This window comes from Pseudobacteriovorax antillogorgiicola (genome assembly GCF_900177345.1).
In the GTDB taxonomy this organism is placed as follows: Bacteria; Bdellovibrionota_B; Oligoflexia; order Oligoflexales; family Oligoflexaceae; genus Pseudobacteriovorax; species Pseudobacteriovorax antillogorgiicola.
Map to the genome: position 1 here is coordinate 288357 of NZ_FWZT01000005.1, position 57671 is coordinate 346027.

At 46.6% G+C, this 57671-nt stretch carries 52 protein-coding genes (2 of these 52 cut by a window edge); 25 read left to right on the forward strand and 27 right to left on the reverse strand.

Features of this window, described 5'->3' with window-relative positions; all coding sequences use genetic code 11:
- Positions 1-63, reverse strand: the 5' portion of a protein-coding gene (locus B9N89_RS09020; protein WP_132317197.1) for a sensor histidine kinase. Its footprint begins 1281 nt before the window's first position; the window shows 63 of its 1344 coding nt (coding positions 1-63); its start codon is at positions 61-63; the stop codon falls past the left edge of the window.
- Between the two features lie 472 nt (positions 64-535).
- On the opposite strand from B9N89_RS09020, the gene B9N89_RS09025 reads away from it, so the two are divergent.
- On the forward strand, positions 536-1408 hold the full coding sequence (locus B9N89_RS09025) for a hypothetical protein (RefSeq protein WP_132317195.1): 873 nt from the start codon (positions 536-538) through the stop codon (positions 1406-1408).
- Positions 1409-1418: 10 nt separating this feature from the next.
- Complete coding sequence (locus tag B9N89_RS09030) at positions 1419-2180, forward strand: HesA/MoeB/ThiF family protein (protein WP_132317193.1); 762 nt, start codon at positions 1419-1421, stop codon at positions 2178-2180.
- 99 nt (positions 2181-2279) lie between these two features.
- On the opposite strand, the gene B9N89_RS09035 is transcribed toward B9N89_RS09030, so the two are convergent.
- Positions 2280-3236 (reverse strand): peptide-N-glycosidase F-related protein, encoded by a 957-nt coding sequence (locus B9N89_RS09035; protein ID WP_132317191.1) that lies wholly within the window; start codon positions 3234-3236, stop codon positions 2280-2282.
- A gap of 248 nt (positions 3237-3484) precedes the next feature.
- Between B9N89_RS09035 and B9N89_RS09040 the strand changes: the two genes are divergently transcribed.
- Entirely contained in the window at positions 3485-4204 is a 720-nt protein-coding gene (locus B9N89_RS09040; protein WP_132317189.1) for a peptidylprolyl isomerase, read from the forward strand.
- Here the strand turns inward: B9N89_RS09040 and B9N89_RS09045 are convergent.
- The 4 genes from B9N89_RS09045 to B9N89_RS09060 all read right to left on the reverse strand — a co-directional run bounded on the left by B9N89_RS09045 (position 4201) and on the right by B9N89_RS09060 (position 8904).
- Positions 4201-4497 carry a Dabb family protein gene (locus tag B9N89_RS09045; RefSeq protein ID WP_132317187.1) on the reverse strand — a complete coding sequence of 99 codons (297 nt, stop codon included), beginning with the start codon at positions 4495-4497 and terminating at the stop codon, positions 4201-4203. The two genes, B9N89_RS09040 and B9N89_RS09045, sit on opposite strands and share 4 nt — an antisense overlap.
- Before the next feature lie 64 nt (positions 4498-4561).
- Positions 4562-6109, reverse strand: coding sequence for a threonine ammonia-lyase, biosynthetic (gene ilvA / locus B9N89_RS09050; protein ID WP_132317185.1), 1548 nt, complete (start codon positions 6107-6109; stop codon positions 4562-4564).
- Positions 6102-7781: a dihydroxy-acid dehydratase gene (gene ilvD, locus B9N89_RS09055; protein ID WP_132317183.1), complete on the reverse strand. Its 1680-nt coding sequence runs from the start codon at positions 7779-7781 to the stop codon at positions 6102-6104. The genes ilvA and ilvD overlap by 8 nt, the downstream gene beginning before the upstream one ends.
- Before the next feature lie 10 nt (positions 7782-7791).
- Positions 7792-8904: a branched-chain amino acid aminotransferase gene (locus B9N89_RS09060; protein ID WP_132317181.1), complete on the reverse strand. Its 1113-nt coding sequence runs from the start codon at positions 8902-8904 to the stop codon at positions 7792-7794.
- A gap of 430 nt (positions 8905-9334) precedes the next feature.
- Here B9N89_RS09060 and B9N89_RS09065 point away from each other — a divergent pair, with 430 nt between their 5' ends.
- Positions 9335-10294: an RluA family pseudouridine synthase gene (locus tag B9N89_RS09065; RefSeq protein ID WP_159455253.1), complete on the forward strand. Its 960-nt coding sequence runs from the start codon at positions 9335-9337 to the stop codon at positions 10292-10294.
- Here B9N89_RS09065 and B9N89_RS09070 read toward each other — a convergent pair.
- The 3 genes from B9N89_RS09070 to B9N89_RS09080 all read right to left on the reverse strand — a co-directional run bounded on the left by B9N89_RS09070 (position 10284) and on the right by B9N89_RS09080 (position 11691).
- The gene (locus tag B9N89_RS09070; protein WP_132317177.1) at positions 10284-10754 is read right to left on the reverse strand and encodes an FBP domain-containing protein; all 471 of its coding nucleotides are present in this window, start codon (positions 10752-10754) and stop codon (positions 10284-10286) included. The two genes, B9N89_RS09065 and B9N89_RS09070, sit on opposite strands and share 11 nt — an antisense overlap.
- A 139-nt stretch (positions 10755-10893) precedes the next feature.
- Positions 10894-11352: a hypothetical protein gene (locus B9N89_RS09075; RefSeq protein ID WP_132317175.1), complete on the reverse strand. Its 459-nt coding sequence runs from the start codon at positions 11350-11352 to the stop codon at positions 10894-10896.
- A gap of 54 nt (positions 11353-11406) precedes the next feature.
- On the reverse strand, positions 11407-11691 hold the full coding sequence (locus tag B9N89_RS09080; protein WP_132317173.1) for a hypothetical protein: 285 nt from the start codon (positions 11689-11691) through the stop codon (positions 11407-11409).
- A gap of 221 nt (positions 11692-11912) precedes the next feature.
- On the opposite strand from B9N89_RS09080, the gene B9N89_RS09085 reads away from it, so the two are divergent.
- Positions 11913-12680 (forward strand): hypothetical protein, encoded by a 768-nt coding sequence (locus B9N89_RS09085; RefSeq protein WP_132317171.1) that lies wholly within the window; start codon positions 11913-11915, stop codon positions 12678-12680.
- Between the two features lie 73 nt (positions 12681-12753).
- Here the strand turns inward: B9N89_RS09085 and B9N89_RS09090 are convergent, their stop codons facing one another.
- Together B9N89_RS09090 and B9N89_RS09095 are read right to left on the reverse strand one after the other, a co-directional pair.
- Positions 12754-13248: a CBS domain-containing protein gene (locus B9N89_RS09090; RefSeq protein ID WP_132317169.1), complete on the reverse strand. Its 495-nt coding sequence runs from the start codon at positions 13246-13248 to the stop codon at positions 12754-12756.
- A gap of 228 nt (positions 13249-13476) precedes the next feature.
- Complete coding sequence (locus B9N89_RS09095) at positions 13477-14148, reverse strand: alpha/beta family hydrolase (RefSeq protein ID WP_132317167.1); 672 nt, start codon at positions 14146-14148, stop codon at positions 13477-13479.
- A gap of 132 nt (positions 14149-14280) precedes the next feature.
- Between B9N89_RS09095 and B9N89_RS09100 the strand changes: the two genes are divergently transcribed.
- Positions 14281-16410: a S9 family peptidase gene (locus B9N89_RS09100; RefSeq protein WP_132317165.1), complete on the forward strand. Its 2130-nt coding sequence runs from the start codon at positions 14281-14283 to the stop codon at positions 16408-16410.
- On the opposite strand, the gene B9N89_RS09105 is transcribed toward B9N89_RS09100, so the two are convergent.
- The gene (locus tag B9N89_RS09105) at positions 16407-17219 is read right to left on the reverse strand and encodes an endonuclease/exonuclease/phosphatase family protein (protein WP_159455254.1); all 813 of its coding nucleotides are present in this window, start codon (positions 17217-17219) and stop codon (positions 16407-16409) included. The two genes, B9N89_RS09100 and B9N89_RS09105, sit on opposite strands and share 4 nt — an antisense overlap.
- Before the next feature lie 277 nt (positions 17220-17496).
- Between B9N89_RS09105 and B9N89_RS09110 the strand changes: the two genes are divergently transcribed.
- Both B9N89_RS09110 and B9N89_RS09115 read left to right on the forward strand, forming a co-directional pair.
- A complete protein-coding gene (locus B9N89_RS09110) occupies positions 17497-18270 on the forward strand; it encodes an RICIN domain-containing protein (protein ID WP_132317161.1) in 774 nt (257 codons plus the stop codon).
- A 226-nt stretch (positions 18271-18496) separates the two neighbouring features.
- Entirely contained in the window at positions 18497-19630 is a 1134-nt protein-coding gene (locus B9N89_RS09115) for a pentapeptide repeat-containing protein (RefSeq protein ID WP_132317159.1), read from the forward strand.
- Positions 19631-19648: 18 nt separating this feature from the next.
- Here B9N89_RS09115 and B9N89_RS09120 read toward each other — a convergent pair whose 3' ends face one another.
- A complete protein-coding gene (locus tag B9N89_RS09120) occupies positions 19649-25819 on the reverse strand; it encodes a hypothetical protein (RefSeq protein ID WP_132317157.1) in 6171 nt (2056 codons plus the stop codon).
- 207 nt (positions 25820-26026) lie between these two features.
- Between B9N89_RS09120 and B9N89_RS09125 the strand changes: the two genes are divergently transcribed.
- From B9N89_RS09125 to B9N89_RS09150, 6 genes are all read left to right on the forward strand, one after another.
- Positions 26027-27316 (forward strand): HEAT repeat domain-containing protein, encoded by a 1290-nt coding sequence (locus tag B9N89_RS09125; RefSeq protein WP_132317155.1) that lies wholly within the window; start codon positions 26027-26029, stop codon positions 27314-27316.
- The gene (locus tag B9N89_RS09130; RefSeq protein ID WP_132317153.1) at positions 27292-28812 is read left to right on the forward strand and encodes a DUF4301 family protein; all 1521 of its coding nucleotides are present in this window, start codon (positions 27292-27294) and stop codon (positions 28810-28812) included. The genes B9N89_RS09125 and B9N89_RS09130 overlap by 25 nt, the downstream gene beginning before the upstream one ends.
- Positions 28813-29047: 235 nt before the next feature.
- A complete protein-coding gene (locus B9N89_RS09135; RefSeq protein WP_132317151.1) occupies positions 29048-29311 on the forward strand; it encodes a hypothetical protein in 264 nt (87 codons plus the stop codon).
- A gap of 39 nt (positions 29312-29350) precedes the next feature.
- Positions 29351-30265: a LysR family transcriptional regulator gene (locus B9N89_RS09140; RefSeq protein ID WP_132317149.1), complete on the forward strand. Its 915-nt coding sequence runs from the start codon at positions 29351-29353 to the stop codon at positions 30263-30265.
- 359 nt (positions 30266-30624) lie between these two features.
- Positions 30625-31467 (forward strand): phosphoserine phosphatase SerB, encoded by an 843-nt coding sequence (gene serB, locus B9N89_RS09145; RefSeq protein WP_132317147.1) that lies wholly within the window; start codon positions 30625-30627, stop codon positions 31465-31467.
- 23 nt (positions 31468-31490) lie between these two features.
- Positions 31491-32936 (forward strand): leucyl aminopeptidase family protein, encoded by a 1446-nt coding sequence (locus B9N89_RS09150; RefSeq protein WP_132317145.1) that lies wholly within the window; start codon positions 31491-31493, stop codon positions 32934-32936.
- A gap of 159 nt (positions 32937-33095) precedes the next feature.
- Here the strand turns inward: B9N89_RS09150 and B9N89_RS09155 are convergent, their stop codons facing one another.
- Both B9N89_RS09155 and B9N89_RS09160 read right to left on the reverse strand, forming a co-directional pair.
- Positions 33096-34454, reverse strand: coding sequence for a hypothetical protein (locus tag B9N89_RS09155; protein WP_132317143.1), 1359 nt, complete (start codon positions 34452-34454; stop codon positions 33096-33098).
- A 103-nt stretch (positions 34455-34557) separates the two neighbouring features.
- Positions 34558-34980 (reverse strand): MAPEG family protein, encoded by a 423-nt coding sequence (locus tag B9N89_RS09160; protein ID WP_132317141.1) that lies wholly within the window; start codon positions 34978-34980, stop codon positions 34558-34560.
- Between the two features lie 134 nt (positions 34981-35114).
- Between B9N89_RS09160 and B9N89_RS32140 the strand changes: the two genes are divergently transcribed.
- Positions 35115-35972 carry a 7TM diverse intracellular signaling domain-containing protein gene (locus B9N89_RS32140; protein WP_159455257.1) on the forward strand — a complete coding sequence of 286 codons (858 nt, stop codon included), beginning with the start codon at positions 35115-35117 and terminating at the stop codon, positions 35970-35972.
- Positions 35854-37023 carry a 7TM diverse intracellular signaling domain-containing protein gene (locus B9N89_RS32145; RefSeq protein WP_132317137.1) on the forward strand — a complete coding sequence of 390 codons (1170 nt, stop codon included), beginning with the start codon at positions 35854-35856 and terminating at the stop codon, positions 37021-37023. Before B9N89_RS32140 ends, B9N89_RS32145 begins: the two co-directional genes overlap by 119 nt.
- 24 nt (positions 37024-37047) lie before the next feature.
- Here B9N89_RS32145 and B9N89_RS09175 read toward each other — a convergent pair whose 3' ends face one another.
- Positions 37048-37797, reverse strand: a complete 750-nt coding sequence (locus B9N89_RS09175) for a TlyA family RNA methyltransferase (RefSeq protein WP_159455258.1) — start codon at positions 37795-37797, stop codon at positions 37048-37050.
- A 177-nt stretch (positions 37798-37974) separates the two neighbouring features.
- Here B9N89_RS09175 and B9N89_RS09180 point away from each other — a divergent pair, with 177 nt between their 5' ends.
- Positions 37975-38691 carry a PilZ domain-containing protein gene (locus B9N89_RS09180; protein ID WP_132317133.1) on the forward strand — a complete coding sequence of 239 codons (717 nt, stop codon included), beginning with the start codon at positions 37975-37977 and terminating at the stop codon, positions 38689-38691.
- A 70-nt stretch (positions 38692-38761) separates the two neighbouring features.
- Here B9N89_RS09180 and B9N89_RS09185 read toward each other — a convergent pair whose 3' ends face one another.
- The 3 genes from B9N89_RS09185 to B9N89_RS09195 all read right to left on the reverse strand — a co-directional run bounded on the left by B9N89_RS09185 (position 38762) and on the right by B9N89_RS09195 (position 42975).
- The gene (locus B9N89_RS09185) at positions 38762-41026 is read right to left on the reverse strand and encodes a DUF342 domain-containing protein (RefSeq protein ID WP_132317131.1); all 2265 of its coding nucleotides are present in this window, start codon (positions 41024-41026) and stop codon (positions 38762-38764) included.
- A gap of 204 nt (positions 41027-41230) precedes the next feature.
- Positions 41231-42292, reverse strand: coding sequence for a dual-specificity RNA methyltransferase RlmN (gene rlmN / locus B9N89_RS09190; RefSeq protein ID WP_132317129.1), 1062 nt, complete (start codon positions 42290-42292; stop codon positions 41231-41233).
- Between the two features lie 167 nt (positions 42293-42459).
- Positions 42460-42975 (reverse strand): HAMP domain-containing protein, encoded by a 516-nt coding sequence (locus tag B9N89_RS09195; protein ID WP_132317127.1) that lies wholly within the window; start codon positions 42973-42975, stop codon positions 42460-42462.
- A 683-nt stretch (positions 42976-43658) separates the two neighbouring features.
- On the opposite strand from B9N89_RS09195, the gene B9N89_RS09200 reads away from it, so the two are divergent.
- The 3 genes from B9N89_RS09200 to epmA are packed head-to-tail and all read left to right on the forward strand — an operon-like array spanning position 43659 to position 47853.
- Positions 43659-44369 carry a hypothetical protein gene (locus B9N89_RS09200; protein ID WP_132317125.1) on the forward strand — a complete coding sequence of 237 codons (711 nt, stop codon included), beginning with the start codon at positions 43659-43661 and terminating at the stop codon, positions 44367-44369.
- Positions 44370-44429: 60 nt separating this feature from the next.
- Entirely contained in the window at positions 44430-46859 is a 2430-nt protein-coding gene (locus B9N89_RS09205) for a Lon protease family protein (protein ID WP_132317123.1), read from the forward strand.
- Positions 46852-47853: an EF-P lysine aminoacylase EpmA gene (gene epmA / locus B9N89_RS09210; RefSeq protein WP_132317121.1), complete on the forward strand. Its 1002-nt coding sequence runs from the start codon at positions 46852-46854 to the stop codon at positions 47851-47853. The genes B9N89_RS09205 and epmA overlap by 8 nt, the downstream gene beginning before the upstream one ends.
- On the opposite strand, the gene B9N89_RS09215 is transcribed toward epmA, so the two are convergent.
- From B9N89_RS09215 to B9N89_RS09230, 4 genes are read right to left on the reverse strand one after another with little or no spacing between them, the layout of a single operon-like run.
- The gene (locus tag B9N89_RS09215) at positions 47807-48997 is read right to left on the reverse strand and encodes a hypothetical protein (protein WP_132317119.1); all 1191 of its coding nucleotides are present in this window, start codon (positions 48995-48997) and stop codon (positions 47807-47809) included. The two genes, epmA and B9N89_RS09215, sit on opposite strands and share 47 nt — an antisense overlap.
- Positions 48990-49385, reverse strand: coding sequence for a hypothetical protein (locus B9N89_RS09220; protein ID WP_132317117.1), 396 nt, complete (start codon positions 49383-49385; stop codon positions 48990-48992). The genes B9N89_RS09215 and B9N89_RS09220 overlap by 8 nt, the downstream gene beginning before the upstream one ends.
- Complete coding sequence (locus B9N89_RS09225) at positions 49379-49657, reverse strand: hypothetical protein (protein WP_132317115.1); 279 nt, start codon at positions 49655-49657, stop codon at positions 49379-49381. Before B9N89_RS09225 ends, B9N89_RS09220 begins: the two co-directional genes overlap by 7 nt.
- Complete coding sequence (locus B9N89_RS09230) at positions 49648-50037, reverse strand: hypothetical protein (protein ID WP_132317113.1); 390 nt, start codon at positions 50035-50037, stop codon at positions 49648-49650. The genes B9N89_RS09225 and B9N89_RS09230 overlap by 10 nt, the downstream gene beginning before the upstream one ends.
- A gap of 80 nt (positions 50038-50117) precedes the next feature.
- Here B9N89_RS09230 and B9N89_RS09235 point away from each other — a divergent pair, with 80 nt between their 5' ends.
- Together B9N89_RS09235 and B9N89_RS09240 are read left to right on the forward strand one after the other, a co-directional pair.
- Complete coding sequence (locus B9N89_RS09235) at positions 50118-50564, forward strand: hypothetical protein (protein WP_132317111.1); 447 nt, start codon at positions 50118-50120, stop codon at positions 50562-50564.
- A gap of 71 nt (positions 50565-50635) precedes the next feature.
- Positions 50636-51136, forward strand: a complete 501-nt coding sequence (locus B9N89_RS09240; protein ID WP_132317109.1) for a hypothetical protein — start codon at positions 50636-50638, stop codon at positions 51134-51136.
- Positions 51137-51146: 10 nt separating this feature from the next.
- Here the strand turns inward: B9N89_RS09240 and B9N89_RS09245 are convergent, their stop codons facing one another.
- Complete coding sequence (locus B9N89_RS09245; protein ID WP_132317107.1) at positions 51147-52490, reverse strand: GGDEF domain-containing protein; 1344 nt, start codon at positions 52488-52490, stop codon at positions 51147-51149.
- 341 nt (positions 52491-52831) lie between these two features.
- Between B9N89_RS09245 and B9N89_RS09250 the strand changes: the two genes are divergently transcribed.
- Positions 52832-54055 (forward strand): response regulator, encoded by a 1224-nt coding sequence (locus tag B9N89_RS09250; RefSeq protein WP_132317105.1) that lies wholly within the window; start codon positions 52832-52834, stop codon positions 54053-54055.
- 13 nt (positions 54056-54068) lie between these two features.
- Here B9N89_RS09250 and B9N89_RS09255 read toward each other — a convergent pair whose 3' ends face one another.
- From B9N89_RS09255 to B9N89_RS09265, 3 genes are read right to left on the reverse strand one after another with little or no spacing between them, the layout of a single operon-like run.
- Positions 54069-54884, reverse strand: a complete 816-nt coding sequence (locus tag B9N89_RS09255; protein WP_132317103.1) for an SDR family oxidoreductase — start codon at positions 54882-54884, stop codon at positions 54069-54071.
- Positions 54881-55192 carry a hypothetical protein gene (locus tag B9N89_RS09260; RefSeq protein WP_132317101.1) on the reverse strand — a complete coding sequence of 104 codons (312 nt, stop codon included), beginning with the start codon at positions 55190-55192 and terminating at the stop codon, positions 54881-54883. Before B9N89_RS09260 ends, B9N89_RS09255 begins: the two co-directional genes overlap by 4 nt.
- A 1-nt stretch (position 55193) precedes the next feature.
- Positions 55194-55610 (reverse strand): acyl-CoA thioesterase, encoded by a 417-nt coding sequence (locus B9N89_RS09265; protein ID WP_159455259.1) that lies wholly within the window; start codon positions 55608-55610, stop codon positions 55194-55196.
- 158 nt (positions 55611-55768) lie between these two features.
- Between B9N89_RS09265 and fni the strand changes: the two genes are divergently transcribed.
- Together fni and B9N89_RS09275 are read left to right on the forward strand one after the other, a co-directional pair.
- Complete coding sequence (gene fni, locus B9N89_RS09270; RefSeq protein WP_234996086.1) at positions 55769-57097, forward strand: type 2 isopentenyl-diphosphate Delta-isomerase; 1329 nt, start codon at positions 55769-55771, stop codon at positions 57095-57097.
- A 150-nt stretch (positions 57098-57247) separates the two neighbouring features.
- On the forward strand, positions 57248-57671 hold the 5' portion of the coding sequence (locus B9N89_RS09275) for a hydroxymethylglutaryl-CoA reductase, degradative (protein WP_132317095.1). Its footprint extends 818 nt past the window's final position; the window shows 424 of its 1242 coding nt (coding positions 1-424); the start codon lies at positions 57248-57250; its stop codon lies off the right edge, out of view.

Here is a 57671-nt window from a genome sequence, read left to right on the forward strand (position 1 = left end):
CTTTGTCTCTTCATTAAGGTCTTTGATCTTAATGTTGGAGTACCAAATCCTAAGTAAATTCATGCTACCTTCGATGGCTCATAAATTCAGAAAGCTAATGACTTCAGTTCCTAGAACCTCTGAATTTTAGACTTATACATACTCCTTTATCGGTAGCGAAATAGGGGACATTAGGAAAATACTAATCATTTCAACAGGCAAATACCGATAAGCCTGCCAACTTCCATGACAAGGAAGAAAGGATATGATTCACCTATTGAGCGATTATTCTTTACATAACAGCTTAGCATTACCAATACCTCAAAACACACTTACAAATATATAAATAGTATGTTTTGCTCTTTCGCAAAAGGAACAATACACTTCCAAAATCTTAAACCTTAAAGGCATCAACTAAATTCGATGTCTCAACCGATTTTAATTCCTGAAAAAAATGAAAGTCCTGAATTTTGAAGACTCGAAGACGAAAAGATGAGAGTTATTGCGGCAGACATTCACTAGAAGAAATTATTCACACTTTTTGGGTGAGGTCTACATGTCTGCTACATTTAAGAAAAGCTACGGTGTTAACGATTTTTACTACTATTACAACCCTGGTCAAAAGCTTGACGATCAGGCCATGCTTGATTTGTTTACAGAGTTAAAAGAGGTCAATGATCACGCGAAATCTCCACTATCTCATGGCCTGTTACCGGACACTCGCAACGTTCCTACCATCCGAGAAATTTATGAGAGCTGCGTTGTCTGCATTATCAAAGTTGAAGGTCACCTCAGCGGATTTCTCATCACTCCCATCTTGAATAATGGTCGCCAAATGGTAGTACACTCCGGCTTGGTCATGATCAATCGAAACAAGGGTGCAAACCTCATAGCCTTGGCCTCAGCTCACACAGCAATCTTCCTTCAAAAAACTTTGAAGCGATATTTTACCACTAATATAAGCAGCACACCGTCGATCATTGAAGCCTTTTCCAAAACGGTCACCCGCCCATGGCCCTGCCCGACAGCAAAACTTGTCAAGCCATACCGTGGCTATCGGGAAGCCTGTAGGACTCTCTATGAAGACTACATGCAAAAGAGGTTTTTGAATCCTGATGATCTTATGATCGACTATAAACGTTTTGTGATTCGCTCGAAATCACAAACCATGGGTTTCACTACAGACCTTCGCAAGATCTCCCGTTCCTCGGACTTTAAATTCATCAACTTCTGCTTCACTTGGCTCGACTATGAGAAAGAAGAAGACATGGTTCAAGTAGGAGTGGTGAATCGTTGGACAGCCCTAAAGATTAAATGTGGGCTTGCTGCATACCGCGCCTCCCTTGCTTTCCAAACACCTGAGGTGGAGCCAACGCCAATACAGGCAGCTCCTAACCTTTCATCTGCAACGTTGAAAAAAGCTAGCTAGGAGGTGGACGATGGACTTTTCAAGAAATTGGCTATTTATCGACCAAGAAACTCAGCGCAAGCTCAGCGACAAACGCTTGCTCATTGTTGGGTCAGGGATTGGTAGTTTCATCTCAGAACTCGCAGTTCGTACTGGCTTTCAGCACTTGATCATCGCGGATGGCGATGACGTCAGTCATTCAAATTTAAATCGGCAGAACTACCGACTGGAAGACGTCGGCGCCCCCAAGGTTCACAGCCTCGAAGCGCGACTGCTAGCCATCAATCCGAACCTCAATCTAACTGTCATTCCCAAGTATATGGGAGCCACTGAGCTACGAGAATTCATCCCTCAAGCAGATTACATCATCAATACGATTGACTTTGATTCGCCGGACTTTCTCCTGTGTTCACAACTTTGTCGGGAGCATCACAAGATCGAATTGTTTCCTATGAATCTAGGGTTTGGAGCATCTCTTTGCATTTTCAGCCAGACCTGCCCCACTTGGCGAGATCTTTTCCAGTTTGAAGACCATATAGACCTAAAAGCATCGATTCTACAGTATCTGGCTGCAACCCAAAGTGTTGAGTCTTACCTCTATCAGGCTCTCGGACGTTACCAATCGGAGTACTTTCACCATGGCTGCGATCCTCAGCTAGGGATCAGCACTTATATGGTTTCTGCTATGACAGTGGCAAACTTGGTAAAACTCGTGAAGGGCGATGATATTCGCTACTTCCCTGAGTTCTACTATCTGGATCCTTACGGTAATAAGACGATTTCAGCGGCGTAGACCAGCATCTTAGCAAGATGTCGCCCGAAGCATAGAACCAGAAACGAATGGCTCGTTTCTGGTTCTTATGAACTGGCCAAAGAACTTCTCTGAGATAGCTTATTCGAAGAGCACCATGAACGCAGAGATCTGGTAGTAGGGCATGGTATGACCATTGTTGTCATAATCATCACGCCTATGATTCGTGTAAGCTTCTGGCTGCCACTGGAAGCTAGTTTCTTGTCCTAAACCTAAGGCCGATCCAGGCAAAGTCTCCACCCATGGGTTCACCTTATCCCCAGGACACCAGCCTGCACGATCATAGATCCAAGTTCCCATCTGTGGTCCTTCGGTAACTGTATCGCGACAATTGTCTCGCCAAATCACCCGGCTTGTGCTCCAGTTTCCAAGGCTTAGAGTATGGCGACGCTGACAAAACTCAGCACAGTTATCAGTGTTACCCTGCCCATGACCCGTAACATAAGTCCAAATCTTAGCTTTAGAAAACTCTTCTGAGAATTCAACGACTCTGCCAGCTAGAGTTTCAACCGAGGGGTTACCGTACTCAATAGACTTGGCAGAGACTAGTGGTAGGACTGCTAGAGGCCGATCTTTGGGAACGCCTTTAGTGTATTTCAAAGTTGCATCTACAAGCCAACCATCACCTTGTGGATGGCCTGGCCCAACCCAGGTATCGATGAAAACGCGAAAACGCTTAGGGCCTTTAAGCAAAGGTTGCAGATCAGTCACATCTAAGTTCCATCGCGCTCCAACTCGATAAGGAGTCATAAAGCGCATCAACTCAACTGTCTGCCCCTCGTCAGTTTCTACATACAATGCACCTTTGCGATCCCACCAGTCACAGCGATCATTAGGGCAATACGTGCGAACACTCAGGATGACCTGTTCATAGCTTTCGGAGCCTGATGGGAGCTTGACATCTTGAGTCACCTCTCTCTTGTTCTGGCCGTTGCCGAAATAGACGTGTTCCGCAGTGAAGATGGAAACCTCTTGGCCCTGGGCAAGAGCTGCGAACCCCCACAGCGCCAGTGCCGATAAACATGATGTTAGCTTCATGCAACATATCCTTTTTTAGAAATTTAGATGTGAACCTTTTGCATTTGAAGCATTCATTAGCAAAGAATCTCGCGGGAGGACAATGGGAAGAAATTCCCATTGGCACGCTGTGAGATTCCGCCCACTATGAGAGAAAATCATATTATTAATGGTTATGGTTAGTAGGGGAATTCTTCTAGTGCGGAGTTTCAAGTCTCTTGCTACCATGATGCCGAAAGAACTCATTTTTTCGCAGAGGTTATATCAACATGAAACTAAAGTTATCTGCATCGCTCCTTGCTGGGTTGCTTACCACAAGCGCCTTTGCAAAAGAGGACATCACACACCATGTCAAACTATCCATAGAGATCGGCGGTAAGGAGACTGGCGACATCTATCTTGGCCTGTTTGGCAAGACGGTTCCAGCAACGGCACTGAACTTCGCCGCCATGTGCGACAGCGATGTTAAGTTAAATGGTAAAACCAAGCCATTTAAAGGCACGATATTTCATCGCATCATCCCTAACTTCATGCTTCAAGGCGGCGACTTCACTAACAGTAATGGCACGGGTGGAGAGAGCATCTACGGGGCAAAGTTTAAAGATGAAAACTTCGATATCAAACACACTGGCCCTGGCTTACTAAGTATGGCCAATGCTGGCCGTAATACCAACGGATCGCAGTTTTTTATCACCACAGCGAAAACTCAATGGCTTGATGGAAAACATGTTGTCTTTGGAAAGGTGATCTCGAATCCAAAGCTTTCAGAAGCTAAGAAGAAGAATAAAAACGCCCTCGATAGTATGGAAGTGGTCAAGGCAGTGGAAGCTGTAGGCAGTCGCTCAGGGACTCCAAGCAAGGCAGTCGCGATAAAAGATTGTGATACCTTCGTTCTCAGCAAAGTTACCTTGCCAAAGGACTATCAGATCGCCAGCGACCACAATAAAAAGAGCCTTGCAGAGCACCTGAAAACTAGCGACAAGTCCTAGTTAGTTCGCTCAAAGTCAAGGGCAATCACATCGTCCTTGGCTGGGCCAATCAACTGAGTTAGGACCTCTACATGTGCCGGGTGGTCTTGGTACACAGCCAAGTCTTCATGGGTCTTAAATAACGACCGCAGACCCATTTGAAATCCCTGGTGCCTTGCCGAGACGTTCCGTCCCGCACTGATGTCAACAATGACGTCGATCTTATTTTTTAAGTCGTTTAAAGCTGAGCAGATCTCGTCGATACGACCCTCAAACTCCGGCTTAACTTTAACCAGTACAATATGTTCTATCATGGTCTTTCCATTGCAATTCTACCCAACCTTTGAAACCTAGCCTAGCTAGGGGATCAAGGCAATCCTAAACAGCGGCTCCTGAGTTTAGGAACATTCCTATCACAGCATTTTCTGATTCTAGCTGATAGGGGTATTGAATACTCTCTAAGAAGCTACGGAAGTTACCTTCCTCAGCAGGCGGGACTTGCAAACCCATGAGCACTCGCCCATAGTCAGACCCTTGGCTACGATAGTGAAACAAGGAAATATTCCACTCCCGCCCCATTTGATCCAAAAACTCCATCAGGGCTCCAGGCCGCTCTGGAAACTGGAAGCTGACCAGCTGCTCGCTGGGAAGACTTTGTACACCACCCACCATATGCCGGATATGATCCTTAGCGAGGTCGTTATCGGTGAGATCGGTCCAAGAGTAGCCCTCTTCGTCTAAAGACCTCGCAAGCTTCCGCCTTTCAACAGTGCTCTGATTTGCAATTCCAACGAAAATGTAAGCCTTTTGCCCACCGCTGAACCGATAGTTAAATTCAGTAATGCTTTGCTGCCCCAGTACTTGATGGCAAAACTTTCGCAGCGACCCAGCCTTTTCTTTAAGCTGAATCCCATAAAGGCTCTCGCGACCATCTCCTGTAAGGATGCGTTCAGCAACGTACTGCATTCGCTGAAAATTCATATTCGCACCTGAATTGATACAAACAACCTTGCGTTTAGAATCTGAGTTCGATATCTGCCTTAGATATCGTCTAGCCCCTGCCAGGCTGAGTGCTCCGGCTGGCTCTAAGATGGTCCTGGTATCCAGGTATACATACTCGATCGCAGAACAAATTTCATCTGTAGAAACCAAGACCCAATCGTCTACCAGATGACGGATGATATCAAAGGTTAACTGCCCCACCCGCTTCACCGCAACACCATCAGCAAAGGTGCCTGTTTCACCGAGACTGATCACAGACCCATGGCGTAGAGATTGATGCATGGCATCGCTTTCTTGAGGCTCCACGCCAATGATCCGAATATCTGGGCGAAGGGCTTTAAGATATAAAGCCATCCCTGCCAGGAGCCCACCACCACCTACAGGCACAAACACATCGTCAAGATCAGGAAGATCGCTGTAAATTTCCTTAGCCGTAGTTCCTTGGCCAGCGATTACCAACGGATCATCGAAAGGATGAATGAAGGTAGCTCCCAACTGCTTTTGAAGCTGCCAACAATGGCTTTCGGCGTCGCTATAGCTATCGCCATGGAGCGCGATACTCGCTCCAAAGCTCCGCACCCCTTGAATTTTGATCTCGGGTGTTGTCACTGGCATCACCACTGTGACCGGCACTCCAAGTGATCGTCCCGCTAAGGCAACTCCTTGGCCATGATTGCCTGCGGAGACACAGATCACCCCTGCTGCCTTCTCTTCGGGGTTCAGCTGCTTGATCTTGTTGTAAGCGCCCCGGATCTTAAACGAGAAGATGTCTTGCAAGTCTTCCCTTTTAAAGTAAAGCTCATGGCCGACGTCCTGGGAACTTAAACGGGCATACTCCAAGGGAGTGTGCTTGACGAGGTCGTAAATCGGTGCTTTTAGCACTTCCTTAAAAAGCTCATCATAAAGTGGGCTAGGCTTAGGCATCAGTAACACACCCTTGGCTTGCTGGCGATACCAAACGAGTATACTTCCAAAGGGTTCCTCTACGAACTTTGAGAGACGGCTCCTGCCAACGATTGCGGCGCTCTAGCCATTGTTTGTCAGTGAGATCCACATGAATCTCTAGGGACTCCGCATCAATCGTCACAGGATCTCCAGTTTCAATTAGAGCAATCGGACCACCATCTTGAGCCTCTGGACACACATGTCCGATGATAAAGCCGTGCGACCCTCCAGAGAAGCGCCCATCTGTAATGAGGGCGACATCCCGGTGCAGCCCTGCGCCCACAATAGCTGACGTTGGGGTTAGCATCTCAGGCATGCCGGGCCCACCACGAGGCCCTTCGTAGCGAATAACAACGGCATGCCCTTTGCGGATTTCACCTTGTTCTAAAGCAGTGAGCATATCTTCTTCACAGTCAAACACGATTGCCTTGCCCTCAAACCTCAGGCCCTCTTTGCCAGTGATCTTGGCTACCGCGCCTTCAGGAGCAAGATTGCCACGGAGGATTTTGATATGTGCCTTGGGAGCCAAAGGTTGATTCATGTCGACAATAACCTTCTGACCAGGGCTTAGGCTTTCTTGTTCTGCAAGGTTTTCTTCGTGGGTTTTACCTGTAACCGTAAGGCAGGAGCCATCGATCAATCCATGGCTCAGCAGGCGCTTCATCACACCTGGTGTCCCGCCCACTTGATGAAGGTCAGCCATCACATATTTGCCGGATGGTTTCAAATCAGCAACGAGAGGAACTTCGTCAGAGATGGCTTGAAAATCTTTCAAACTGAGTGGCAGATCCAAAGCATGAGCCACAGCCAAGAGGTGTAGCACAGCATTGGTGGAGCCACCTAACGCCATGATGGTGACGATGGCATTGCGAAGAGCAGTGCTGGTCATGATATCGCGAGGCTTGATATCCTGTTCAAGGAGCCTCCTCATGACATCCCCTACACCTGCCAGCTCTTGCTTCTTAGCATTGCTGGTAGCCGGATTGGAAGATGAAGCTGGAACACACATCCCCAGAGCTTCGATAGCGCAAGCCATGGTATTGGCTGTATACATTCCCCCACAGGCTCCCGGGCCCGGACAAGCACGTTTTACAATATCTTGCCTCTGGTCATCATCAATTTCACCACTAATAAACTGCCCGTAGGATTGAAAGGCACTGACGATATCAAGGTCTTTATTGTCCCGACTGCATCCCGGAGCAATGGTTCCTCCATAAACGATCATTCCAGGCCTATTTAGTCTGGCCATTGCAATCAGGGCTGCTGGCATATTCTTATCGCAACCAGGTATGGCCACCAAGCCATCATACCATTGGCCAGCAACCACTGTTTCAATGGAGTCTGCAATAACCTCACGAGACTGGAGAGAGTAATTCATACCATCCGTCCCCATCGAAATCCCATCGCTCACCCCCACGGTGTTGAAGCTCATTCCAAGTAGCCCCGCATCTTCGAGGCTTTGCTTCGCTTTCAAGCCGAAATCATGGAGGTGCATGTTACAGGGGTTGCCCGCAAGCCAATTCGAAACCACTCCAACCTGCGCCTTGTTCATGTCATTTTCACCGAGACCAGTAGCGTAAAGCATCGCTTGCGAAGCTCCCTGGCTTTTGGGCTGCGTGATTCTCTTTGAATAGCGGTTCATGTCATTCATCGTCGGCTCCTTACAAAGCTGCGGCTGCAGAGGTTTCTGAGGTTCTCGCTTTCGGCGCCACCACCTGGCTCCAATGAAAAGGATCATCCGCAAGACCTATTTGTATTTCTAAAAGCCGGGTTCGAAGAGTCATCGCAACTGGAGATGCAGTATTTTGAAGTGTGTACAAGGTTCCGTCATATTCACCAAGAGCTGCCACTGGGGTTATGATTGCAGCAGTCCCGCAAGCAAATAGCTCAGAGCAAATACCAGACTTGATATCGCTCACAAGTTCGTCGATGTCGATTGCCTCTTCCCGCACATCATAACCCAAAGATCTAGCGAGCTTGATCACGGAGTCTCGTGTGATTCCCGGTAAAATAGTTGAATTGAGTTCCGGGGTATAGAGAATACCGTCTCTTACGGCGAACATATTCATGCCTGAAAACTCTTCCACAAACTTCTGATGGCGCGCATCCAGCCACAGGGTTTGCTGATAGCCCATGGATCGGGCGTGGATCGCAGACTTGATACTGCCACCATAATTACCGGCAGTTTTAACAGATCCGGTACCACCTGGTGCCGCCCGACAATCAGAACGCTCGATCAAGGCATGAACATCTCCACCAGCAAAATACGACCCTGAGGGGCTGGCAATCAGATAAAAACGATAGTCTTGAGATGGTGCGAGGCTCAAGCCACTATCAAGAGCCATCATCACAGGCCTTATATAGAGCGACTCACCAACCCCTTGAGGAATGACTCCCCTGAGATAGTGAACCATCGATCCCAACGCGCTCATAAATATTTGACTCGGAATCTCGGGCATAGCCATTCGCCTGGCTGAGGCATTGAAGCGACCTAAGTTATCGAGTGGTCGAAACAAACGAGGATGTCCGTTTTCATAGCGGTAAGCCTTCATACCCTCAAAGATCTGTTGACCATAGTGAAGAATTTTTGCTGACGGCAAAATGCTAAAGGCCTGGAATGGAGCTATTCGCGCTTCTTGCCACGCGCCACTAGTAAAATCGCAGGTCACCATAATAGGTGCTACATGAGTGCCAAAGCCAAGCGGCTCGGGCAATGTGAAATCGGACGCCACTTGACGTAACGCAGGGGAAATGGGCAAAAAATCATTAAGCATAGTGAATCACCTATATAAATAAAAAACCCAGGCCGCTTGTTCGGCCTGGGTCATATTTTTTGCAAGCAAGCATGCCCCGCGGCCTATGTTTCCCGGATAATCACCACAATCAGAATCATAATGTTTGAAATTTTTTTAAACATGCGCAAGGTCTCTATCAATTTATTCTAGCACTCATAGACTCTATTTGCAGAGAAGTCATCTGGCACCTTAAGTCTAGATCTAGCATTGTCTTAACACAGTGCTTTAGTTTTGCAACGTCAAATCAAAAAAATCAGATTCACGCCCTCCACAAGGAAACACATCGGTTGGTTTTCGGATTCGGAGCTTCACAAGCTCCAAGCCACCCCAAAGCTCCAAATTGTTTTTGACCGGCTGCTAAAGATCTGCTATAGATCTATTCCATTTTGGCTTATTTATGAGGTTTCCCTTGGAATCGGTTTCCCTAAAGGTATCAAAGGATTGTGTTGGCATGAGGCTCGATCAGGCAATCGCTGCCGAGAGTGAGCTTTCTCGTGGCAAGGCTCGGAAGATCATTGACTTGGGGGGATGTTACTTAAACCGTAAACGGATCAGACGCAGCTCTCAGCCTGTGAAAGAAGCTGATAAAATCCAAATTTACTGGCGTGATGAGGAACTCGATCGCCTCAAGCAGATCTCCCAGTTGCTGCAACCACAGGACATCATTTTCGAGGATGCCCATGTTCTTGCGATGAATAAGCCAGCTGGTTTGCCAGCCCAGGGAACAAGAACCCAAGATCGTTTTCATATGGAAGCCCAAGTCCAGAGCCTGATGCAAAGCACCAGAGGTCGGGCTCCAGCACTCCGCATGATCCACCGCTTGGATCGCGACACCACAGGCGTCATGATTTTCGCCAAGTCTAAAAAAGCCTATCAGTTCTACTCAGAAGCATTTGCACAGCGAAAGGTCGAAAAGGAGTATCATGCACTTTGTCACGGGATTCCTTCAGAAGAACGCTGGACCCAAACGGAGCCATTGAGCAAAATCCACGCTTCTGCTGGGCGTGTTTACGTTGACTTTGATCAGGGGCTAACTGCCGAAACCCATTTTGAAGTTATCACCAGATTCGAAGAGGATCAGCTCACACTGATCCGTTGCCGCCCCATTACAGGCCGAACCCACCAGATCAGGGCCCACCTTGATTATAGAAACTTGCCAGTGGTCGGCGACCGAAATTACGGTATCGATTGTTTCTCTAGTCTGCGACCAACTCTACAAACCTTTGCCAAAGAGCAACACATGCTCCACGCAAGAGGATTATGTATTCCTTATTTGAGGGGAGAAGCCAGCAAGAAAATAGTGGCAATCTACCCTCTAGCAATGGCCTCTACTTTGGAAGAGTTGGGAGTCTCCACGCTTAAGGACTAGGCGATATTCCATAGACTCGCTTTGCAAACCGCATCATTTTATCTTGCAAGCGTTCAATGCGTCGTCCCACTGTAATAGTCTCATACATGAAAATGCCTTGGCTCAACCCACGAACCCGGGCACTACATGCCATATCAGCGCAACAATGGATTCCAATTTTCCTTTTGGGGTTCTCTAATGTTTCAATGAGTGCTGCCTTCACTCCAACATCATCATTGTTGGCAAAGCACAGATCACATGAAACTGCTGAACTACCATTGCCAGTATTCATACTAAGTACAAAGCCCAGCAACTCACCACCCGACTCAACGCACGCATAGTAATTGCCTGCCTTGGGGTGCTTCCACGCTAGAAAATCAATATCATCCCAAACAATACGATGAATCTCTGGATCGACCCAATCCTTGCGATCGTCTGGAATGAAGGCTGCCCGGATGTCGGTCATGGAATATTGATTCATATAAATTCCCTCCTATCTCGATGTATCCTATTCATACTATCGGATTTTTTTCGGGAATGGCTCAATTTCATGAAGTTTCAAAGGTGATTTTTTGTGATTTCCAAGTGTTCTCTTTGATTTACCAGCACCGTGGATAGCTTTAGCTAGCGGGACTGGAAAAACCGTCCAAGCCCAGGTTAAGACGATCTCGACCGGTAGAGGATTGATAACGCACTTTAGAATCCTCAATGAAAAAATCTGCCTCTCCTTTGACCAATGTAGAGTGGAAGCTGCCAGTCAATTCCAGAGTGATAGTAAGCTTATCACCGATCAGGTTTTCGACTTTACCCTTGAGGCGGATTTTAGTTTGGCGATTGAAGCGATGGGTACGGGATTCATCATCAAGGAATGAAAATGCTGCTTTATCTTCATTGAGAGATAAGTTGGTCACAGACCCCACATACTTTTCAGTCAACTGATTTTCACTGAGTTCAAACAAGTTCCAACGGCTATTTTCGAGACGGACCATGATGGCTCCCCCATAAGTTGCCGCTAGCTGACTGGGAATAAAGATAGTAGCGACAATTCCTGGAATCAATTCAACATTTTTTTTAAACAACTAGAACTATTACTACTTTTGCAAGGTAAAAGTGTTTCGAAGAGCTGCTTGAGTTTAAGATCGAGGCAGATAACCTTGCGACCTAAGGCCCTGGTATAGCTTACTCAGCTTTCCAAGGACTTGATCGATCGCATGCTTAGCATTGACTGTGAAATCATGCTCAAACTCCAGGGTGTTACAATCGGCTCTCATCGAACAAACGAGGCGGCTCGGCTGGATATTCACCAAAACCTGCAAGACCTGACAGGGCATGACACCCATATTGCGTAACTTGATTTCCAGATAACGGCTCAAAAAAGGCGAATAATTACAGCTGTCGAAGGTAACTTTAACATCCATACTCTACCTCAATTTTTTTTCCAGGCCGTCAATCTAGTTGGGCAGTATGTGAATGAAATAAATGGATTGTTAAGTTTACCAGATGTGAATCTTGACCGTGAACCTTCTATAAATACTAATTCATACATAAACTTAGCAAATTTAATTCAAGACTTAGCGGTGAACGACCGATAACAAGCCCAGGGAATCCTATAGACACGATTATGGACTGGAAATGAATCATGAACCTCTTACATTTGAAATCTTTTTGTATCCTCAGCGTAACTCTGATCTCTTGCAATGGCGGTAACTTCAACGGCCAACAAGGCAACGAAGAACTAGGAGCAGCCGCCACATCCGACCAAGTTGAACAACGCTTGGAGGATATCGGAGTCTCCGACGCCACGAGCCTTGCAGATGCCTGCGAAAAGGTTGACGAGCTCAACATCCAAGAGTCAAAAACTAGCATATCCTATGCGGAACGAAGGAACTGCAATTGGAACCAAGGCCCAAACCTAGAGCCGAGAGATAGGTTCGTGCAAGCCTTCGAAACAAGCAAGGCCAGCATTCAAGTTCCTGCTGGGTCCGTTCTTTGTAGCATCGATCTTGCATCACAAGACAATGCTCGTATGCATTATGACGATTTTCTTTTTCTAACCCTTGAAGACAAAGTTATTTTTGGTAGTAACCAAGGCGTCACGAGTCGTTTGGATCGCAGCGATGATATCTTTTCATGGGACTTTTCCAAAATTGCTGGCTTACAGATTGGAAATTTCGAGTCACCATATTACTGCATCGGAGGCTTGCAAAGCTGCAGCCTACCTCCACATGATCAAGAGGGCCCCATTGCCTTAGCCCTTGAAACCAAAGCCATAGCTCCCATAGCTCTCGAAGTCGCAGGGCAAACCCAGCTGGCATTGGACTTGATCGCCACAGGTGACAACGACGATGAGGACTGTATGCACACGCAGCTCGACCTAGACGTTACGGTGAAATTTATCAAGTTATAACGAGCAGCAAGCGCTCGAAGACCTTCGAAAAAGCTTCTGTATTCCTGAGAAGCTTTCTTCGGATGCCTATTCCCTAGATCCCCAAGCCAGATAGAGCATTCATAACCCGTTGCACCACTGGGTTTGCCATAAATAGTTCGCCCTTGGCTTCAGCCTCATCCAAAATAGACTGATCTCTTTTAAGCAGTGCACTGAGAATTTGAAGCAAATCAGTCTGGGTCACCAGACTCACCAGCCGTCCTTCCTCATAGTAAGGCAAAGCTCGGACGGTTTTCTGGTTGAAAGCGAGCACCAAGTTATCTAGGGTAGACTCACCATCTACAGCATGAAGTCCCGTTTTCATAATATCCTGGGCTTGGAGAGAGTTAAAATGCTGAGGCGAAAGCATCACCGCATTAAGAATGGCATCATAGTCCACAAGGCCAACGAGGTCACCATTGCGAAGAACCGCTGCATGGTGGATTCCCTCTTTTTTCATTAGCTCGTAGACAAATTGGATATTCTCGTCACTTTCTACCGATACCAGGGACTTCTTTTTAGAAAAATCTATACAGTCTTTTACCAACATGACCGACTCCTTGTAGGATTTGATACAGTCTAAGCTCCTAACGGGTCTAATGCCAAATCTGTTCCAAGCTAGGCTAGACGTTCCGTCCCTCCCATCCTATCCCAGGAAACGCAGACTCTGAATACCTGATATGCCTCACGTATCACATGCGGGCTGTGCCTAGGCAGCAATCGTTTTGACCTACTGCATGATAGTTCCTACAAACCATCCCCAGTGTCTAGGGAGACCTTACAGGTGATCCGCCACAAAGGCTGACGCTTCTCTAGCTAATCGTTCAAGAACTTCATCAGCAGTCACGCCGCTCCGCTTCAGAGTTTTGAAGCTATGATCAGCTCCCTTGATCACAACCATCCGCCTTCCCGTCCCGAGGCCAGCAACAACCTTTTTCATCAATGACAGTTGTGCCAAGGCATCGCGATCCCCCTGCAAAAAAAGCATCGGACCCTCGACAGCCTTCAGGTGATCCCCTCGAACAGTGCCTTCTTTTCCTGCTGGGTGGAGGGGAAAACCAAAAAATATCAGACCTCGCACTGCTGGATTCGGCGTCTCGCTCAGGTGTAGCGAACTCATGCGCCCTCCCATAGACTTTCCCCCCAAGAATAGCGGCACATCGCCCAGATTTTCCTCGGCCCACGATATCGCTGCAGCGATGGTTGGTAAAAGCTTATTCTTGTGATCTGGACGCTTACGGCCATCGTCCATATAGGGAAATTGGTAGCGTAAAGAGGCCAACCCATTGTGGTTCAACTGCTCGGTGAGAGCTTCCATAAAAGGGTGATCCATGCCAGCACCAGCTCCATGGGCTAGCAAGATCACAGCGCGTGAGGCTCTCGGTCGATTGAGCAAGCCAGAAACTTCGCGGTCTAAACTTGGAATGTGAATGGTCACTTTAGATTGCATGGTACTGCCTTTCTTAGCTAGCCATCGATCGTAATTCGTTTCACTGATGATCTCTACTGCCTAAGATTTTTTCTTGTGTTATCAGATTAGGGCTTAAGGTACGGTCAGCCCTCTAACTAAGAAAGGATCAATATGCGCCAGAAACTACTAGCTCTCACTTCCTTGCTCTGCCTCAGCTCCGGCATAGCCCTCGCGACGATCAGTGCTCCCAAGGCTCCTCAAAAACCTAAGGAGTTGATCAAGCACGGTGACAAGCGAATTGATCCCTACTATTGGCTGAACGAGCGGCAAAACCCCGATGTCATCGCCTACCTTAACGCAGAAAATGATTTCACAGAAGCTCATATGTCCAAGCACGAGGCCCTTCAAGATGAGCTTTTTAACGAGATGAAATCGCGGATTAAAAAAGCTGATAGTACCGCACCGTACTATGACAATGGCTATTTTTACTACACACGAACCAGAGAGCAAGGCAACTATCGCCTCTACTGCCGCAAGAAGAGCAACCTCAACCAAGTGGAGGAGATCATGCTCGACGTGGATAAGTTGAGCCAAGATCTTCCCTATACCAGTGTCTACAATGTTAGTGTTAGCCCAAACAATCAGCTCTTGGGCTATGCTCATGATAAGGTGGGCCGAAGAATCTACTCTATTTATTTCAAGGACCTAAAAACTGGAAAGATGCTTCCTCAATTTATTGAGAATGTCACTGGAAACTTTGTTTGGGCTAACGACTCAAAGACTTTATTCTATACCAAGCAGGATCCACAAACGCTACGCTTCAACCAAGTGTTCCGTTATTCACTCGACACCGGAAAGAGCCAGCTCGTGTTCGAAGAGAAAGATGAGGCATTCTCCGTTTACGTTGGCAAATCCGTCACCAATCGCTATATCCTTGCCGAAAGCGTGAGCACTGAAACTACTGAAACCAGGTGGGTGTCTGCCGACAGCCCTAAAGATTCCTGGACCATCTTCCACCCCAGAAAGCGAGGCCTTCGTTACGAGGTTTTCGACGGCGACGATCGGTTTTTTGTTCTAACAAATCATCAAGCTAAGAACTATCAGCTCATGTCGACACCAACTTCAAAAACATCGCTAAAGTATTGGAAAACAGTCATCAAGCACCAAGCTGATAAGCACTTGCAAAGCGCACGCGTATTTAAAGAGCACATCATTCTTCTAGAGAAAAAAGGGGGTCTAGCTCGCCTTAAGATTTTCAATCGTAAAAACAATAAATCCAGCTATATCAAATTTGATGATCCGGCTTATCGCACCAACTTTTACGTCAACGCTGTGTACGACACCAATACCTTTCTCTATAGCTATGAGTCGATGACAACACCCCCTAGCATCTATAGTTATAACTTCGACAACAAGCGGCAACAACTCATCAAACAAAAAGATGTGTTGGGTGACTTCAATCGAAGGGACTACACCTCGAAGCGAATCTTGGCACCGGCTCGGGATGGCGCTAAAATCCCTGTCTCCATAGTGTATCGACGAGATTTGAAGCGCAATGGCAACAATCCAACCGTTCTTTACGGCTATGGATCATACGGCTCCACTGTCGAGCCTGGGTTTAGTAGCAATCGCCTCAGTCTTCTCGATCGCGGCTTTATTTTTGCTATTGCCCACATTCGCGGTGGCGCCATGCTCGGGCGCACTTGGTACGAAGACGGCAAGCTGCTAAAGAAGAAAAACACCTTCACAGATTTTATTGATGTCAGTGAATACTTAATCCGCAATAAGTACACCAACTCAAAGAAGCTCTATGCTTCGGGAGGCAGTGCGGGAGGTCTACTGATGGGTGCTGTGATCAATATGAGGCCTGATCTTTACAATGGAGTCATTGCAGCGGTACCCTTCGTGGACGTCGTGACAACAATGCTTGATGATAGCATTCCCCTAACGACCGGCGAATATGATGAGTGGGGTAACCCCAACAATAAGGAGTACTACAACTACATGAAGTCATACTCTCCTTATGATAATGTAGAGGCCAAGGAGTATCCCAATCTTCTAGTGACCACTGGTTTCCACGATAGCCAGGTCCAATACTGGGAACCAGCAAAATGGGTGGCCAAGCTTAGGAACTTAAAGAAGGGCGACCAGCTCGTCCTCTTAAAAACGAATATGGACGCTGGTCATGGCGGAGCTTCAGGGCGATTCAATGCCTTGAAAGAGCTAGCATTTGACTACTCATTCATCATGGGTTTAGAGGGCATCAAACCAAAGCCAACAAAGACACCAAATTCCCTTTAAGGCTTCAAAACTAAAGATGCTTGGATTGCGTAGTGGTCGGAAGACTTGGCTTCGGTAATAATTGAGGCCCTTTCGACCACAAATCCACGTTGAAAGATGTGATCCAGCCTTTGGAGTTCCTTGCGATGATCTTGGCGAATCGACACGTAGCTGAGCCCGTAGTCGTCCATCACCTGGCACACTTCATTAAAGTACTTTTTCGTAAAGGTATTAAAATCGCCAGCAACAATCACCGGACCGTCAAACTCACCAATCGTTTCCATGACTTCTAGCAAATCCGCCCCAGCGCGCTTGCGACCTCTGACCAAAGGCTGATGAACATTGACAATTCGAGTTTCAACTTTGTCGATATAGTAGTGACTCACGACAGCGACTTTTGGTGTCTTAACCAAAGGCTCAGTTTTGGAGAAATGCACCACTTGGGTGCGTTCATCAAGGCTTTGCCAGCGGGATAAATTTAGCACCCCCTCTCGTAGCCCATCCATTCTTTCGTAGCTAGCGCCGTGGATTCCTTTGTAGCCATCAGGCACATAGTCAATCAAGCCATGTGGAGATGCGAGCACTTCTTGCAGGCACCAAACGTCATTGCGATGTACTATATTCATAAAATCCCGAAAGAAATCCATTCCCCCATTGCCTTTAAACACATTCCAAACACCAATTTTTATTTGGCGACCACTGCAAGGCCCTGCCCCTTTGTCTAGGATTTTGAGATCGTCCTGAATATTGGTTTCGATTTTCAGGGCCTGATAGAAATTGTTAATTACCTTCCTAAGAGGGCGTCGGAGTTTGGGAACTTCATCAGCCATAGCTACCTCGTACATGGAGAGAATCGAAAATGGAGGGTCTTTTAAGATACTAGAGTATCTACCAGATGGCTGCAAGTGACCCTGACCTCACAATTTTTTGAGAGTAAAAAAACATCTCTTAATGACCTAACCTTGTCTAGTTTTTGGTCGCCAGCCCCGAATATTAATCAATTTTTTATTTCTAGCACACCTATCATTCGGTAATCGCAAGCATCTTCGCCGGTATGCTTATTGCTCAACCACTAGAGGAATGGGCATCTAAGGTGAGGGAAACCAGATGAAATTTTTGACTATATTAGTGATGACTGCATGGATAAACGGGTGTGGCGGCGAGTCCTCTCGGGGCGATATCCCTGAACCACGCTTTGACAGTAGCTCAGCAGATCTTGGTCAGAACGGTCTTGTGATGGCCGAGGCCACAGGGAACCTTGAAAGCAGCGAGCAAGAAGTGGACATACTTCGAGACCAATTAGAAGCGGCTGAACAGCTCTCTGAACAAGAGCGAGCAGCCTTGGAAAAAAAGCTGGCTGAAGCTGAAGCCAAGCGCGAAGAAGCCTTGCGAGAAATCGAAGAACTACAAGCTGCCCAGCAAGAATTGGAAGCCAAGCAAATGGCATTAGAGGAAGAACTTAAACGTGCTGGACAAAATGCCATCGGCGTTCGCATCTTTCATGAGCAAGACTGTATTGATATAAGCGGTGGCTGGACTTGGGATAATATCAATGCCATTGCCTATCCCTGCCATAGCGATGATAATCAGCGTTTTCAATTCGAGTATGTCAACGATACCGATTTTCGCCTGATCGCTAAGCACAGTGGTAAGTGCCTCTTCGTTGAAGGCGCATCGAATCAGGTGGAAGCTAATATTCACCAGAAAACCTGTGCCCGCGATGGGAATCAATATGAGATCTTCACCTTTATCCATCGCCAAGGTGATGAGGCAAAGATTCAGAGCAAGGGCTCCCAAAAGTGCTTCAAAGTTCAATCCAATAACAATTTGAGCCAAAACGATTGTAACAACATTTTCACTGTCTTCAAAATTGCGCCGTAACCACCGAACCACACCTTCGGGGCTATACGCCCCTTGAACGACTTAGAAAAATTGTGATCACAAACGTCAATTTTGCACAATATATACAGTATTCTGTATACCCAAGACTAATCTTAAATCACTGTTATTAATTGGTTATTCATATTTTCCTAAAGGATTTCATGAGTTCTCCGAAGAGCTTTGTATCGTCACAACAGAACAGGTCTTCACAACCCGAGGGGAAGGAATGAATACCAGGCTCAAACGAAACCCATTGCTAGTCCTTGCTCTAGTGTTTGTGGTCTCCTGCGCCAACGATCGCTCGTCGCCTGAAATCAGCCGGAAAAAGGTAACAAAGCGAGTGCTTGGCTCTGCCGAAGCCGTTCCTGATATTGACAACCTTCCCACACCGCCAGAGAGTTCAGTTGATAGCCCAGTAGGCTCTCCTCTGTCCTTCGTCCTTCAAGCCGAGCTTGAGGAAGCTGCAAACCGAGTGACACTCACAGTGTCGCTCTATGATCAAGAGGGCTCTGACGTTCAGATCGAGGAATCTGAGACCCTTCAATGGGACCTTATAAGTAACCTGACTCCAATCAGTACTGAGCAATTGTCTGAAAACCAGCTTTCCATAACATTCGCGGGCAATAGCGATCGGGTCTATCGAGAGATTCGCCGGTCTCAGATAAGTGTCTACCTTCAGGGCCAAGAGGCTGAAACCCAGTTATCCGCTGTTGGAGTCTTGGGCTCTATGCTGGCTAGCCCACTCTACGACAACAGCCGCTTTCGAGTGTCCCCCCGAGTGACCACGGTAGACTTAGCCTGGAACTACCCCATGGACAACGGTGCAACCGCTTTCCTGATCACAAGGTCTACGGGGAATGAGCCTCATCCGCAGCCGCAAAACGGAGTCGACTACAATAACGGAACCAGTCGCCGTGCTGGCTTTATTCAGATCACAGAAGATCTTACTTACCTGAACGCCGGAGTGATTGCCTCAAGACCCTATGAATATAAAATCTGGCAAATCATGCCCGGTTTGGAATACCAGCTGGTGGGAGAATGGGGAACTTATGTGGGTTCAACATCATCCAACAATTTCTTAGAATCTGACCTATCATCTATGAGCTTATTCGAAGCAGCTTTCAACGGAATTACTAGGACCAATCTGAATTTCGCCTTCGCAGATCTGAGACAGGCAAACTTTAGCAACGCCACACTTGATAATACGAGCTTTAAAGGCGCTAATCTCCAAGGCGTAAACTTTAGTGATGCTAGTTTTGGTGCCAATATCAGCTTCAAGGGTGCTAACCTTACTGGCGCCACCTGGATTGATGGTCGTACTTGCCTGGTCGGCTCCATAGGTCAGTGCCTCTTACCTTAAGCTCGACTTACTGAAAAATCACTTAATTTTACTGATGAGAGATAAAAGAATACGCTTTCGTTTTTCGGGTGTTGAACTGTAGCCGAATATATCACGATCAAAACGCACCAAATCGATCAGGTTCCGTGTTTCCTTGAGCAGTTGCCTGACAATATGATCCTTGACTTGATCAACCTGCTGCTTTAGCGCTGATTCATCTTTGACAAGTTGCGCAATTTCGCGTCGGAGATCCCGTTCAAAATCTGGCATCTTTCTCTTGAGAACCTGCATGACTAACTCTGGCTGGTTAATAAACTCTAGCATATTAATCTGGATCGCGCGCACCTCAAACAAGACTTTGAATAGCAGTCGCGGACTCGGCGATATTGCCAAAGCTTTCCCAATATACAGCACGCGTTGCCGACTTTCATAGATCACTTGCTCCGTATTATCGATAAACACTAGCTCAATAGGAATATCCTGCAGCTGTTGTTCATAGGTTTCAGCCCAAGGCCAAGCGAACAGATCAGTAAACTTAATGTACTCCCGCTCCGCCAAGAATTTATCAATAGGCATATGGAAAGACTCAGCAATCGAGTGAAGATTTACCTTTCTCTGGTAGCTTTGAACAATCTCTGGTCGACTAAACTTGATCGCCATCGTAAGCGGGGAATTCGGAATTACTGTGCCTTCATCCTTCTGTGGACCTTTCCAGGGTTCCACAAAATCAAGCCAATTGAATTCACTTAAGAGATTAAACCCTTCTTGATCATGAAATACTCCACCTTGGATCGCTAGATACTTTTCTAGCCGAGATGGGTACGCGACTTCTTTCAACTGAGACAACAGCTTTTCCTCATCAAACCCCCTCAATATTACTCGCCAGTCTGGACCAACGACTAGCTTCGGTTGATCAGGAATCGGCGGCTTGCTAGGAGGCGTTACCGGCGGTATCGATTGATTGGCAACTGAGACTTCCGTTGGAGTTCGCCACACTTTCACTTTTTCATGGAGACTAGAAGGCTCAGGAGTCCTTGGGGTGAGAGGAGGTGTCTTCGGTTTAGCAATAATTTTAGTTTCCTGGTCCTCGCTAGAGGGCTTATTTGGTGACAACACCTGTGAAGCATCCTCTAATTTGCCTCGATCCTCGACCTTAACTTCAGAGTCAAAAATATCATCTGATTTGTCAGACTCCTCAATGCTATTCTCAGGAGGGGCAGCATCTAATGACTCGTTATTTTCAATCGGATCAGCTTTAGCTGTAGTTCCCTCACCAAATAGGCGAGTTTCTTTATCGTCACTTGGATCCCCAAGCAAGAGTTTAGTTATCCCCGGATCAAGTCCATCACTCGGCAGGTCATCGGTGTCTAGCCCCTGATCCACCGGGGTAACCGACTCTAAACCGGCCTCTTGTGTGGAGTTCACAATACCCTCAGCTTGTGTCTCGTCATCTTGAAGAAACGCTCTAACCACATCGTGAAGAGCGTCATCCTTCTCTACATTCATTATAGTCCGATGCTCTTCATCGGAACTTGCAGGTTTCACAGCTTCGTCACTACTGTCTTGCATGCCTGGAGAGATATCATTGATCTCATCAGATTGTTTGATAACAGGCTCCTGATCGTGATCAGTGCTTTGGACATTATCTTCCGGTCCAGGAATGCTAAGTCCGAAGTTAAGCTCTAGGGGGTCTTGATCATCTTCTAAGGGGTCGATCTTTGTTTTTTCAGGGGGGAAGGCACCTTCAGAAAATTGAGGGATCGGTGCAATATTAGTTTCTCCTGATAGATCACCAAGGTCCAATATCGCTGTCGAATCCCGCATTTCACCGAATTCAGTCTTCTTTTTGGTAGGTATATCAGGTTGCTCAATGATCTGAGTTTTGTCTTGTTTTTTCCCCCTAGAGAACATAAGTGGCATCGCCTCAATCTGAGTCGCCTCACGCTCTTTCTCTTTCGCTAGGACTTCATCAAGATCTAGGATTCTTGTGTGTTTATCACCAACGTCATGATCAGAGAGTGGAGTCGGTGACACAGGACTGGGATTGATCGAACCTGATACAATACTAGTCTTGTCTAAGTCTTGACGACTTTCAGTTTTCGAGCCTTGTTCTAACACCTGGGTCTTAACACTTTCTTGAGGGGCATCATCTACTGCGGTTGGTGTCATGGGCTTGGCCGGAACTTTTTCGTCTTTGTTATTGAACTCATCAGCAAACACTAAACCAGTGCCACCATCAGCAAACACGGCGCTTAAAGCTTCGGCTTGCTCTGAAAAGTCCAGTATGGTTGCTCCCGGCATGGGGCGATGATCTCGTTTGGGTTTGGCTAGCTTAAAGTTAGGAAGCACATCACTCTTATCGAGTTCGCGAGCCACACCTCTAAAATCTTTGAGTAACGACTCCATAGTCAGGGGAAACGACCCTAGAAGCTCAAGGTTATGATTAATCTTTGGAATAATTTCATAGAGAAGCTCATACAGCTCCGCCTTGAGACTCAAGGTAGACTTCAAAAAGTATAACGGAATCCATATGCGATCGATGTTGTTATCATTTTGATAGATCTCATGGAGGATCTGGTGCACCTCCTTAGTATTTTCATCAGCAGAGAATAGACATAAAGCATACTCCATCTTAACATCCTGTTGAATCCGCTCTGGAATGCGCTCGATGACTTTATGTGCCTCTTTTAGAAATAGTTTCAATCGCTCATCATCGGATAAAAAGTCCTGGGTGTCATGATAGAATTTTTCCCAGCTATTCCGTGAGTTCAATTGCTCTAAATAGAGCAACCAGTAATGCAAAGCACGATCTATATCCCCTTCGCGATAGCAGTGACGAAATAGGGCCCACAGCACATCCGAGAAAGAAATATCATAGCCGAGGCTTAGCTCAGCATACCGCTGGAGATTTTGATAGTCTCCCTTCTCGAGCAAAACATGTTGCTTTGTCTCTACAATCTGTTCAACCTGGGTGCGATTTCTGGGCTCCTCTAGGAGCCATTTCATGATCTTGGCATAGAAGTCCAGATCAGCCATCAAGTAGTCCATACTCTTCAAATAATCAAGACCCCAAGATTCTGGGATCAGCTTGCGGTACTCTTCATTACTTTTAAAAAGAAACATATGCTGATCGTGCAGCTCACTCTCTTGATAAAGGGCGATATTTTCTAAGTAGCTATCAACCACATCGAACACCCGATCATTGTGGTCTTGAAACATCTCGATCAAAGTCGGTTTTACACGTTTGAACTGACTATGACTGCTTATCATCGATAGCTGGTGATCCATACATGTGGCAAACGTTTCAATGGATCTGGCGACTTTACTACGCTTGTAAAACTGTTGAATCTCGTCCTTATCGAGAGGCACAACGTCAGATAGCTGCTCATATATCTTGAAGACCGCTCTGTCGTAGCCACCTACTTTGACCAAAAGTTTAAGAGATTTACGAAGCAAACTAGAGGCTTTACGAGGGTTTGTTTCCTGATTAGCCAAGTAGCGATAGTAAAGGCCCTTTGATGAACTGCTCTTGAGAACCTCTAGAATGACATCGGCGTCCATCTTCGGGGGAATACCATTCATGACAAGTTCGTGGAGATAGGGCTCTAGGTGCTTGTATCGCAGATCGTCTTTGTGACAAGCAACCCCAAGCTCAAACCATTCAAACTTGTCGGGGAAGTCATCCTTAATCTCCTGAAGAATCTTTTCGATCAGATCAAATCGCGACGAAACACGACATTCTCGCAGCAACTCTAAGCTATACTTAAGCCAATAATTGCGATCAAAATGATCCTTAAGTTCAGACTTAAGATCTTCCAAGACCCGGTCGATCGCTCTGATATCACTTTGATCCTGGTAAATCGACAGGCGTTTCTTCAGTGGCTTTTCATCGCTTAGTTCCTTGAGCATAAGAATCGCGTAACCATCTAGCTCGGGATCACTAAACGTGCCTGAGGTATAAAACAAATCTTCCAGAACGCTTTTTCTTTCGGGCCCTTTTAGCTCCGTAAGCTGTTTTTTAAGGAGTGCGTCTCGCTTCTTAATCATTTTTTGACTTGAGTAATAAACGTTCAAGAAGTCATATACCTCACCACTCGCCTTACCATAATCCATCGACTGCTCAAAAAACTCAGCTGCCATCGCCTTATCCTTCAGTTTTTGAGTCGCCAATTCACCCAAGAAAATATAGTATGGCTGACGCCCTTCTATAGCCTCTTTTGCAATATGATTTTTGACATTATTGATAAGGGTATGCCAATTGATTGCTAAATTAGGCATGGAAAGTAGCGTGTAGAGTTCATCTGCACTGACAAGGTAGTGCTCGATCATCGTCTGGTAAAGAGACGATATCTTGTGTTCCCGATCGTCCCGATCTTTGTAAAGCTCCATCAACTCCGCTAGGCTTCGAAAAACTTGATCCTTTAACTTTTGCTCAATGGCCGTATAGAAGATACTTTCTAGCAGAGACAGAACCAGCGCTTTGAACCCCATATCCTTCGCAAGATTTTCGCAAACCATGAGATTATCTAAGTCTTTTGGAATTAATTTGATCGCTCGTTCCAGCCGCAGTTTTGCTAGATCTTTGCGATTGAGTTTCTTGAACCAAATTCTAGCGATCTTGAGTTCCAATTGGGATTTCTTTTGATCATCCTTTAAGCGATCGATCAGTTTTAAGCAGTCGTCAAGAATTCGAATTCCTTTTTGAAACTCTTCAATATGAACCAAACAATCTGCCGCATAATGAGCGTACTCCACATTAGTTGGAGTTAGCTTCCAGCCAGTAATCGCATTTTCTGAGGCTAGGTGGGGATCATTATCACGATAAAGTTCTGCCAAGCGCAGATAGCTTTCTGCGACCCTCGACTTCCTATTTTCCACTTCCACAAGCCGGGATAGCAACCGAATCTCACTCAATGGATCTTTGATCTCCCGAGCAATGCCCACCATCTTACGTAAAACTCTTGGCACATCACCTCGTCTTTGTACCACTCTTTGATAGCAAACCTGTGCTGTGTTGAGATCCACCTGACTCCAACCATCTCCCAACAGTTCAGGAATGACCATCTCAAAGGTGCTTATCTCATCAAAATCTGCAATGCGCTCCTGCAGCAGTTGCCCAAGTTTGGAAAGATACTTCAGCAGATCAGCACGATTTTCACTCAGGAGAGCAGACTGTACCGCTGTCGAAAGGAACATCAGATTATCAGGGTCCTGTAGTAGCATCTCGTTCAGATGTTGCTGGGGCATAGGTTTCTTAAGCCAAAAGTGAATGACACAAAGGCGTCGGTAGATAAATAGTGATGTTTCCCCTTCCTCTAAAGCGCTGAGACAGAGTTTTTTCGCTGCCTCCATTTTTTGACTGAGAATAAGGCGATCGATATAGGCAAATTTAGTTTCTAGGTCTCGAGTTTCCACTATCTCTATCGGAGGAACGTCCAAGCTTACGTAACTGCTTTCCGCAGCCGTGAGACCAATAGACCAACCTGAGTCTTCAATAAAGGAGCATTTCAAGTGAATCGGCCCATTGAAATCAATTTTTGACTCTTTGGCTTTGAACCCAACTTCGCGAAGTAGTTCGGGGTTTCGAGATTGTTCGATCACGTACTCCAATACCTTCTCGAAATTAACTTGAGTCTCAAAGACTCCCAACTCTGAAGTAATGCGCTCATGTTTGAAGTCGAGGCACTTAAGAATCAGACTTGGAATCTCGCAGAAGATTTTCGTCGGAACATAGCCAATCAGAAAATGCTTAGAGACTTGCAATAGAAGTTGCGGTCCTTCCGCTGCGATATCAAAATGAAAGCCCACGATGCCATGGGGGAAGTGAGCACATTCATGATTCTCGTGCTTCTTGGTAAGATCTTTAGAAACTCGACTGTGGGTAAGCTCGACAAGTATCCAGATGCCTTGCCCCAGAGCTGGTACCATATCCAGCTGCGTTTGCTGACCATAGACTTCCTGCAAGCTGTGCTGAAGCTGCTTTGCGAAATTTTTGAGGCTAATGGAGAATGTGATCGAATCTGTAACCCATTCCCCATGCCAACGAGCAACGTGCCATCGATCGATGGACCATGGAATGGGCTTGGTAGAACGCCCTCCTGCCTGGCTCGGCGACGATGCCCGTAGAATGAGAGAATCATCCTGGTCTTGCCCTTGAACAAAACCCAAAGCCTTGAGGCCTTCCTCAATTTTTTCTGCAGATTTGGACATTCACCCAACTTATGGAAACAATGTTAGCTTTTTCCAAGGCCTAGCAATTATCAACCTGCTAGCAACTGTATACAGGCCCTCACCTTAGCTTGTCGGTTCATTCCCATCAGTATTGAAGAATCAGGAATTTACGACGATTTAGAATTCCAAAAAGGCGTAGAAGAACTATAATGATTGCAGCCTGCAAAACATTTGGGAGCAAGGGTCGTGTTACAAGAATTTGTCTTCAAGGCTGAGTTCTTGCGAACTCACAAATACCAGGATCTGATTGAAAAAATTAGCCATCGAGTGCGCTTTAAGTTAACGCAAGAAAAAGCCCCAAAATTTCCCCAGGGGCTCATCAAAACAATTCAACTGGACCTGTCTTACATTTTTTTCCGCCATCAAGCCTGGATCCACGCTCCTGTTCTTGCTGAATTAAGTATCGACTATCTCCACAGCGAGTTTCACCTCAGTCGCCAGGTCGCGACGGATGTTGTAGAATCTGCCTTGGACCTGCTCCACAGCTACATTCCAACAGAGCCCGGCTGGTCAGCGCGAGACTACGATTACGAGTTTCTATTTCAAATGTTTATTTCAAGCGCCAGCAGCGACAACCAGTCACAGCTTGTTACCGAAATTGGCTTTGGTACCAATGTCATTGAGCTTCTATTTGCTGCAGCCAAACTGAACGACTCTCGCTTAGAAGATACGGTCGTATTTGCTCCCGAATTAACAGAAACCTTGCATCGCATCATGGATGAAATTTCGAAAGAGATCGCTGAAACTCCCTGGGTGATTGATCTCTACAAACTGAAGTCACTCATAGAGGCGGTCGAGCTGCATGGCAAACATCTCCTGACCCGAGCCTATTTAGAGCTTTGCTTTGAAGTGATGATTGCGATTGGTTGGTCGGGGACAACTTTTGACGAACTCACGAAAGACCATAATCAGGCCCAGATAAAAAAAGTTCTGGATCAGCTGATCAGTGCTGAAGTCGTCTACGTGCAAGGGGCACGTAAGCGCATCACCTACCATCTTGGTATCCTCGGGCTCGACCTTATTGCCGAGAGGGCAGCTTGCCAGATGCAAGACTTCCAATGGAGTGACTTATTCAATCTCCCTGGCCCCGTGCAAGTGAAGCTTCTCGATCGCAGCAACATTGACATTGCGCATGGGGCTCCCATCCTAGCTCGCCAGCTTGATCACCTTGACCCGAAGGCTGTCTATAGCCTTTTTTCACGCCTATCCCATGAAAATCCTGGAAGTATTGCAGATGTTTTGTCAGTATTACCTCATAGGCGTCTTAGCTCTTGGGTGAAGTCCGAGCTATGCCGGGCACTAAGCATGTTCGGCAGCTCGAAGGCCATTGAAGACTACTTGGAATCGCTCATCAAAGGCGACCCCTCTATCAAGGTTCGCGAGCGAGCTAGATCGTCACTTAAAGATTGGCGAAGAACCCACAGAACCCACGATAACCAACGAGAGAAACCATGCCGATTGACGAGCAGAAACTAACATCCCTTGGGCTTATCCCCCAAGATATTCTTAGCCACCAGAGAAAGATTAAACGGTCTCTGGCAAACCAACACAAGGAATACATTCCGGTGATCGACACCTGTCGCATCGAAAATGGCGGGATCATAGACCCCAAGGAACTTGCTAATTTAGTGAAGGAGCCCAGTGGCTTTGTAGCCTTTGTTCCCGCTGCTGGTGCCGCGTCCCGATATTTCAAAGAATTGCGTCCCCTCGAAGCGGCTCTTGAAAGTGAAAACATCGACGAGATAACCAGTGAGATCGATCGTTTGCTTGCCTTAGGTGCCAAAGAGTGGGCTCTCCCTGAGTCTGTCCATCATGCTCTCGAACAGGGTCCGGATTTTGCCTTTGCCAACCGCCAGATCATGATTCAAGACATCAATCTGCCGAAGGCTCTCCAACCCTGTATGGCCACCGGAGAAAGTTTTCTGGATCTCAAGCTTGCGGAGCACCAAAAACTCAAGGGCCTGGAAGCCCAAGTTTTTGTTACCCCCCCCGGTCAACAACAAGACTTCCAAGATCGAGTCTCAGTAGACCAACCACCTTTTCACTTCACCGAGCAAGGGCCTGAGCTATCGACCATTAGGTTCAAACCTGATGGGGAGCCATTGGAACTTGAAGATGGCAGCTACTCTCCAGTTCCGGCTGGCCACGGCACGTTGGTCAAGTTATTTCCAGAGATCAAGGAAAAGTTTCCGCAAGGCCACTCGATCTTCATTCGTAATATCGACAATATCACCGGCACGAGTGCTACTTGTATCGATCAAACAGCCCACTTTTTAAGAACCCACCAAACGGTATTAGAGAGAATTCAAACAATTCGCCAAGCTATAGACGTCAAAGATCGAGACAGCTACAAGCAAGCCGCGATATCTTTGATGGCTGATATGAAGGTGAGAATATCTGAGGATCAAGAATCATTCACCCAGACGCTAGCACCTCACTTGCAGGACCTTTTCCGCTTGCAAATGGGCCTTTTTCACTTCAATCATCAATGCCCAGAAATCTTTGGCATCGATGATCATTGGGAGTTGATCCAGTATTTGTACCAGAGACCGGTAAACTGCTTGGGCCAAGTTCCAAACCTCGGGCACGATGTGGGCGGGACCCCTCTATTCGCAGAAATTGAAGGGGGTACAGCCACGATCTGCCTGGAAGTTCCTCACGCAAGCCCTGATGATAAGGCTAACTTTTTAGGTAACCCTAAAAAGGCCACCCACTTCAATCCCGTGTTCGTGGCAGCCGAACTGGTGGACGACCCTTCCATCTACCTGAGCGACACAACCCCATTCTGGGTGATGGCGAAGAAAAACTTTATGATGGAATCGGTTGTCTACCATGAGACCGTACTTTACGAACTGCTCGGTAACAGCATCATGGCCAATGCCATCTTTCCCGCCATTCCCAGAGATCTTTTCAACCCTCATAAAACCGCTGCTGACACCTGCAACCATAGCATTGACGAGTGGTTGGTATAGACGAGAATTTGACATCATCTGGATGAAAATTGCCCGCCTGTGATAGGCAATTTTCATCCACTAGGGCTAAGTCTTAAATCCTCATCCGTTTTTTGCGATAGTGTCCCTCAAATGAATTGAGCTAAACCGTCAAAATTCGCCAATGCCTTGCTGTGCAAGCTTTACCCTTTGCCCAACCTAGAATCTGTCTACAATAACTAAGTAACAGAATTTCTCATTAGCAAGGAGATGGTTCATGCCACAAGTGGATAAGGATTCTTTTAAAACCGCACTTATCGAGCTTGGTCACAACCCAGCCGACTACTCGGGTAAGAAGCTTTCCATCGATGGGATGGCGGCGCTCTACGAACTTGATAGTGAGATTATTTTAGATGCTATTGACCAAAAGTCGATTGCAGCCCACTATGACTATGCCAACGATACTATTTGGGTCGACGCTCTTGATGCAGCCCACTTTTACTATTGCATAAGGTCCGAGGCCAATCTATATGCACCATAGGTGTTGAATACTGAGCATTTTTGAAGAGATCGAGTTCCCATGAGCCTGCTGACCCACTTAAACTTGAATTACTTACGGATATTTTTAGTGGTGTTCCGCACTCGCAGTATGACACAGGCAGCAAAGGAGCTCCATCTCACTCAATCCGGTGTCAGTCAGCAGATTAAGTCTCTTGAAGAAACCCTTCAGATCACCCTCTTCGACCGTATCAACCGGCGCATTATACCCACTTCGGAAGCGGAAATACTTTACAACGAATGCTCCCGGCGCCTTGATGATCTAGAAGCGGCGCTACGACAGATCTCTAATCAGGAAAAGGTTCTTAAAGGCAAAGTCAAAATTGGTTTTCCACCTATTTTCGGCAATCACACCATCGTTCCCATCATCACGGAATTTGGCAAAGACTACCCCGGAGTTCGCTTCGACTTAAGGAACGGTTTAGCGTCCGAGATGATACCGCTGCTCCTTCAAGGTCAACTTGATTTCGCTTTCGTAGATTCATTTGTTACAGATTCTTACTTGATCCAAAGGCCGGTTGCTGCTGAGAACCTTGAGTTAATATGCCATAAGAACATCCTTGAGGAGTATGGCCCCTACCGCCACAGCATGGAGTTCTATGAAAAGCTTCCTTATGTTTCCTATACGGAGAGCGAATCGATTCTCAACTCCTGGTTTCAAGCGAACTTCAACCGAACGATCTCTGAGCCAAACATTCGAGCAACAGTGATGGATTGTAATGTGGCAGCCACTCTAGCAGTAGCAGAGATCGGCGCGTCTATTGTTCCACAAGATCTAGCTCAAAATTTACTAAGCCACAACAAGCAGATTTCCATATTATCGAGCCAGACTAAAGTGACGAACAACATTTCCGTAGTTCACCTTAAAAAGCGCACTATGGGCGCAGCTGCACAGCAATGCTATGAGTGGATTTCAGAGTCCTTAACCAAAATGTAGTCACCGGCGCCATAGCATGCATGTCTTGTCTGATAGGGTAAACTTGGACATAAGCTTCGCTAATTTTAAAAATAAAGTATAACTAATTTTGAATTTTGGATTGCTTTTTGTAAAACATATATAAACTTACAGAGGAAATGGAACGGGATCACCTTACAAACTGTTTTTCGCCATCCAGCTTTTTCACTACTTCCGATTACTGTGTCAATCCTATCCGCCTAGCCCGTTCCGTCCTCATGAGTCCTACCACTTGCCTAACTGCCAGCAAACGCCTTCCCTCAACAGCCACGGCCTAAGCAGCCAGATAGCGTTGCAATCGCTTTTTTCCTAGGCTTGAGGTAGGATGTCGTTTCGTTTGTATGACGTTTTTAAAGAGAGTCATGATGGCCCGATTGAATCTGATCGTTAGTAACCAGGCTGCCTTCCAAGTACCAAGCCACTGTGGCCAAAAAAAACATACAGGAATCCATGATCAGGTGTTTTATTCATGGCAAGCTGATGCCGTGGACGATGCCACTCAAAATTTGCGTAAGACGCTCAATCAACAAGGAATCACTGCCATTCTTTGGCAAGAGTCTCCTATCAAAGCAGCGTTTTTCGACATGGACTCTACGGCCATTGGTCAGGAGACTATCGTCGAGCTTGCTGCATGTGCAGGCAAAGGTGATGAGGTCCATCGGATTACCGAGGAAGCCATGGCGGGCAAGCTTGATTTCGAAGAGGCCTTGCACAAGAGAGTTGCGACCCTCAAGGGCCTATCAACGGGTATTTTCGAGCAAGTCCAGAAGCGGCTTGTCATCAACCCTGGCTTAAGAGAATTTAGCCGCCATGCAAAGGCGCAAGGGATTGCTCTATACTTGGTTTCCGGTGGCTTTATTCCTTTCGCGCAGCGAATTGCGCAAGAACTAGGCTTTGATGGAGTTCACGCCAATCACCTAGACACAGCCAACGATCAACTGACAGGTACAGTATCAGGAACGATTGTGGATGGCGCCGAGAAAAGGAATTTCCTAGAGACTACTGCTCGCCTTAAAGGGTTCGAACCATGGGAAACTCTCGTTGTCGGTGATGGTGCCAATGACTTGCCAATGATGAAGCTGGCTGGAATCGCTATTGGATACCACCCCAAGCCTCTTCTGATCGACCCATCACACGGCGCAATCTATGACAGTCACCAAACTCTTATTTCGGTTATTGATTAATTACATATCACACAGAGGAAACGATGCTCAAATTCCACAAGACCTTGAAATCAGCTTTGGCAAAGGCAAGCCATCTATCGTTTGTTGCTAGCGAATCAGCCTATAAAAAGGGGCTCTATAAAAAAGTATTGGATGAAGAGCTCTTTAGCATGATGTCATCGGAGCTGAAGAAAGCTGAAGCAGGACTTTCCGGCAAATGCTTTAACTCCTATACCGCCAATAAAAGCATTCGCACGGTGAGCTTCGCGGTTCTGCCTCAAAAAGTCTCCCGAGGTAATAGCCCCACCCGGAAGGAATGGGTTTACAAACATACCGCAAGCATCGAAAAGCACGAAAATAGCACTATCATCCTCGTTCTCGATAAGGAAGATCACTATGTTGCTGCTGCCAGCGCTATTGCGCGGCGCGTCCGACTCTACTCCCAGAAAACCGGAGATACCGAAAAGCGGAGCTTTCATGTTGTCGCTATTGATGCATCTGGAAACGAGATCGCACCCAACAAGCGGGTGAGTGCCGTCGCGGATGGGGTTAGCTGGGCTTGTATGGCTGTGGACACTCCTCCCAGCGATTTCAATCCTAAAGCCGTCGCTGCTGCTGCCAAAGCCCTATTTAAAGGCAATAAGTCTGTTAGCAGCAAAGAAATTCAGGGCAGCAAGCTCGTTGAGGAAGGGCTTAACGGTATTTTTGCCGTTGGCAAATGCGCGGTTGAGGCCCCTCGAATGTTGATCTTAGATTACAAGCCTAGCAAAGCCTCTAAAACTGTGGCTCTTATTGGCAAGGGCGTGACCTACGACACTGGAGGATTGAGCCTTAAGATCCAGGGTAACATGGTGGGCATGAAATCTGATATGGGTGGCGCAGCCGCAGTGGTCGGTGCCTTTAAATCACTAGTAGATGCCAAGTGTTCTCATCGAGTCATCGCCATCCTCGGCCTTGTTGAAAATGCCATTGGACCAGAGGCCTACAAGAATGACGACATCATCACCATGCACTCCGGCAAAACAGTGGAGATCAACAATACCGATGCTGAAGGTCGCATTGTGCTCGCTGACTGCGTATCCTACGCGGCCCGGACCTATGAACTCGATCTCGTTGTTGATGCTGCCACCCTAACGGGAGCACAAATGATTGCAACTGGTCTGCTCCATGCCGGAGTTGTCAGCAATGAAGATAAGGTTGAAGATCTCGCTATGAAAGCAGGCAAGTCTTCTGGAGACTTGGTATCACCTCTTCCCTTCGCTCCAGAATTCTTCAAAGCTGAATTTAGTAGCAAGGTCGCCGATATGAAAAACTCGGTGAAAAATCGAATGAACGCTCAATCTAGCTGCGCCGCTCAGTTCATTCATAACCATATTGAAGACACCGAAACACCTTGGCTTCACATAGATCTTGCCGGTCCTTCATTCGTTGGTGGTCTCGGGTCTGGCTTTGGAGTAGCGCTGATGTTTGAAATTGTAGAGAACCTGTAGAAATTCAAGTCTCCGACTCCAGGCAGGCCCAGAGCCTGCCTTTCCTTTCTTTCATTTGCACTAGCGCCTAGTCGGTTTGAAGCCTCGGCGTTGTTGACTTTGTCACTCGCTCGTCACCGTACTCCGCACGTATGGCCGAGAATTCAACTTGACTAAGCACTAGTCCAAAAGACGGCGAGTCAACCAACGCCCTTGAGGCAAAAACCAGCCAATACCAAGTGCGCTTTCTAGTGGAAAGTCGCTATTATAGATTCCATTATTTACAATGGGTCGCTTCAACTGGGAGTCAGTGACACGCAGGTTGATAAAGACGTCTTCTGTAACAAAGGCCCGATAGAAAAAGTGAGACCCCACAGCCAAAGTTAGCCCCGACGACACCTTATCATCCACTTTCACCCATTGAAATGTAGGTCCTCCTTGAAAATGAAGTCCAAAACTACCCACTGGGGTAAAAAGGGTTGGACCGATAGAGAAATAAAGCATAGCGCCCAAATCAAGTACCTCGTGGAGGCTTTCGGGGTTACTGCCTTGCTCATAGCTCAATTGGTAGAAGTGTGTCCTCGCAGACACGTAGTCATCAAGAATCAAGTCCCAGGCATCAAACCCACGGGGATGGTTGATTCTCGTGACTCCAAAGCCAGACATGAACCTCGGGAGGTTATACTTCTCATCCAAATTCTCGTGTGAAAATGTATCCCAGATGCGATTGGGAGCTTCGTATAATAAAGAGTTCGGAAACAAGCTAAGGGCAAGATTTAAGAAATGATTTTCTTTCCGACTCTTGCCGTCATTCAAGCTCCCAAGGGGTGTGCTGGATTCCGCGACAACTCTATTTTTATGAATATCAAAATATCGACCATGAAGAAGTGGATTCTCAGGATCGATATTTAGGAACACAACACCATTGGCATTCTGGTTAAAGGCTATTTGTAGCAGATGCTGACCACCAAGTAAGCTCGGGTTGAGTGACTCATCGAAGCTGAAATTTAGCAAAGACAATTCGTACTTAATCTGATCGTTGAATACATAGCGAGGACACGGAGCACCCTGGTCCTGCTTCTCGATCCAATACTCTACCAACTGATCTCCGACCAACTCATCCTCATGGGCTGGTGGTAGAACAAGGTAGTTGGGGCAATAGGCCTCTGATAGGTCTCTATGATTGGTATAAAGGTGAAGGTAGGTAGGGCAGTCCCACATCGCCCCTGTATACCAATCTGTAGCGAGCAACCCTAAGCCGGAGACATCTCCTTGCAGCAAACTTACCAAAGTTAAGCCGAGATTTGGCAAAATGGAACCAGCCCACCGAGGTTTACAAGATACTGACATCGACCGCGAACCTTGCTTAAACGTCCAAGAACTATCGCGAGTCAGCTCTAAGACCTGAGGAGCTTGAAAGTGTTCTCCCGACCCAAGCTGAAACCAATTGGGACGATGATTGGTGTCCACAGAAACAAATTGCTTTCTGCCAGCCAACGTTCCACAAGAGGAGATCAGCAAGGAAAGAAGTGACGTCATGAACAAAGACTTCAGCCATGAGTCCTTGAAACCCGCTGGAATGAAGCTGAATATATGGAGGTTGCTCAGACAGAGACAGCACTTAAACACGAAGGTTCCAAATTCAAAAGAGGCTCATTAAAAACGAATACACACAGAGTATGCCAAGAGTCAGCAGGGGCCACAGGGTCAAGTGCATTCCCACAACCCGCCATTTGAAATTCATCTTATCTTGAATCAAGGCCCGGTAGTGAAGTACCCGACCAGCAAAAATCGCAATTCCAATGGGGTGACAGACCCAGGCAGGCACCTGATTACTGATCTCGACAAGGTAAAGAAGTATTAGTAGTAATGGAACGTACGACGCAAAGTTCAGGTGTGCACTGACAACACCAACAATCTCTTCCCCTTGACCAGTTCCTAAGGAAACCTGATGCTTGCGACGAGCTGCGATGGTATCTAATGACATTTTCATGTATAGGCAAGCCAGCAGACCTGCATAAAATCCTGTAAGCACGAGACCTCCCCAATAAATACTCTCGGCCATGGTTGATCATAGCCAAGATCGAGGGGCCATTATGAATTTAAGCCTCCTTTTTTTCAAGGAAAACGCAAGTTTTTATCAAGCCTCATACCAAGCCCCCGATGAAGATGGGACGAAACTTTTTTAGGACGGTTTTTGTGAGTCGACTCATACTCATCTTTGGCCTGTTGATTACCCTCGACCTCACAAGCTCATCATTTGCTGGTGAGTTTCGCGAGCCTACATTTACTATCGAAGCCGATGTCCGAGATCGCTTTTTTATTAGGCAGATCAATGACTACTACATCGGCAACTTTGATGATAAGCTCCCTGCTGACGAAGTTATGCAAGTCATTCGAGATGGAGCATTCAGATTAAGCGATTATTTCTATATTGAAGCAGATCGATACTTTTACTTCGCCTACTACATTCGCAACCTCTCAGGTAAACCACAGACAGTTTATGTGCGCTGGGGTTCTCAATTCACTGAATCTGGTGGCTACATCTTAGATCACTTAAAAAATCCTCAGAGCGCCCTCCCCCTCACCAGATTTCCCAGTGACCATGATGTGTTTTTCGGAGAGGTACCCACAGGAGATTCCTTGATTGTAGGCTTCCGCCACGGTGATGGAACTATGACTGGTAAAGTAGGAAGCGCCACTATCCGCGACCTTCACTCCATGATTGAGATCACCACTACCGAAGAGGCTATCAACGCGGCTGTTTTAGGTGTTGTAGGCATCATGGCTCTTTATAACTTGGGGATGTTTCTATTCTTTCGAAAATCCTACTTTCTTTACTACATCATATACAGCATCGCGACCTTAACTACCCTTTCCTATATCAATGGGGATTTGATTTGGAGCGTGCCCAAATTTGATTTGGAGCGTGCCCAAGATGGGTTTTTGGTCGACGGTGTCAACTATATCTTTGCTTTGGTTCTGTTATCAAAGTCTTCCCTTACAAAACAAGCATCGTATCTGGAAAACTATGGTTTTTACTATGATAGCCGTTGATGTGGGGCTTGGTTCTTTAACCATGATTTTTCAGAAGGTCGACTATATGTTTATCAGCGCTCCAGCCTCGCTGCTAGTCTGCACCCTACTGAGTATCCGTTGTGCTTGGGATCGCTATTCACCAGCAATCTATCTTATTCTAGGCTGGAGTATCTTTTTCCTAGGCGTTTTAGCCTCTCTGATAAGTCTCAAGTCTGGAGAGTTTAATATCTTAAGTTATGGTATGGTCTTTGGCTTTGCTCTTGAAATCTGCTTCTTCTCCTTTGCTCTTGGTGAAAAGGTACGTCTGGCAGAAAGACAGGCAATTGAAGCTAATGTTCATGCTTTTGAACAATTGAAAAAAGTATTTTACCCTCATCAAATCCAACAAATTAAGGCCGGTCGTGAACTTGAAACTACGATGCCTACGGGTAAAGCCAAAGCCTGTGTGCTGTGTTTTGATATTATTGAGAGTTCAAACATAGCTATCCCATACAGAGACCGGTTTTTAGAAGCAGGAATCAAGCGCTGCGTGAAAATTATGGACCAAGGCTACGATGCTAGCCAGCTAACAGCTAGAGCTTATAGGATTAAAGAGATGGGAGATGGTTTCCTGTGCTCGGTAGGATTTCCCTTCGAGACCGGAGAAGAGCTAGGCATCCCTAGTTCTGCAGTTACCCTTGCAGAGGACTTCATTCGAGAGTTTCAAGCTCATGTGGATGAGCATGATCTAAGTGATCAAGTTTTCTGCTCTATCGGTATCGCATTTGGTGTTATTGAAGGTCGCTACCCCGTTACAGGAGCGGTGGAGTACGATGTTTACGGACCAGCAGTCATTTCTGCCAATCGGTATGAACGGGTGCGAAAAGATCTATTTTCTGCTAAAAACGACTGTCATATTTTAACAATTCAAGACAAGGTTTACGACGAGTTAAGCGACGAGCAGCAAAAGGAATTTGAGTGTCTTAATGTAGAGACTCTCAACTACAGCATCCATGGTGATCGGCGAGCTAAACTACTTTACTGGCTTGAGAGGCGCCCGTCAGGCTTAAAACGAAATCAAGCGTCCTAACCCAAAAGCACAAGCCTTAGGCCCTTAAATCTTAAAGCAAATAAAGATTTCTCGGTTCCCTGTGCGCCCCGCCAACCGGCAATCTTTGGCCTCTACTTGGTGAATGCCAAGCTTATCTAAACCATGGCGCACCTGAAGCAATGCTTGTTGCCTGAGTTCGTCATCGTTAACAACCCCACCCGAGGGAATGTCTTTAGCATCCAGCTCAAACTGAGGCTTCACCAATAGGAGAAAGGTAACACCCTTGTTGGGGCACGATTTTAACATTGAAGGAAGCAAACGCCGTAATGAGTTAAAGCTGATATCAGCGACAACAAGGGAGATCTTCTCATCAATCGGTGATTCAATCCGACGAATGTCGGTTTTCTCCATTGATACAACCCGTGGATCTTGACGTAAAGACCAGGCAAGCTGATTGGTACCCACATCGAGTGCATAGACTTTGTCTGCCCCTGCCTGAAGAAGGCAATCTGTGAACCCTCCGGTTGAGGCACCCACATCAAGAGCTGTCATTCCTGGCACTTGATTCAGCAGCGAAAAATCTGCCAAAGCTCCTTGAAGCTTCCATCCTCCACGGGACACGAACTGATCAGTCTGCCCTTTGATCCGAATCTGCGTAGAAGATTCCACCACTTGGCCAGCCTTGTCAGCTCTCTGGTCATCGACCACCACCTTGCCAGCCATGATTAGAGCCTTGGCTTGACTATGAGATTCCGCAAGACCTCGTTCGACTAAGGCTTCGTAAAGTTTGACTTTTTGTAATTTTTGACCCATTTTCCTACCGCTTAATCCTCTTTGCGTCACTTCGGTATACACAACAAAGCAAAAGATTTCAAACGGATAAAACAAGTGTAAAAATATTTCTAATGGCTTTCCCAAAAAATCCGATCCTACCTCTGACATACCCAGAGCTTAATTCTGTCTGATGATCTCTTTTAGGAGCTAGAGCCAATGTCCAAAAGTACTCTCAAGATTTTATCCATTGATGAGAAGCGGATCACCTCTGATCTCGATAAGGCTGGTTATCGGAAGATCGGTGCCCAGATCATCCATGTTTCTTCCTATGCGGAAGCCGAGAGGATCTTGTCAGAGCAAGAGATCAATATCCTTGTGATTAACTATGATTACAAAGAAGTCGATAGCGTAGCAACCTGCGAGCACATCAAACGCAGTCGCAATATCCCTGTGGTATTTACCAGCGTTCAGAATGTTCCAAAGAAGATTCTAAAAAAGGAACTAGGTCCTGACTTATTTATAGAGCAACCCATACCTCGCCAGTACTTCATCGAAAAGCTCCGTAACCTTCTCGATGAGCAGATCCGCGACACCGATCGAGTCACACACGGTGGATCAGTAGCATTCAATTTTGAAGGGGAAGACGTGAACTGCCCCATCCAAGATATCTCCAAGTCTGGTATTCTTCTATCCACCGAACAAAATTTGCCATCGGGCACGGTCCTCGATATGAGCTTTTCAATTCCGGGTTATAAGAAGCCAATCCGCGTGGAAGGGGAAGTGGTTCGAAAGATCGAGGCCGATCGCAAGCGAGAGCGAGCTGCTGGTCTAGGAGTCCGCTTTAAGGGTTTTAAGGGTGACTCACAAAAGAGGCTCGAAAAGTATATTCTTAAGAGCCAGAATGATGATCCAAAGCTGGTCTACTACCTATAGATGCCAACCAACTATATATTCTAATTTGAGATTTGCAAGCCTCTCATCAGGCTATTTTTGAACTCTCGATTCATGATGCAAGGTTACGACCAATTCGGTCCTCGAAATCCTTCAGAAAGTCGAGAGGATTGATTCGCCCGTCTCGAATCTTGTGATAAGTAACCATCACTTCTTTGATTTCCTCACTCACCATCACTCCTTTACCACCGACCATCAAATCGACATTTGAGCTAAGTAAGTTTTGGACAATGATTATGCTGTCGCGATTCCAAGTAAGTTGAGTTTGTAGATTTTTAAGCCGTCGTTCGATCTTGCGCTTGATACCGCCGATTCGATCAAGTCTCTTTTTAATCTCATCCGACGATCTGCCTTTACGGGCCAGTCGCCTCTGCTCTTTCGACTTTGCTTCCTTAAAGTTCTTTGATTCCTTATCCTCAGCAGACTCCATCCGATGAAGGCGAGCCTCATTGATAGCAATTTTCGACTCAATTTTCCAATCAGCTCCAACCCGGCAAACCGTGATTTTGCCATCGTCAAATCCCAGATTGCCGGTGATCAAGCGATTGCGAACACTGACCATACCACCACCGAGAATTCCTGTTTTCGGGGCAACGATTTTCAGGTTGCCCCCAACGATAATATTGCTATTCATCACTGACTGGCTGACAATCATATCGCCCATAGTGATGATTCGCGAGTTTTCAACGAATCCTGCAACGAGCTTGCCACGAACCTGGATCAACCCCCTCTCGGTAGAGACAATTCCACCCTTGACGGTAAGATTGCGGCCGCAGCGAACAGAAGCCTGACCTATTGTGCCTGTGACCAATAGATTTTCAGTCACATTTACAGTCGCTCCACTTTCAATATTACCTTTAATTTCCGCAGATCCATCAAACTCTAGGTTTCCCGAACTTAGATTCACATCACCCTTGTGTATCAGAATGGGAGAGACATCCACCAGCCGATGGCTAAACGATGGCATACCGTGAATCAGCGATACGAACCGGCCGTGTTCATCTTTTTCAACATTATCACCTGGCCTCACCTTGAGTTTAGGATCATCCTGGGTCGCATGAATGAAGTTGCCAAAGACATCAAGCCCTGGCTTGCCGTCCTCATATCGTATCTCTGCAATCACATCACCTGGATCTACCACAACCCGACTCTGAGCATCTCTCATATCAATGTCCATATGAGCATCTTGCTCAACCAAACCCGAATCCTTATAAGTCTCATAGATGTAAGGTTTGCTTCCTAGCTCAGGAGCACGCCCCGTAGCAACCACCATATTCTTTAGATCATGCTTTAAATCGAATGCACTTAGAACCTGATCAACATGCTTATCATAGCCGGAAGCGATTCCATGATTCTTTAATTCAGCAACTAAGTCCTTACGGCTGAGAATAAAGGTTTGCGACTTGACTTTGGGATGAACGGCTTCGATCCTGGCTTCTAGATCGTTGTTTAAAAATTTGATTTTAAACAAGCTATTCTTAGGAACTTTGGCCTTGTGAATCTTTTCAACGGTCCGAGCCTTCACTTTAGACTTGCTTGCTGGCCTTCTTTGGCTCGCTTCTATAGCTAGGAGGAATACTTTGGGTAGTTCTGCCCCAAGTGCCGCAAGCCCGAACTGCTCTTCTTTCATTTCCTTCATGATATCAGGGCCTAGAAAGCTAGCTTGAGGCAACTGCTTTTGGATTTTTTTGAAAATAGACTTCGCCTTGCTATAGAGTTCTTTAAGTCCATCTGTATCTTGGAAAAAGGAGCTATGAGCAACGTAGAGATAGGCTTCCTTCAAGCTTCGATTAATCGTTGCAGAGACATCAATGGATTGTGGAGTTTTTGTTTTCTTAGCAAACAATGGAAATGGAAGCTTCAAGCACTGGTGAGTCCATCGATAATACGCAGAGCGCAGACTTAGATCAGCAACGCTCTCATCTAGCTCCCTCTGTTTCAGCTGGGACATGATGTTGACCATGAAGCCTTCGTAGGGAGTATCCTTATCCGGAGGGTCTATTTTTCGAATCGTAGTTAGAGCCTTAGCAGAACTAGGTCCCAATTCGATAGACAGCAGCTTGGCCCCAAATCCCAGATCAAAATTAACAATTTTGTCACTTGGTGTTTGGTTCTTAAGTACCGACCAGAAATGAAGAAATTGGTGCTCGAACACATAGTAGAGGTCAATATCACCGTCATCTATGAGCTGACCGAGCTTATTTATAGTTTTCTTCAGAAAGACATGTGGGTCATTTTTTGAATCGTGGGCATGCTTGACCTGTAGCGTCAGCCGGATACGAAAGTTGCTTTGGTTGTAGCTGAGCTTGATATCCATAAAATTACTAGCAAGCCATACCGTTCACGAGACATCCTAATGATTTATCGGTACGCAAAGCCTTAATTTTATGGAAAGTGTTTTGGAACCAAGCCCTTAGAGGCTACGGCAAAGCTCTTGACGGGAAAATATGAAGTTATTATAAATATTTACTGCTTTCAGATGAACTGTGAAATAAGATCGGCTTTGAGCTTTGAAGATCGCTCACTGCACCACAAGCTGGCCGCAAGCCGCTCCAATATCCTGACCTTTGCTGTATCGGATCATAACTCGGACCTGATTTTGGTGAACGAAATCTCGGAACGCCTCTAACCTCGCAGGATCAGGTGCTGTAAAACGGGTTGGCTCGACGTCATTCAAGGGGATAAGATTAAGCTTAATGGGTAATCCTCGCAGCAGTTCCACCAAGCGGGCAGCATGCTCTAGGGAATCGTTCACACCATGAATCACCGTATATTGGATTAGAATACTTTTCTTAGTGCCTGCGTACTGCTTCTTTAGGAAGGCTAAGACCTCTGTGATCGGCCACTTGCGATTGATCGGCATCAGCTGAGACCGCTCCCGTTCCGTGCTCGCATGAAGGCTCAATGCTAGGGTTACTTTGGGTTGTAGACGAAGGATCTCTTTAATTCCATCCAAGTGCCCCGCGGTGGAGACTGAGATACGGCGAAGAGATAGGTTTAAGCCTAGCGGGTCGTTTAGTATATCTAATGATCGGCTCACGTTTTCAACATTGTCAAGTGGTTCACCCATTCCCATAAACACCACATTTGTGATTAGGGTTCCTTCTGGGTAGCCTAGCTTTGATAGCCACCCTGGATGCTGCCTAATCCAGCTGTTGGCCATCATCACTTGGCCAACAATCTCACCGGCAGAGAGATTTCTTTTCAGGCCCATTCGACCGGTGTAGCAAAACGTACAAGCCTGGGCACACCCTACCTGACTCGAAATACAAACGGTAACCCGGCCTCTTTCCGGCATGAGGACAGTCTCGACCAATTCGCCATCGCCTAACTTAGCCAAAAACTTCACTGAATGATCGTAACGAGATAGACGTTCCTGATCAGCTCGAACAGCCTCCGTAGAAAACTCTACGCTCATCGTCTCTTGGAGCTTCTTTGGCAACTGAGATGCCTGCCAGGGATGCGATAAGAAAGCTTTGTAAGCCTCGCGGAAGAGGGTATCAGCATGTAAAATAGGCACAGAAAATCGTTCGCTACAAAGCCCTTGTAGTTGCTGACGGCTAAAATCGAAAAAATCCTGCACGAGCCCCTCGTCACTAAGTCAAAACGAATCAAGAGGCAAAAACTAATCAAGTCCCTAGGAAAGTTCAAGACAAATCGTAGTGGTAAGGGGTTCGGTTGAGCCCGCGGAGCCATCTGGTGGGATTCTAGGGGTCTATTCAGCTAGCAAGCCTTTACGACTCACTTCAGCTAGCCAGCCCCCTTACCTTCCTTCGCCGGAACGTCATCGATGGGAATACCATGTCTTTTTTGCAAGGTTTCTGCCATCTTATTAAGAGAGTGGGCTAAGTCCTGTAGCTCGTCTCCCCGTCGGATGACCACCCTTTGAGAGTAATCCCCCTTGGTGACTCCATCCACGAATCGATTGATGGAAACCAAAGGTCCATAGTATTTGTGAGTCACGTGAAATACGACAGATAGAGTAACGACGATAAAGCTCACCAGAAGTATGCCAATACGTACAGCATTTTTGTAGAAAACGTCATTGGTCACCATCTCATACTGATTCTTCGGGTCCACGATCTGGAACATTTCCATCACATGCTGATATTGTTCGAAGAAGGCATTCAGAAACACCAGGGCGGTCAGAGCCGTGAAGGTTAATGACACCGCAATCACGTAGATGCCTAATTTCATTTGCTTGAAAGGTTCGATCAGGACAGCCTTCAAGTTCCGGTTCGGCCTTGTTATGACATTTTTTTTCAACGGTCTCTCCTAAGCTATGATCCTAGTCCCTCTTCGGTTGCCTTCCGCAAGTCTTTAGAATCACGTTACTACCCTAATGACATACACGTAAATTGCCCTCGGTCACTTAGAAACGTCTTGCCTTTTTCATAAAACGTCTATAATTTCCTTTATTCCGTTGACTAACCATCTCTTGGAGACATAGCATTGCACGGTTCTAGACATAAAAGAAAGCATTCCAAAGGTCGCAGAAAAGTAGGTCGTAAAAAGCGCAGAATGATGAGACTTCGTCGCGCATTACGCACCAAGTAAGGGATAATCTGAGCTACCCGCTTAGCTCAGCCCTCACGCAATTGTGGGCGACTTCCAAGATATATTTTGCCATAGCGAGGATCAAAGATCCTCGCGTTTCGGCGTCTTGCCGAAGTCGGTACGCCCCGCCTGTTCTATGGTTGCTCAAACAACCACTCAGACGAGCCATTATAAAAAACCCCAAGGCTGTAGAGATTCTGCGTGTCCTTAAAGATACCTGCCCTAATTTCCTGTACGTCAATCCAAACAAAATACGTCATTTTTTTTGCATTTCCTCACCACGCCAAGTAAATTAATTTAAGAACTCATCACAAATCATGTCACCTTGGTTTAGCAAATGTCTGCTAGCTGTGGGTCTTTTTGTCTAAAAATTCGAACAGAGGAGTCTAGGTATGCTAGATTTTTTGCTAGAACTCGAGAAGGTTCTTAAGATCTGGCCTGACAATGTAAAGTGGAGCATCGTACAGATTGCCGATAAAACTAAGGCAAAAGTCCCCTACGTTGTCGATTTCTTATCCGATGCCCTCGGTAAGAGCCTTGATGTCCATGACCCTATGACGTTCAATGAAATCAATAAGGCCTTTGCGTTGCTGAAGGATCGGTATCGACCCGAGATCGAAGCCATGAAGCAGCGCGAAAAACTGGAGATCCAGTCAGCAATTGATGCCTACGACACCACTATGGCAAAGATTCGGGTGATGGAAACCACCAAGAACTGGCGTGCAGCCTATAAAACAGTGAACTATTTCTATGGTATTCATCACAAGAAAATTCCTACCGAGCTTAAAGTCAATCTTTGCAATGAATGCCTGCGTTTGGGCATCAAAGAGAAGATTAACTTTCAAGAATTGTCTCAGTGGTTAAAGCGCGGTATCCAGCATTTGATCAGTCGTCCTAGTGGCGAAACCATCGAGGATGCCCTTGACTTTCTGGACGCTTACGGTGACTATTTCCTTTCGGAACCCCGTGGCAAAGGTGAACACTTCCTAACAAACCTTTTCCTCATGTTAAAGCCTTCGGCAATGGAGTTTGATTTATCAGACAAGCTGAATGAGGTCGCGGGGGAGCTAAGGCTTGAGGCGGTTATGGATGTCTATCTTTAATGAGAGAGTCACCCGGGGGTGACCCCTTGACTCTCTAGTTAAGTCACTGGGGAGTCCCACTTGAAAGTTGTAAAGCCTAAACCTACTAAAACCAAATCTCACAAACCAAAGGCACTCACGGTCAAAGATGTTTTTTGCACCTGTAGCCCTAGCCAGTTTACCTTTAGAAATACAAAGGAATTGAAGGCATCACACGAAATCTATTCTCAAGATCGTGCGACCCGAGCTATTCACATGGGCCTTGGAATCCAGCACCCAGGATATAATATATACGTTGCTGGAATCGAAGGTACCGGCAAGACCAGCGTGATCAAAAAGTTTCTTGAAGAATGGTCACAAAATGCCCCCACTCCATGCGATTGGCTCTATCTCTATAATTTTCAGAACTCGGAGTCACCACGTGCTGTGGCAGTACCATCGGGCGATGGCCGCCGCTTCAAGAAATCGATGGAGAAACTCCTCAAAATGCTTCGAGAGGAGATTCCTCTCGCCTTGCAGAGTGAAGACTACGAAAACGCTGTCAACTCACTATACTCTAGTGCCAACGAAGCAAAATCTAAGCTATACGGCGAATTAGAAAAGCTGGGCAAGACCAAAGACTTTGTAATTAAATCCACCCGCGCTGGCATCGAAACCATACCTGTAGTAGACGGCCGCCCCTTATCTGAAAAAGACTACAGTAAACTCAGTGAGGCCGATCGCGGGCTGATCGAGCAGCGACGAAGCGAGTTTGAGCCTGAAGTCCTCGACTTCGCTCGAAAGGTACGCGCCATCGATAAAGAGGCGCGCGATCACATAGAAAACTTAAGAGATGCGATCGGAGATCAAATTGTATCCTCCCTTGTCGACGAGTATCTGGACGAGCACGAAGACAACCCCGAGCTTGTCGATTATCTCAAGCAGTTTCGTGATGATGTGAAGGAGCACCTTTTAGATTTTGCTGAAGATGAGGAAAAGGAAGAATCTGACCTCTCTTTCCTCCATGAAGAAAGAGATCGCTTCAATAAGTACAAGGTTAATGTTTTCATCGATAATAGTAAGAGTGAAGGTGCGCCCGTCATTATCGAGAATAACCCAACCTACTATAACCTCTTTGGCAAGATCGAAAAGAATGTCGAGCATGGCATGTACCTTACCGATTTCACCATGGTCAAATCAGGTTCAATACATCGTGCAAATGGGGGCTATTTGGTGCTCAATGTCCTCGATATTTTTCGCACTGGTAATATCTGGGAAACGTTAAAGAGAGTGCTTAAGAATAGACAGGGCTTTATTGAAGACATGGGAGAGCAATACTCTTTGCTCCCAACATCGGGGCTCCGCCCAGACCCTATTCCCTTGGATTTAAAAGTGATTTTGATCGGCACTGATGATATTTACCACATTCTTTTTCATGAGGATGAGGAGTTCCATCGCATCTTTAAGATCAAGGCAGACTTCGACTACAAAATGGAGCGAAGTAAGAAGAATATCAAGAGCTACGCCTCATTCATAGCTACCCGTAGCCAAAAAGAAGGACTCCTGCCATTCGATCGGTCTGCGGTCTGCGCGATAGTCGAGCATGGCACGAGACTGGTTGAAGATCAAAGCCAACTATCAACACAGTTTTCCGCTATCAAAGATCTTACTATCGAAGCCCACTTCATCGCCAAAGAACGAGGGTCACGAACCATCAAACGTTTAGACGTGGAAGACGCCTTAAATGAAAAGTATTACCGTCTCAATCTCTATGAAGAGCAATTGATGAAAATGATTCGTGAGGGTGATATTTTAACCAAGGTGGATGGTACAGCCATAGGAGCGATCAATGGCCTAGCAGTCTACGACTATGGCGACTATGCATTTGGCAAAATAGGCCGCATCACCTGTACCACATCAATTGGTGATGGTGGCATTCTGAATATTGAACGACAGAGTAGCCTTTCTGGAAAGATTCATGACAAGGGTGTCTTCATTCTTACCGGCATCCTCAACGCGCTACTGTCACGACAAAGAAAACACGGTCTGGTGGCAAGCCTTTGCTTTGAACAAAACTACGGCATGATCGATGGTGACAGCGCGTCGGTCGCAGAACTAGTGTGCGTTATTTCAGCCTTGAGTGGTGTAGCCATCAAGCAAAACTTAGCTATCACTGGTTCAATCAATCAGCTAGGGGAAGTGCAGCCAGTCGGTGGTATCAATGAGAAAATCGAAGGGTTCTTCAAAACCTGTCTCGAAATCGGCAACTCCGATCACTACATCATAATGATTCCTCACCAAAATCAGAAAAACCTCATGCTGCACAAGGAGGCTCGTGAGGGTATCAAAACAGGCAAGCTGAAGGTTTATCCCATCAAACACGTTTCTGAAGCCTTTGAACTAGCCACAGGCGTCTCCCTAGGAACTGAAGAGATTCCATTCTATCTTGATGTATTTCCCAAAGGCAGCGCTCTCGCCAATATCCAGAACAAACTGAAAGAAATTGAGGAACGTGAGAAGAAAGATGACTAAAGCTCTCAGTTTTAAGGAGTGCTACTACTCCCGCTATACACTAAAACGCGCTATCGAGAACTTTTTTCACAAGCGCGACTATATTGAGGTAGATACTCCGATCATCGTGCCGACTCCCGGCACCGAAGTACACCTCGACTATTTTGAGACGTCCTGGCTAGACTTCCAGCTGCAATCTCACCAACGCTTTCTAAGATCAAGCCCAGAGCTTCATCTGAAGCAAGCTTTAGCACAAGGGTTGGATCGTATCTACCACCTGGGACGCTGCTTTCGCAATGGAGGGGAAGCATCTGCCTGGCACCACCCAGAATTCACTATGCTTGAATGGTATGAAGCTGGGATCAGCTATGAAGACTTCATGCAACAAACAGAAGAGCTCGTTCGCTACAGCCATAGGATGCTTCAGACCGAGGGTTATTCTGTCATCACACTTCCATCAAAAATTGAAGCCTTGACTGTGGCCGAAGCGTTTGAACGGTTTGCTGGAATCGAACTCATCGACCAAGACCCTGACCTGGCCGAGAAGGCTAATAGAAAAAATTTCGTTTCAATTCGCCCCGACGATGATTTTGAAACTAGCTTCTTCAAGATCATGCTTGATGCCGTGGAACCTTGCCTGGCGGAATTTGAGGCCGTATTTCTATATGACTACCCAGCCTCCCAAGCCGCCTTGGCCACCGTCGAGCAAGGGGTTGCCAAGCGGTTCGAGCTTTACATCAAAGGCATCGAGTTATCCAATGCCTTTCAGGAGCTGACATCACCCCAAGATAATATCCGACGCATTCACGATAGCAATCACGTTCGTCAGACTCTAAGTAAGCAAGCGGTGCCAATCGATGATTGCTTTGTAGATGCAGTTAACAAGGGAATCCCAGAGAGTTGCGGTAATGCCCTCGGCTTTGATCGCTTGCTAGCAATTCTTCTTGGCCTGGACTCCATTGATAGCATCATCCCCTTCCGAGAGAACCCGATCTTTCCACTTGAAGCTCCATAAACAGGGTCGCTTGACCCTGGCCGGAGCTAGTATCACGAAACAGGGGAGAAAGGATTGGGACTCCATCAAACAAGCTATTGCGCCCTTGCATCCAGTGGTCATTGTCGATGGTCAAAGTACCAACCCGCAGTCGCTGACCAAAGGTGGCCCAGACTTTAGTTTGCATGCGACTTGCTTCGAAGCGACTATCACTGCCGCTTGGCAAGCGAAGCACAGACTCTATATCAAGCAGAACGCGACCTTCCTTGGCTCGAATAGGCTGAACAATGACCTCAACACCTCCTTTGAGGACCTTGGTCTCCACTTCCTTGCCTGGAATCACAACATCAAAACCGTGACGCGCACTTGCCACAGACCCTAAGGTCACGCGGATTTCTGGTTCACCACTAAGAGATCGCTTCTGGGATTCAATGTAGGCTTGGAGGCGATGATGATTTGTTTTAAGAAGGTTTTGCCCCATCACTCCCCAGGGATCAAAACCCAACTGATCCACATCATCTCGCTTTAGCCAGTAGATGTAACTTCGTATCATCAAGTTCTCGGTGGATTCCAAGCACCGAAATCTAACCGTTTTCTGAGCTCCTAGGAGTTTTTTTAATTCGTCACAGCCCTGCGTTGCTGTGAGGTAACCGTCAGATGAAGCCTCTAACCCAGCATGACTAGTAACACCAACTGCCTGGATCAAGTTTTCCTTCCCCTTTGAATTAAGTCTCACATTGAACAGGCAGGGCATCTTTTTCCGACACCTCTCCCTGGCCTGCTCAAACCAACTCCAAGAACTGGTTTCACCGGCTATAATTTGACGTTTTTTATCACATTGGATGCCCGGGTGCTCGCACAAAAAATGATCCCAAGGAGATTGAAAGACCTGTGGTTTTGAAGCTGCACGGCTCTGCACCATAATAAGGGTTTTAGATTGCAACTCATCATGAATCGTGTGGCTTATGGTCACAATCCCCTTTTTCAATGCATAGATCCGATATACATTGTTCTTAAGTGGCTCGATTTCAATCACACCCTTGCGGGATACTTTTAAAAGTCCACCGCCCGAAAACACCATAGTTTTTGTTTGCCCCGCGCTCATCTCTAAACTTTGTGCTTGTGAGGCACATAAAGTCCAAATCAATAGGATCAGTCTAGCCATAGCGAATCCGCCCTTCTAATTCGCTGCACAGGGGCAAGCCCTCTCGTTGAGACTGAAGTTTAACCTTGCCGCTGACTAATCCTCGAACCCAAGGCAAAGACTGTTCCTTTCTTGGTAGGAGAACACTGGGTGACTCTGTAGGCCCTGGATCAAAGAGAACGGGATCAAAGCTAACAAGGCATATCTCACCTCGGAATTTCTTCACCAGAAACATTTGAAAGCTGACGTTTTTTGGTACCTGAGTTCGGCGAAGGCTCACCCGAACTCCTTGCCAAGGCCCTTTCTTTTCATCGTCACTGTGGATAAAAAGCATCGACATCCCCAAGATAAAGCAGATGAGGTGGGTTGCCATAGGACTGATGTGCCCTAGAGTAAAGATCTTCAACATTTCCACGGCACCTCCTTTTGAAGATCGCCGTCATGAAGTAGACATAAGGCAAGGCTGTCTTTGCCACGGGTATAGGCTCCGTAGTCGAGTCGGGGTACATAGCTTGAAAATTTGGTATCAAATAGCTCTATCTCCAAAACGTCCATATGAAGACCTCCTTCAAGTGTCGTGAGGAGGTCTTGGCCTTTCTGGTAGCCGAGAGACAAGGCAGCTAGAAAAAGGTAAACCATCAGCTGAAGCCAAGCAGCTCCAAATAATGTTCCTAGAGGCATGATAGCTCCTCGCGCCAACGAACCCTAGTGTTAGGGTAGCGTTCTCCTAAAGTTGGATTTTCTTCGTAGTTCTCTAGCCAGGTGACGCATGGTAACCGGCATATTTCATCCACTGAAGTTTCCCAATGAGATAACCACTCAACGTAAAAATCGTTCACCCAATCTTGCTCCTCTTGATCCAATGCTAAGCGCTGCTGTGCAAACTGGGACGCATCCTTGATGTTCACGCTAGCTTCCCGCCAACGGGCACAGAACTGAATCTGATGCTGACGTTCAAAATCTGCCAACATAAGCGCAAAGCTATTATCCAGTTCCTTGTTGATCCGAAGACCAAGACCCGTCAGAATAGATGTTGCAACGAAAACCATAAAAACTCTCATGGCTCATCCATACCTTGCCCAATACTCATTGACGACGGACATTGGCTGGAGCTAAGAGACTTCCATAGAAAGGTGCCTAAATGAGACTTGGAATTACAATCTTGTGGATCACCCTAACGTCATGTCGAACTCTCCATGCGGATGACGATAGTGCGAAGAAAGGTAGTTTAAACCTCGTGCGCGTGGTCGGAGAGAAATCATCTGCCACCCCGCCCCCCTCAGAAAATATGTGCTCCATACAGCTTGCCGACAACAAAGAGGCTGAGGGTTGGTTCCAGGAAGCTATACAATCAGATATGAGCACCGCGATGGTGTTTCGCCCTTTTCGACCCTCTCTCAAGTATTCTGCCAGCCTTCGGGGTAAGTCTGTCATACTTCTCCACGCCGCCGATACACTGAAAAGTCGCGATGGAGACAGTGCCTTAGCCCTTATTAAGCTTCTTGATGACCAGTGCCCACCCGTGGATGGCAAGCAAATCAATGCCCCCATAACGCCACAAGTAGGCAACAAGAAAACCAAAAAATAGATTTTTCGAAAAAATCTAAAGTTTTTCGCCAAAACACCCGATATTAGGCCGACTCAGATCAAGGAGCGACCGTGAGGTACACACATCGGACCCTATCAGCATTTATCATTCTAGCCTTTTGTAGCTGCAAGTCTGGACGTAGTAACATCGAAGTCCAGCCCAGTAGCTCCAATGATATTCCCAATGCCAACGTCGGTTTGCCAACTTTGGAACCTCTACCGGAACCTCAGGCCAGCTTGAAGATAACTTTGGTCCCAGGAAACGCCTTTAGTCCGGACGATGTGACCATCGATGTCAGCCCCATGGAAGAGGGTCGCGGCTCTGGCTTCGCTGGCCCCCTCTCTCAGCTAGACCAGATGAGCTTCAAAGCTCAGGAAAATTATCGCATCAAGGTAGAAGTGCAAGCTGCTGGCCGAGCTGGCCCCTATGGTTCTACTGGCTGCGGTAACGAATCCCAGTACAAGCTCCTGGGAGGGATGAATGTCATAACCCTTAAAATCTGTCCCGCTTCTGATGTCACCATCAATCCAGTGCTAAGCGATGACACAGCAGAAGAGCTCGACAATCCTTGATCGACCCATTTCAGATGACCAGCACCTGAACACTCTCGTCCTGGTCGGTAGCTTCAGGAATGACGACACAGTTGCGACCACGCCTCTTGGCTTCGTAGAGCAGGCCGTCCGAAACCTTGATCACATCAAAGGGACTCATACTTTCTTCGGTCGGTGACGACAGGCCGATACTAATGGTGATGGTGAGCGGGTCGCGGGATTCAGTGACTAGCTCAGGACCTGGCTCCTTCTTAATCTTTCGTTCAACCATGCGACGCCATTTGATGGGTCGACTCACAGGTGGCACCGAAGATCTGAGGTAGAAGTCTTGGGCCTCAACCAGCCTGCGCATCTTGTTAGCAAACATAAAGCTGTCTTCGCAATCTACCCCTTCAAAAACTGCACAAAACTCCTCGCCACCATAGCGATAGACCCGTGCACCACTGCGCTCTAATGTTTTTGCCACTAGGCGGAGAGCATTATCGCCTTCGTCATGCCCATAGCTATCGTTGAACTTCTTGAAGCGATCGATATCCATCATTGCTATAGAATACTCACCCTCCAGTGTATAGAGATACTCATCTAAAGCACGACGATTTGGAATCCCAGTTAGCTCATCAAGGTAGACTCGTTGCCAGTTTAGGCGAACCATGGACTCAAGAAGGACAATAGCACCCATCACAAAGCTCAGCGTCGTGTGTGCTAGCTTGTCTCCACTGTTGTCAGTGGTCAGCCCCGCATTAAAGGCGAGCAAGGAGCAGAATACTGATACCGAAAAACCCACCACATAAAATGAGATCTTTTTATCCTTGATGAAGAAGGGCGTCGACAGGAAGATCATGAAAGTAAGAAAAGTGAGTTGCGGAACTTTCATCCAAGCAATATCCAGGTCTGGAACCGTGAGCAATACTGAAAGCCAGCTGGGTTGATATTCGAGCAACAAGCCCATCAATACCCATGGACTCAAGATAGTTAATGCCCTTCCAAGTGTGCGCCAACTCTTGAGTCGAGTTTCCCTTTGAACCATTGCGATAAAACCGCTTATGGGTAAACCTAGAGCGATCGCCTTGATAAACATGGTTGCTTCGGGGTCCTTCAAATTTAGTTCCCCAGAGTGAATATGTTGAAGAGTCAAATAAGAGGCGAACATCAGGATCGCGGTGAATAAGATTCTTGTCTGGTTCAACTTCAACCCTAACCAAGCAACCAGGATAAAGCTCATATACGGAATCATTGCTAGAAAGTGAGTAAATCCTTGGCTGATAAAGATATACTCATTTAGCTGGGGATATATGAGTACAATAATAAGTATCAATACCGCCGCTCCGTAGAGCTGATAAATATGTGGTTGGCTTGTCATCACCTTTTTTTTCATGGCCCTATCCTCAAAATAGTCTGTGTCACGTTTGCTATCCTCAAGGCCTTCCGCTTTTTGGAAAACCAAACGTTAGCGGCAGATTGCCCCTCAAAACTTTAGCGAAGCGGAAGTTTTTTTTAGATCACTGAATTCGTTCAACTAATACAGCTTATTACCCCTGGTAAATCTTACAAAATTCGACAACAAAAATGAGAAAATTAAAAAGTCTAAGGTAATTGAGGCGATATCAGCCCCTCAATTAGAATTCTTACGATTGTAAACTATTTGAATTATGACCGAGACTTTTAATAGTAAGCACCGATAATAAAGGCTGCGGGTTAACGGAAGACAAGTTTGATATGGCTGATTACGAGATAGACGATCATATTAATAATCTGATCGGGGAATTTTTCAGCAATTTCGAAGATGATCTGGATTTTCTAGAGCAAGAGATTCTGAATCTAAGCGAAGGCAACTCCGATGCTACAGTGCGCGCCGCCTATGCGAAAGTTCATAGTATCAAGGGCAGTGCGGGTGCTCTGGGGCTGGGCTTTATAAGCACCGTTTGCCATATTTTCGAAGACTACCTCAGCCAGATCCACCAGGGCATTTCAAAGTCGCAAAGCGACTTTCTCTTAAAATTCATCGATCTACTCCGCGACTTCAACGATGTGACGCAAAGTGAATCAGAACCCGATATCGATGATTTCAAACGGCGCTTGTCAAGCTTAACCGCCAGCAATCTGAAGCAACGCTTTCTTGTGGTACAAAAGACCAAAAGTTTCACCAAGCGCTATCGCCAGATTCTCGAAGGGAAAAATGTGGAGCTATCCACTGTAAAGAATGGTTACGAAGCCCTCGGCCGCGTTCTACAAGAGCGATTTGATGTGATACTTTGTGATGCCTATCTCGATCTGATCAGCGGCCTTGAGCTTACAAAGATTTTAAAAATCGTCAAATGCCATAACCCTTATATCAAGGTCATCTTGGTTACATCAAACGATGATCTAACTCGGGAAAAGGCTGGCTTTCCTGACTATCTGGTAAAAAAGGATATCGACTATTTTTCTAATATCCGCAAAATTTTCTCCGCACTAACCGAAGATATTCCTTCAGCAGGGTCAGCCCCAGCAGAATCGTCTGAGATGCAACCAAGCTCAAGCCCGGTCACGCAAATAGTTCCCCTGAAGCGCCTCCTTTGCGTCGATGACGATCGACTGATTCAATCCTTGATAAAAGCTTCGGTAAAAGGTTTAAACCTAACATCGTTCGCCCAGGCATTCACAGCCGCAGAGGGATTTGAAAAAGTCCAGGAATCTGATCCAGAACTGATTTTACTTGACTATATTTTACCCGACAAAGATGGGCCAGAATTCATGAAGGAACTAAGAACCAAGATGAAGCTTGATATCCCAGTTATTTTTCTAACTGGAAAGAACTCCGAAGAGGATCGAAAGCTCCTGATGGACCTTGGGGCGATGGCTGTCATCCATAAACCTTTCGATCCGAAGGTCCTTGCTGCAAGCTTGAAATCTCATTGGGAACGCTATTCCGATTCTCAGAAGCAGCAGCGTTCTGCCTGATATCAATTCGTCTTCAGCCCTCATCCTGGATCAATTCACTGTAACCCTCTCGGAAACTTGGATAAAGGAAGGAAAAGCCAGAGTTCAACAGCTTGCCGTTCGACACGCGTTTATTTTGGGGTAGGTCTTCCTCGCTTTTGTCTGGTAGCGGAATCTGCCATTGATCACAAGCCCAACGAATCATTTGGTTCTTATCAGCTGGCTCAGAATCGACACCATTGTATATTCCAGGAGCAAGCTGGTCTTGCCTTAGATGCAGCAATGCTCTCACACAATCGGATCGATGGATACGATTGGTAAAAATTGGCTTTTTAGTGAGCTTTTCCTCACCGGATTTGAAGCGATGTACCATACGTGTCCGGCCTGGGCCGTAGATCCCTCCAAAGCGGATCACAAATCCCTTCTCCACATGGTCCAAGACCCACTGCTCTGCCTCAAGCAAGATCCTACCATAGGGACTCGCCAATTCTGGCACGGCCATGGTTTCATCAACCAGCTCACCATCCTTCTGCCCATAAACCGAGGTGGATGAAATAAAAAACAGCTTCTGCGGAACCTGAGGCAAACCTTTGATCAGATTCTTAACTCCATCGAAATAGGTGCTTCTATACCGAGACAGATCTCTTGATTTCGGAGCTAGACAAAAATAGACTTCGTCACAAGCAGGCAGATTTTGCGGGATGCCTTTCGCTAAATCACAGCTTATAGACTCCATTCCCTCATGGGACAACGAACTCCTTTGCAAGCCAATCACATGATGGTCCTTGGCAAGTGCATCGGCTAAGGGAAGCCCCACATAGCCTGGTCCAGCAACTAGAATACGCTTCACGGGCCATCCTTCATTTCAATGCGATAGGTTTTCAAAACGTATTTTAACTGCCCCACACTCCGAAAGGTGCAGCCATAAGCCTTATCACGAACTGCTTCATGGCTACAGTATGCTGTCAAAAGACGTGTACCAAGGTTCTTTTTTTGGGCTGCAAGCCATGTTTGGCAAGCTTTCACTGCCACATGTTGTGACTCTTCAGAGCAAAAGCGCCTCGTCTCACGATGGGCTCGTTCCTCAACAACATCGACGTTGGCCGCCGCTAAGGGTTGCGATGACATGATTCCAGCGATGATCCAGACTCGCTCCATTTCAACTATCTCCCCCGAACATATAAGCCTTCAGTGCTTCTTTCGTTTCATCCGGTAGCGGCACGCTCTTGTCTTGATCAAAGTCGTACCAGACGAGAACTGCTGTGCTGCGTGCTAAAATCTCGTTTTCAGTCTTAATTTCGTAAACTTGATTGAAACTTTTTGTACCAATGCGCGATACGTGACAGTCTACATAGATGTTATGATGGAGAAACCCTTGGGCGAGGAAGTCGATTTCAACCCGTGCCAGTATCAGGGGAATTCTCTCTCCATCGCCAAAAATCGAGATACCAAGCACATCCTGACAAAAGCGTGTGCGGCAGTTCTCAGAATAAGTCAAATAGACTGCATTATTGATATGTCCCAAGTTATCGGTGTCGCGGAATCGTACCTCGACCGGATAGCGGTATGTTTTCAAGTCTTTACCCCCTAACGAATGCTCGTCGCTATCTTGGCTTTTCAACGGGGATTTGTCCAGATCGAAGCATAAAGGAGCATTTACTATTATGACGCTCCGTGCTAAAAAAGCGTTTCTTTTTCATTCGTTGCTTTTAAAGAGGTTTGTCCGTGACTTCGATGACCGACAGCATCAAATTATCCCCGCCACTTCCTTGGATTTCAGACCAGGGTCAAACTGGATTTGTTACGGAGATCAGCCGCCAACACCTCACTCTCGACATATTCGAAGCATCTCAAGCAAGCTCTGGCCCCAATGAGATCCGCGTTATGGTAGGGAAAAGCCAAAGCTTTGTATTTAGTGGGCAAAGTCGCCTCGCAAGCCCCCGCACTTTCCGCCTCATGATCCACGGCGCAGATTCAGAGCAACAGCTCCACGATCTCCTTGGTCAAGTCCGCAAGGACCAACACATCGAAATCTGTCGCGACCAAGATGTCGAGGCCTCCGATCGATTCACAGGGTTTCAGCGAGTCCAATTCATCCCCGAAGCACTGCCCGAGCTAAGCTTTGACGACCTTAACACCGAACAAAGCTTTCTAGGAACCTGTTTTGACTACCCTATTCTCATCACAGGGATGACGGGCGGGGTCGACAAGGGTACTGAGATCAATCGTCGCCTAGCTCTTGCAGCGGAGGCCTACAATATTCCCATGGGAGTCGGTTCCCAGCGAGTGGCTTTGGATAATCCCGAATATGCTCCTATATTCGATGTAAAAAAATATGCTCCAAATTTATTTGTTATCGGTAACCTTGGCTTTGCTCAGCTAAAACAAGATAACTACTTGGACCTTTGTCGCCGGGCAGTGGATATGGTTTCGGCTGACGCTCTCGCCATCCATGTTAACGTTTTACAAGAAGCCATTCAGATGGAAGGAGATCGGGATTTTACTGACATTCTAAAGCGTTTAGAAACCGTGTGTCAGTCCCTATCGACTCCTATTGTCATCAAAGAGGTTGGTTCAGGCATCTCGTCCAATACGGCACAAAAACTTTTGGAAACTGGCATCGCTGCGATCGATGTTGGGGGCCGCGGCGGCACATCTTGGGGATATATAGAAGGTCTAAGGAGCAGCTCTTCGGAAACCATGGAGTTAGCTGAGACATTCCGCAACTGGGGCATTCCAACAGCCTACAGTTTGGTGGGGGTTCGAGCCTTAGCTCCCCAGCTACCTCTCATAGCGACTGGTGGCGTGCGCAACGGACTTACAGTCGCCAAGGCGATCGCTCTCGGAGCCGACCTGGTTGGAATCGGCTTACCTCTCCTTCGAGCTGCACTTCAAGGAGAGCAAGAGACCCGAGATACCCTAGCGACGATTGTACGGGGTTTGAAGGTTGCTATGATAGCGACCGGCAGCCGCAGTTTACGAGATCTTGAACAGCATATTTGTTTGAGTCACCCCATGGAGAAGAACTTTGACGACATCGTTCAGTCAAAAAGCTTTTATTAGAGGTCAAAGGGCCTTAGCAGCGAAACCTCCTCGGTATGGACTTATCAGATTTTAAGGAATGAGTAGTTTAAGATCTCTTGAACTATCGGAGAATCTGGGGCATCTTTTTCGAGCACCCCTCTAACGGCAAAGGAATGAACGGAGTAGACCATGGATCAGGAGATCAACCCAACATTCAAAAAGCAGTACGCTCCCCCTGCGATGGACCAATCGTCCCGCCTACCCGGATTTTACCAGCTTCCTATCGGCGAGAGGCGCAAAATAGCCGGTTCTTTCGGTGGTTTAGAGGATAGACAGACGGATGCTTTAGGAGAGTTTGGCGCTCTGACTCCAGAACTAACTGATGTATTTATTGAAAATGCAGTAGGAACTCTGTCGCTCCCACTTGGGGTCGCCACGAATTTTAAGATTAACGGCCAGGATATTCTTGTCCCCATGGCTGTGGAAGAAACTAGCGTTGTTGCCGCAGCTAGCCACGGAGCAAAACTCGCAAGGGCAGGTGGCGGCTTTAGAACCTCGTCCACAGCTCCCATCGGCACCGGACAAATCCAGGTTTATCCCAAGGCCTTTGACG

Excerpts from the sequence above, each read along its gene's own strand:
- B9N89_RS09250 (WP_132317105.1), top strand. The coding sequence starts at position 52,832 with ATGGCTGATTACGAGATAGACGATCATATTAATAATCTGATCGGGGAA.
- B9N89_RS09245 (WP_132317107.1), bottom strand. The coding sequence starts at position 52,490 with ATGAAAAAAAAGGTGATGACAAGCCAACCACATATTTATCAGCTCTAC.
- B9N89_RS09110 (WP_132317161.1), top strand. The coding sequence starts at position 17,497 with ATGAAATTTTTGACTATATTAGTGATGACTGCATGGATAAACGGGTGT.
- serB (WP_132317147.1), top strand. The coding sequence starts at position 30,625 with ATGACGTTTTTAAAGAGAGTCATGATGGCCCGATTGAATCTGATCGTT.
- B9N89_RS09115 (WP_132317159.1), top strand. The coding sequence starts at position 18,497 with ATGAATACCAGGCTCAAACGAAACCCATTGCTAGTCCTTGCTCTAGTG.
- ilvA (WP_132317185.1), bottom strand. The coding sequence starts at position 6,109 with ATGCCTAAGCCTAGCCCACTTTATGATGAGCTTTTTAAGGAAGTGCTA.
- B9N89_RS09180 (WP_132317133.1), top strand. The coding sequence starts at position 37,975 with ATGTCCAAAAGTACTCTCAAGATTTTATCCATTGATGAGAAGCGGATC.
- B9N89_RS09150 (WP_132317145.1), top strand. The coding sequence starts at position 31,491 with ATGCTCAAATTCCACAAGACCTTGAAATCAGCTTTGGCAAAGGCAAGC.
- B9N89_RS09155 (WP_132317143.1), bottom strand. The coding sequence starts at position 34,454 with ATGACGTCACTTCTTTCCTTGCTGATCTCCTCTTGTGGAACGTTGGCT.
- epmA (WP_132317121.1), top strand. The coding sequence starts at position 46,852 with ATGACTAAAGCTCTCAGTTTTAAGGAGTGCTACTACTCCCGCTATACA.
- B9N89_RS09230 (WP_132317113.1), bottom strand. The coding sequence starts at position 50,037 with ATGAGAGTTTTTATGGTTTTCGTTGCAACATCTATTCTGACGGGTCTT.
- B9N89_RS09120 (WP_132317157.1), bottom strand. The coding sequence starts at position 25,819 with ATGTCCAAATCTGCAGAAAAAATTGAGGAAGGCCTCAAGGCTTTGGGT.
- B9N89_RS09040 (WP_132317189.1), top strand. The coding sequence starts at position 3,485 with ATGAAACTAAAGTTATCTGCATCGCTCCTTGCTGGGTTGCTTACCACA.
- B9N89_RS09220 (WP_132317117.1), bottom strand. The coding sequence starts at position 49,385 with ATGTTGAAGATCTTTACTCTAGGGCACATCAGTCCTATGGCAACCCAC.
- B9N89_RS09160 (WP_132317141.1), bottom strand. The coding sequence starts at position 34,980 with ATGGCCGAGAGTATTTATTGGGGAGGTCTCGTGCTTACAGGATTTTAT.
- B9N89_RS09085 (WP_132317171.1), top strand. The coding sequence starts at position 11,913 with ATGAACCTCTTACATTTGAAATCTTTTTGTATCCTCAGCGTAACTCTG.
- ilvD (WP_132317183.1), bottom strand. The coding sequence starts at position 7,781 with ATGAATGACATGAACCGCTATTCAAAGAGAATCACGCAGCCCAAAAGC.
- B9N89_RS09185 (WP_132317131.1), bottom strand. The coding sequence starts at position 41,026 with ATGGATATCAAGCTCAGCTACAACCAAAGCAACTTTCGTATCCGGCTG.
- B9N89_RS09095 (WP_132317167.1), bottom strand. The coding sequence starts at position 14,148 with ATGCAATCTAAAGTGACCATTCACATTCCAAGTTTAGACCGCGAAGTT.
- B9N89_RS09030 (WP_132317193.1), top strand. The coding sequence starts at position 1,419 with ATGGACTTTTCAAGAAATTGGCTATTTATCGACCAAGAAACTCAGCGC.
- B9N89_RS09130 (WP_132317153.1), top strand. The coding sequence starts at position 27,292 with ATGCCGATTGACGAGCAGAAACTAACATCCCTTGGGCTTATCCCCCAA.
- B9N89_RS32145 (WP_132317137.1), top strand. The coding sequence starts at position 35,854 with ATGGGTTTTTGGTCGACGGTGTCAACTATATCTTTGCTTTGGTTCTGT.
- B9N89_RS09080 (WP_132317173.1), bottom strand. The coding sequence starts at position 11,691 with ATGGATGTTAAAGTTACCTTCGACAGCTGTAATTATTCGCCTTTTTTG.
- B9N89_RS09140 (WP_132317149.1), top strand. The coding sequence starts at position 29,351 with ATGAGCCTGCTGACCCACTTAAACTTGAATTACTTACGGATATTTTTA.
- B9N89_RS09215 (WP_132317119.1), bottom strand. The coding sequence starts at position 48,997 with ATGGCTAGACTGATCCTATTGATTTGGACTTTATGTGCCTCACAAGCA.
- B9N89_RS09105 (WP_159455254.1), bottom strand. The coding sequence starts at position 17,219 with ATGGCTGATGAAGTTCCCAAACTCCGACGCCCTCTTAGGAAGGTAATT.
- B9N89_RS09225 (WP_132317115.1), bottom strand. The coding sequence starts at position 49,657 with ATGCCTCTAGGAACATTATTTGGAGCTGCTTGGCTTCAGCTGATGGTT.
- B9N89_RS09045 (WP_132317187.1), bottom strand. The coding sequence starts at position 4,497 with ATGATAGAACATATTGTACTGGTTAAAGTTAAGCCGGAGTTTGAGGGT.
- B9N89_RS09260 (WP_132317101.1), bottom strand. The coding sequence starts at position 55,192 with ATGGAGCGAGTCTGGATCATCGCTGGAATCATGTCATCGCAACCCTTA.
- fni (WP_234996086.1), top strand. The coding sequence starts at position 55,769 with ATGACCGACAGCATCAAATTATCCCCGCCACTTCCTTGGATTTCAGAC.
- B9N89_RS09175 (WP_159455258.1), bottom strand. The coding sequence starts at position 37,797 with ATGGGTCAAAAATTACAAAAAGTCAAACTTTACGAAGCCTTAGTCGAA.
- B9N89_RS09025 (WP_132317195.1), top strand. The coding sequence starts at position 536 with ATGTCTGCTACATTTAAGAAAAGCTACGGTGTTAACGATTTTTACTAC.
- B9N89_RS09090 (WP_132317169.1), bottom strand. The coding sequence starts at position 13,248 with ATGTTGGTAAAAGACTGTATAGATTTTTCTAAAAAGAAGTCCCTGGTA.
- B9N89_RS09100 (WP_132317165.1), top strand. The coding sequence starts at position 14,281 with ATGCGCCAGAAACTACTAGCTCTCACTTCCTTGCTCTGCCTCAGCTCC.
- B9N89_RS09070 (WP_132317177.1), bottom strand. The coding sequence starts at position 10,754 with ATGAATCAATATTCCATGACCGACATCCGGGCAGCCTTCATTCCAGAC.
- B9N89_RS09035 (WP_132317191.1), bottom strand. The coding sequence starts at position 3,236 with ATGAAGCTAACATCATGTTTATCGGCACTGGCGCTGTGGGGGTTCGCA.
- B9N89_RS09135 (WP_132317151.1), top strand. The coding sequence starts at position 29,048 with ATGCCACAAGTGGATAAGGATTCTTTTAAAACCGCACTTATCGAGCTT.
- B9N89_RS09235 (WP_132317111.1), top strand. The coding sequence starts at position 50,118 with ATGAGACTTGGAATTACAATCTTGTGGATCACCCTAACGTCATGTCGA.
- B9N89_RS09060 (WP_132317181.1), bottom strand. The coding sequence starts at position 8,904 with ATGCTTAATGATTTTTTGCCCATTTCCCCTGCGTTACGTCAAGTGGCG.
- B9N89_RS09200 (WP_132317125.1), top strand. The coding sequence starts at position 43,659 with ATGCTAGATTTTTTGCTAGAACTCGAGAAGGTTCTTAAGATCTGGCCT.